The organism is Bradyrhizobium sp. USDA 4510, assembly GCF_054059095.1.
Window position 1 is genome coordinate 5556293 of the sequence record NZ_JBSSBT010000001.1, and the last position, 56182, is coordinate 5612474.

At 65.3% G+C, this 56182-nt stretch carries 49 protein-coding genes, 2 pseudogenes and 1 riboswitch (1 of these 52 only partly in view); of the genes and pseudogenes, 26 read left to right on the forward strand and 25 right to left on the reverse strand.

Annotated features, from left to right (window positions below; all coding sequences use genetic code 11):
- Positions 1–42: 42 nt before the first annotated feature.
- Positions 43–1494, reverse strand: coding sequence for a GntP family permease (locus ACVMDN_RS25905; RefSeq protein ID WP_057014985.1), 1452 nt, complete (start codon positions 1492–1494; stop codon positions 43–45).
- 4 nt (positions 1495–1498) lie between these two features.
- Positions 1499–2518, reverse strand: coding sequence for a patatin-like phospholipase family protein (locus ACVMDN_RS25910; protein WP_057014984.1), 1020 nt, complete (start codon positions 2516–2518; stop codon positions 1499–1501).
- A gap of 223 nt (positions 2519–2741) precedes the next feature.
- Here ACVMDN_RS25910 and ACVMDN_RS25915 point away from each other — a divergent pair, with 223 nt between their 5' ends.
- The 3 genes from ACVMDN_RS25915 (at position 2742) to ACVMDN_RS25925 (ending at position 4165) form a co-directional block, all read left to right on the forward strand.
- Positions 2742–2921 carry a hypothetical protein gene (locus tag ACVMDN_RS25915; protein ID WP_076824115.1) on the forward strand — a complete coding sequence of 60 codons (180 nt, stop codon included), beginning with the start codon at positions 2742–2744 and terminating at the stop codon, positions 2919–2921.
- Between the two features lie 171 nt (positions 2922–3092).
- The gene (locus ACVMDN_RS25920; protein ID WP_076824112.1) at positions 3093–3620 is read left to right on the forward strand and encodes a hypothetical protein; all 528 of its coding nucleotides are present in this window, start codon (positions 3093–3095) and stop codon (positions 3618–3620) included.
- A 323-nt stretch (positions 3621–3943) separates the two neighbouring features.
- Positions 3944–4165: a DUF2721 domain-containing protein gene (locus ACVMDN_RS25925; RefSeq protein ID WP_141341411.1), complete on the forward strand. Its 222-nt coding sequence runs from the start codon at positions 3944–3946 to the stop codon at positions 4163–4165.
- On the opposite strand, the gene ACVMDN_RS25930 is transcribed toward ACVMDN_RS25925, so the two are convergent.
- The gene (locus ACVMDN_RS25930) at positions 4146–4874 is read right to left on the reverse strand and encodes an alpha/beta fold hydrolase (protein WP_057014981.1); all 729 of its coding nucleotides are present in this window, start codon (positions 4872–4874) and stop codon (positions 4146–4148) included. The genes ACVMDN_RS25925 and ACVMDN_RS25930 overlap by 20 nt on opposite strands.
- Positions 4875–5080: 206 nt before the next feature.
- On the opposite strand from ACVMDN_RS25930, the gene ACVMDN_RS25935 reads away from it, so the two are divergent.
- The gene (locus ACVMDN_RS25935) at positions 5081–5824 is read left to right on the forward strand and encodes a sulfite exporter TauE/SafE family protein (protein WP_057014980.1); all 744 of its coding nucleotides are present in this window, start codon (positions 5081–5083) and stop codon (positions 5822–5824) included.
- Between the two features lie 62 nt (positions 5825–5886).
- Here the strand turns inward: ACVMDN_RS25935 and ACVMDN_RS25940 are convergent, their stop codons facing one another.
- The 3 genes from ACVMDN_RS25940 to ACVMDN_RS25950 all read right to left on the reverse strand — a co-directional run bounded on the left by ACVMDN_RS25940 (position 5887) and on the right by ACVMDN_RS25950 (position 11112).
- Positions 5887–7686, reverse strand: coding sequence for an ABC transporter ATP-binding protein (locus ACVMDN_RS25940; protein WP_076824110.1), 1800 nt, complete (start codon positions 7684–7686; stop codon positions 5887–5889).
- 502 nt (positions 7687–8188) lie between these two features.
- Positions 8189–9778, reverse strand: a complete 1590-nt coding sequence (locus ACVMDN_RS25945) for a DHA2 family efflux MFS transporter permease subunit (RefSeq protein WP_076824108.1) — start codon at positions 9776–9778, stop codon at positions 8189–8191.
- A gap of 47 nt (positions 9779–9825) precedes the next feature.
- Complete coding sequence (locus ACVMDN_RS25950; protein WP_076824105.1) at positions 9826–11112, reverse strand: HlyD family secretion protein; 1287 nt, start codon at positions 11110–11112, stop codon at positions 9826–9828.
- A gap of 188 nt (positions 11113–11300) precedes the next feature.
- On the opposite strand from ACVMDN_RS25950, the pseudogene ACVMDN_RS25955 reads away from it, so the two are divergent.
- Positions 11301–11943, forward strand: a pseudogene (locus ACVMDN_RS25955) (TetR/AcrR family transcriptional regulator).
- 266 nt (positions 11944–12209) lie between these two features.
- Positions 12210–13052: a GNAT family N-acetyltransferase gene (locus ACVMDN_RS25960; protein ID WP_076824101.1), complete on the forward strand. Its 843-nt coding sequence runs from the start codon at positions 12210–12212 to the stop codon at positions 13050–13052.
- 182 nt (positions 13053–13234) lie between these two features.
- On the opposite strand, the gene ACVMDN_RS25965 is transcribed toward ACVMDN_RS25960, so the two are convergent.
- Positions 13235–15907: a flavin-containing monooxygenase gene (locus tag ACVMDN_RS25965; RefSeq protein ID WP_076824099.1), complete on the reverse strand. Its 2673-nt coding sequence runs from the start codon at positions 15905–15907 to the stop codon at positions 13235–13237.
- A 401-nt stretch (positions 15908–16308) separates the two neighbouring features.
- Entirely contained in the window at positions 16309–17013 is a 705-nt protein-coding gene (locus ACVMDN_RS25970) for an SDR family oxidoreductase (RefSeq protein ID WP_057014974.1), read from the reverse strand.
- A 140-nt stretch (positions 17014–17153) separates the two neighbouring features.
- Here ACVMDN_RS25970 and ACVMDN_RS25975 point away from each other — a divergent pair, with 140 nt between their 5' ends.
- Complete coding sequence (locus ACVMDN_RS25975) at positions 17154–17972, forward strand: substrate-binding domain-containing protein (RefSeq protein ID WP_076824096.1); 819 nt, start codon at positions 17154–17156, stop codon at positions 17970–17972.
- Here ACVMDN_RS25975 and ACVMDN_RS25980 read toward each other — a convergent pair.
- From ACVMDN_RS25980 to ACVMDN_RS25995, 4 genes and pseudogenes are all read right to left on the reverse strand, one after another.
- A complete protein-coding gene (locus ACVMDN_RS25980; protein ID WP_016845814.1) occupies positions 17946–18644 on the reverse strand; it encodes an ABC transporter permease in 699 nt (232 codons plus the stop codon). The two genes, ACVMDN_RS25975 and ACVMDN_RS25980, sit on opposite strands and share 27 nt — an antisense overlap.
- Positions 18645–18703: 59 nt before the next feature.
- The gene (locus ACVMDN_RS25985) at positions 18704–19087 is read right to left on the reverse strand and encodes a response regulator (RefSeq protein ID WP_050425581.1); all 384 of its coding nucleotides are present in this window, start codon (positions 19085–19087) and stop codon (positions 18704–18706) included.
- Positions 19088–19200: 113 nt separating this feature from the next.
- Positions 19201–20436, reverse strand: a complete 1236-nt coding sequence (locus tag ACVMDN_RS25990) for an extensin-like domain-containing protein (RefSeq protein WP_076824094.1) — start codon at positions 20434–20436, stop codon at positions 19201–19203.
- A gap of 124 nt (positions 20437–20560) precedes the next feature.
- Positions 20561–20998 (reverse strand): annotated as a pseudogene (locus ACVMDN_RS25995) (autotransporter outer membrane beta-barrel domain-containing protein); the annotation flags it as partial.
- A gap of 110 nt (positions 20999–21108) precedes the next feature.
- Between ACVMDN_RS25995 and ACVMDN_RS26000 the strand changes: the two are divergent.
- From ACVMDN_RS26000 to ACVMDN_RS26015, 4 genes are all read left to right on the forward strand, one after another.
- Entirely contained in the window at positions 21109–21921 is an 813-nt protein-coding gene (locus ACVMDN_RS26000; RefSeq protein ID WP_141341409.1) for a hypothetical protein, read from the forward strand.
- Between the two features lie 737 nt (positions 21922–22658).
- Positions 22659–23273: an inner membrane-spanning protein YciB gene (locus tag ACVMDN_RS26005; protein WP_057014969.1), complete on the forward strand. Its 615-nt coding sequence runs from the start codon at positions 22659–22661 to the stop codon at positions 23271–23273.
- A 212-nt stretch (positions 23274–23485) separates the two neighbouring features.
- Positions 23486–23740 (forward strand): hypothetical protein, encoded by a 255-nt coding sequence (locus ACVMDN_RS26010; protein ID WP_456815273.1) that lies wholly within the window; start codon positions 23486–23488, stop codon positions 23738–23740.
- A gap of 154 nt (positions 23741–23894) precedes the next feature.
- Complete coding sequence (locus ACVMDN_RS26015; RefSeq protein ID WP_076824090.1) at positions 23895–25469, forward strand: FecR family protein; 1575 nt, start codon at positions 23895–23897, stop codon at positions 25467–25469.
- A gap of 91 nt (positions 25470–25560) precedes the next feature.
- Here ACVMDN_RS26015 and ACVMDN_RS26020 read toward each other — a convergent pair whose 3' ends face one another.
- The 3 genes from ACVMDN_RS26020 to ACVMDN_RS26030 all read right to left on the reverse strand — a co-directional run bounded on the left by ACVMDN_RS26020 (position 25561) and on the right by ACVMDN_RS26030 (position 27299).
- Complete coding sequence (locus ACVMDN_RS26020) at positions 25561–26388, reverse strand: class I SAM-dependent methyltransferase (protein WP_076824088.1); 828 nt, start codon at positions 26386–26388, stop codon at positions 25561–25563.
- Between the two features lie 119 nt (positions 26389–26507).
- Complete coding sequence (locus tag ACVMDN_RS26025) at positions 26508–26915, reverse strand: hypothetical protein (protein WP_141341958.1); 408 nt, start codon at positions 26913–26915, stop codon at positions 26508–26510.
- Positions 26916–26993: 78 nt separating this feature from the next.
- On the reverse strand, positions 26994–27299 hold the full coding sequence (locus ACVMDN_RS26030) for a nickel-binding protein (RefSeq protein WP_057014965.1): 306 nt from the start codon (positions 27297–27299) through the stop codon (positions 26994–26996).
- Between the two features lie 163 nt (positions 27300–27462).
- On the opposite strand from ACVMDN_RS26030, the gene ACVMDN_RS26035 reads away from it, so the two are divergent.
- Positions 27463–29268, forward strand: a complete 1806-nt coding sequence (locus ACVMDN_RS26035; protein ID WP_076824084.1) for a winged helix-turn-helix domain-containing protein — start codon at positions 27463–27465, stop codon at positions 29266–29268.
- Here ACVMDN_RS26035 and ACVMDN_RS26040 read toward each other — a convergent pair whose 3' ends face one another.
- Together ACVMDN_RS26040 and asd are read right to left on the reverse strand one after the other, a co-directional pair.
- Positions 29269–30069 (reverse strand): NUDIX hydrolase, encoded by an 801-nt coding sequence (locus tag ACVMDN_RS26040; RefSeq protein ID WP_076824082.1) that lies wholly within the window; start codon positions 30067–30069, stop codon positions 29269–29271.
- Between the two features lie 121 nt (positions 30070–30190).
- Positions 30191–31057, reverse strand: a complete 867-nt coding sequence (asd, locus tag ACVMDN_RS26045; RefSeq protein WP_057014963.1) for an archaetidylserine decarboxylase — start codon at positions 31055–31057, stop codon at positions 30191–30193.
- A 34-nt stretch (positions 31058–31091) separates the two neighbouring features.
- Between asd and ACVMDN_RS26050 the strand changes: the two genes are divergently transcribed.
- A complete protein-coding gene (locus tag ACVMDN_RS26050) occupies positions 31092–32756 on the forward strand; it encodes an aminotransferase class III-fold pyridoxal phosphate-dependent enzyme (RefSeq protein ID WP_076824080.1) in 1665 nt (554 codons plus the stop codon).
- Between the two features lie 399 nt (positions 32757–33155).
- Here ACVMDN_RS26050 and ACVMDN_RS26055 read toward each other — a convergent pair whose 3' ends face one another.
- From ACVMDN_RS26055 to ACVMDN_RS26065, 3 genes are all read right to left on the reverse strand, one after another.
- A complete protein-coding gene (locus tag ACVMDN_RS26055) occupies positions 33156–33773 on the reverse strand; it encodes a hypothetical protein (protein ID WP_076824078.1) in 618 nt (205 codons plus the stop codon).
- Between the two features lie 242 nt (positions 33774–34015).
- Positions 34016–34705, reverse strand: a complete 690-nt coding sequence (locus ACVMDN_RS26060; RefSeq protein WP_057014960.1) for a class I SAM-dependent methyltransferase — start codon at positions 34703–34705, stop codon at positions 34016–34018.
- A 33-nt stretch (positions 34706–34738) separates the two neighbouring features.
- Positions 34739–35794 (reverse strand): glycosyltransferase family 4 protein, encoded by a 1056-nt coding sequence (locus ACVMDN_RS26065; protein WP_076824075.1) that lies wholly within the window; start codon positions 35792–35794, stop codon positions 34739–34741.
- 138 nt (positions 35795–35932) lie between these two features.
- Between ACVMDN_RS26065 and ACVMDN_RS26070 the strand changes: the two genes are divergently transcribed.
- Both ACVMDN_RS26070 and ACVMDN_RS26075 read left to right on the forward strand, forming a co-directional pair.
- Positions 35933–37315 carry a TAXI family TRAP transporter solute-binding subunit gene (locus ACVMDN_RS26070; RefSeq protein ID WP_076824073.1) on the forward strand — a complete coding sequence of 461 codons (1383 nt, stop codon included), beginning with the start codon at positions 35933–35935 and terminating at the stop codon, positions 37313–37315.
- 116 nt (positions 37316–37431) lie between these two features.
- On the forward strand, positions 37432–38214 hold the full coding sequence (locus ACVMDN_RS26075; RefSeq protein ID WP_076824231.1) for a sulfite exporter TauE/SafE family protein: 783 nt from the start codon (positions 37432–37434) through the stop codon (positions 38212–38214).
- 25 nt (positions 38215–38239) lie between these two features.
- Here ACVMDN_RS26075 and ACVMDN_RS26080 read toward each other — a convergent pair whose 3' ends face one another.
- Positions 38240–39463 (reverse strand): acyltransferase family protein, encoded by a 1224-nt coding sequence (locus ACVMDN_RS26080; RefSeq protein ID WP_141341951.1) that lies wholly within the window; start codon positions 39461–39463, stop codon positions 38240–38242.
- 250 nt (positions 39464–39713) lie between these two features.
- Here ACVMDN_RS26080 and ACVMDN_RS26085 point away from each other — a divergent pair, with 250 nt between their 5' ends.
- The 3 genes from ACVMDN_RS26085 (at position 39714) to ACVMDN_RS26095 (ending at position 43662) form a co-directional block, all read left to right on the forward strand.
- Positions 39714–40403: a L,D-transpeptidase gene (locus ACVMDN_RS26085; RefSeq protein ID WP_076824069.1), complete on the forward strand. Its 690-nt coding sequence runs from the start codon at positions 39714–39716 to the stop codon at positions 40401–40403.
- 191 nt (positions 40404–40594) lie between these two features.
- A complete protein-coding gene (locus ACVMDN_RS26090; RefSeq protein WP_076824229.1) occupies positions 40595–42163 on the forward strand; it encodes a DUF4403 family protein in 1569 nt (522 codons plus the stop codon).
- Between the two features lie 284 nt (positions 42164–42447).
- Complete coding sequence (locus ACVMDN_RS26095) at positions 42448–43662, forward strand: ABC transporter substrate-binding protein (RefSeq protein ID WP_076824067.1); 1215 nt, start codon at positions 42448–42450, stop codon at positions 43660–43662.
- Between the two features lie 119 nt (positions 43663–43781).
- On the opposite strand, the gene ACVMDN_RS26100 is transcribed toward ACVMDN_RS26095, so the two are convergent.
- The 3 genes from ACVMDN_RS26100 to ACVMDN_RS26110 all read right to left on the reverse strand — a co-directional run bounded on the left by ACVMDN_RS26100 (position 43782) and on the right by ACVMDN_RS26110 (position 48265).
- Positions 43782–46850: an alpha-mannosidase gene (locus ACVMDN_RS26100; protein WP_076824064.1), complete on the reverse strand. Its 3069-nt coding sequence runs from the start codon at positions 46848–46850 to the stop codon at positions 43782–43784.
- A 181-nt stretch (positions 46851–47031) separates the two neighbouring features.
- Positions 47032–47550 carry a PRC-barrel domain-containing protein gene (locus ACVMDN_RS26105; RefSeq protein ID WP_057014954.1) on the reverse strand — a complete coding sequence of 173 codons (519 nt, stop codon included), beginning with the start codon at positions 47548–47550 and terminating at the stop codon, positions 47032–47034.
- A 337-nt stretch (positions 47551–47887) separates the two neighbouring features.
- On the reverse strand, positions 47888–48265 hold the full coding sequence (locus ACVMDN_RS26110; protein WP_076824062.1) for a PRC-barrel domain-containing protein: 378 nt from the start codon (positions 48263–48265) through the stop codon (positions 47888–47890).
- 288 nt (positions 48266–48553) lie between these two features.
- Here ACVMDN_RS26110 and ACVMDN_RS26115 point away from each other — a divergent pair, with 288 nt between their 5' ends.
- Together ACVMDN_RS26115 and ACVMDN_RS26120 are read left to right on the forward strand one after the other, a co-directional pair.
- Positions 48554–49291, forward strand: coding sequence for a response regulator (locus ACVMDN_RS26115; RefSeq protein WP_018273044.1), 738 nt, complete (start codon positions 48554–48556; stop codon positions 49289–49291).
- A gap of 2 nt (positions 49292–49293) precedes the next feature.
- Positions 49294–50649: an ATP-binding protein gene (locus ACVMDN_RS26120; protein ID WP_076824060.1), complete on the forward strand. Its 1356-nt coding sequence runs from the start codon at positions 49294–49296 to the stop codon at positions 50647–50649.
- 29 nt (positions 50650–50678) lie between these two features.
- Here the strand turns inward: ACVMDN_RS26120 and ACVMDN_RS26125 are convergent, their stop codons facing one another.
- A complete protein-coding gene (locus ACVMDN_RS26125) occupies positions 50679–50876 on the reverse strand; it encodes a hypothetical protein (RefSeq protein WP_028332600.1) in 198 nt (65 codons plus the stop codon).
- 372 nt (positions 50877–51248) lie between these two features.
- On the opposite strand from ACVMDN_RS26125, the gene ACVMDN_RS26130 reads away from it, so the two are divergent.
- The 6 genes from ACVMDN_RS26130 to thiC all read left to right on the forward strand — a co-directional run.
- On the forward strand, positions 51249–51773 hold the full coding sequence (locus ACVMDN_RS26130) for a lytic transglycosylase domain-containing protein (RefSeq protein ID WP_057014952.1): 525 nt from the start codon (positions 51249–51251) through the stop codon (positions 51771–51773).
- A 109-nt stretch (positions 51774–51882) separates the two neighbouring features.
- A riboswitch (TPP riboswitch) is annotated at positions 51883–52024 on the forward strand.
- On the forward strand, positions 52012–53025 hold the full coding sequence (locus tag ACVMDN_RS26135; RefSeq protein WP_076824058.1) for an FAD-dependent oxidoreductase: 1014 nt from the start codon (positions 52012–52014) through the stop codon (positions 53023–53025). (Overlaps the previous riboswitch by 13 nt.)
- Positions 53016–53213 carry a sulfur carrier protein ThiS gene (thiS, locus tag ACVMDN_RS26140; RefSeq protein WP_076824056.1) on the forward strand — a complete coding sequence of 66 codons (198 nt, stop codon included), beginning with the start codon at positions 53016–53018 and terminating at the stop codon, positions 53211–53213. The genes ACVMDN_RS26135 and thiS overlap by 10 nt, the downstream gene beginning before the upstream one ends.
- A gap of 168 nt (positions 53214–53381) precedes the next feature.
- Positions 53382–54164, forward strand: coding sequence for a thiazole synthase (locus tag ACVMDN_RS26145; protein ID WP_076824053.1), 783 nt, complete (start codon positions 53382–53384; stop codon positions 54162–54164).
- On the forward strand, positions 54151–54759 hold the full coding sequence (gene thiE, locus ACVMDN_RS26150; RefSeq protein ID WP_076824050.1) for a thiamine phosphate synthase: 609 nt from the start codon (positions 54151–54153) through the stop codon (positions 54757–54759). The genes ACVMDN_RS26145 and thiE overlap by 14 nt, the downstream gene beginning before the upstream one ends.
- Before the next feature lie 133 nt (positions 54760–54892).
- Positions 54893–56182 carry the 5' portion of a phosphomethylpyrimidine synthase ThiC gene (gene thiC, locus ACVMDN_RS26155; protein WP_076824048.1) on the forward strand. The gene runs 576 nt beyond the window's last position, so the window shows 1290 of its 1866 coding nt (coding positions 1–1290); the start codon lies at positions 54893–54895; its stop codon lies off the right edge, out of view.

The following is a 56182-nucleotide window of genomic DNA, read 5'->3' on the forward strand; positions in this document are numbered from 1 at the left end:
TACGCGCGCCGGCGGGAAGTAGAGCCAACCCATCGTCTTGCGTCAGAACGACCCGAATGCGGTGCCGATCGCAATCACCGCTGCGAGTGCAATGACAGAACTCACAATGCCGACCATGACAATGTCGAGATAGCTATCGCGATGCTTGAGCCCACAGATCGCAAGCAGGCTAACGACAGCGCCGTTGTGAGGTAGAATGTCCAGCGTTCCCGAACCGATCACCGCGACGCGATGCAACAGGCCGGGGTCAATACCCGCCTCCGCGGCAAGGTCCATATAGGTCCGTCCCAGCGCATCGAGCGCGATCGTCAAGCCGCCGGAAGCCGACCCCGTCAGCGCCGCAAGGATGTTCGTCGCGACCGCGAGCGACACCAATGGACCGCCTTCAATTCGCAACACCCAGTCCCGCACCACGCCGAAGGCGGGAAGCGAGGCGATAACGGCGCCGAATCCGACAAGGCTTGCGACGCTCAGCGCCGGCAGGACCGACGCGTTGGCACCGGCATCCATCGTTCGTCGCAGTGCGGGCAGCCGCGTCCAGTTGCAGAGGATGACCGTCACGATCGCTCCCGCCAACGCCACGACAACTGACCAGACACCGGCCACGGCAGCCAGTGATGTATTTCCCCACCGCTGTTCGGCCAGGAACGAGAAATCAAGCCGAGGCAGCACAACCAGCGACATCACCAGATTGACGGCGACGACGACGATCAGGGGAAGGATGGCGTTGAAAATCGGGACGGCGGCATCGCTGTGATATCCGTGGCGGAGCTCCGCCGGGTCGAATTCTCGCGCCGTCGTAGCCCGCTCGCGCAACAGCTCATCGTCGGCTGCATCCGCCGGAACCGGCGGCTCGTCGCCATACCCCTCTTTTGCGCGATGCGCTGCCTTCTCCGCGCGAAGCAGCCACCACAGCCCGACGCTCAGCATGATGATCGAGGCGACAACGCCGAGGCCCGGTGCGGCAAAGGGGGTCGTGCCGAAGAAAGGCATCGGTATCGCATTCTGTATCGACGGCGTGCCCGGCAGCGCCGACATGGTGAAGGTCGAAGTCCCGAGAATGACCGCCGCCGGTACCAGACGACGTGGAATCCCCGCCGTGCGAAACAGCGACTGCGCCATCGGAACGATGACAAAGAAGGCGACGAACAGGCTGACGCCGCCATAGGTGACCAGTGCGCCTGCGAGCACGACCGCAAGGATGATCCGGCGTTCGCCCAGGCACCGGGAGATGAAGCCCGCGACCGCCGCGACTGCGCCGCTGTCATCCATGAGCTTTCCGAACACGGCGCCAAGCAGAAAAATAGGGAAGAACTGCGCGAGAAACTCCGACGCACTACCCATGAAGGTCTGCGTCCAGTTGGCAAGCAGCGGCTCGCCGCCGAAGGCTGCGGCCACCAGCGCACAGAGCGGCGCGAGCAGCAGCACGCTCCAACCGCGGAAAGCAAGACAGACCAGCAGTCCAAGCCCGACGAGAATGCCGAGAAGACCCATCGTCTCAGCACTCCGCCAGCAGAATATCGAGATCCGCCGTCGAACGCTCACCGAGATCGGCGCCATGGGCGTCGAGGAATTCGCCGGCGGCTCGCCGCCCTTCCTCGTGCAGCTTGGCCACGAACGCCCATTCGGCATTGAGCTTGGATGACGAACCGAACGTCGCGAGCATGTCGCTCTTGATCCGGTGCGTCTTCATCTGCGCCCAGCGGGCGCCTTCCCCTGTACCGGGATCGGCGACCTGGCGAAGCAACGCGATCATCCGCAGCTCCTTTGCCAGCGGCGAGTTGAACGAGATCTCGTTAAGCCGGTTGAGAATGTCAGCGGCCGTGCGCGGCTGCTCCGGACGCTCGGTCGGGTTGATCTGGACGACGACGGTGTCGCGCGCGTCGGTCTCGCGGACGAGCGGTGTAATCGTGGGATTGCCCGCGTAGCCGCCGTCCCAATAGGGCTCGCCATCGATCTCGATCGCGCGAAACATCGTTGGTAAGCAAGCCGACGCGAGCAGGACTTCCGCGGTAATCTCCGCGTTGCGAAAAATCCGTCCGCGGCCCGTACGCACGCGCGTGGCGGTGATGAAGAGCTTGATCGGCGCGCGTGCAAGACGCTCGAAATCGATACTGTCGTTCAATATGTCGCGTAGCGGATTGAAGCCAAGCGGATTGAGGTCGTAGGGTGAAAGCATCCGCGACATCAAATCGGTAAAGAGATAGGCCGGGGAGCTGTCAAGCGACCAGCGTCCCATCAGGCGGTCGAGCGGCGACCGTTGCAACGGACTGAATGCGGCGGCGCGCGAGACGCTTCGCCAATATTTTTCAAGCGCTTCGCGTGCGCCGGCAGCGCCGCCCGCGGTCCAACCATCCGCCAGCACGGCTGCGTTCATCGCTCCGGCCGATGTCCCGGATATGCCCGCAATCTGAAACCAAGGTTCTTCGAGAAGCCGATCCAGGACACCCCACGTGAACGCACCGTGCGATCCCCCACCTTGAAGCGCCAGGTCTACGAGCACGGGGCTGCGGTTCATGAATCCATGCTCACCAGCACGCGAGGCGCTCATTATGTCGCAGTTCAACCGAACATGCGAGACAAAGTTGCGGTCGCTGCCTAGTTCCGATGGCGAACTTCGAACGATATTATCTCAACTCGAAGCGAACCGATCGCTTCAGTGCCGCCACAGCCCACCTTTCTTAAAAGGCGACATGCATGGGGTGGCGGGCGTAGAGTGTGCCTCTCGCGGAGGATCGCAGATGGACCTTCAGAAGATCATGGCGAAGGCAAGAGACATCGCCAGCAGCACCGGCACGATCACGACCGAGCAACTGAACGGGATGTGCCCCAACAATATGGAGCCCGAAGATATCGCGGCTCTCTTTGCGGCTCTGCGCACTGAGGGGATTCGTCTCAAGGACAACGACGCAGAAAAGTAGGAGCCACTGTGCTTTGACGCTATAGCAAGACAATCGATCACTGCGATCGAAGCGCTGGCCGAGTTTGGATAGTGGCAGATTGGCCATCCCGCGGCATTGCAGCTATGATCCGCCAGAGCTGGACGTGTCCTTCTGCCCCGAGATTCAAGAAGATCAAGAGGAGGAATAGGAATGTCGGTCGCCTGCAAGTTCGAACGCAGCATCCTCAGCCACGAAGAATATGAGGAAATCCGCCTGACGCATCATCCCGCCATCTACGGCGTTGAGGTGAGCGAGCTCGAGGCCATGCGACCCCGCTTGCGCAAGATGCGCGATAAGGAGCGAACGGTCGGCCGACAGAAGCAGCGAGAGAGCCGCGGAAAGGCCGAGGCTCGCGGCACGAGCTTTCCAGGAACCGCCAAGCATGCGTCAGAGCGAAAACAGGTCTTCGCGGCAGCGCTGAAACGGGTCAACACGGAGCTGAGGCGTCAGCACAATCTGGCAGCCCGGACCGCACATGTCGAAGCAGCGCGAAAGGCCCTCGCGCTGCACCGGGCCGCGAACTTCACGACGCGTCCCCCGGCAGGAGGCACCGCGGACGAAGGCATGGCGTCGAAGCCAAGCGAACGCCGACGAAAGATCATTGCAGGCGCAAAGATCGGACGCGTATCGCAGGCGACAAAGGTCGCTCAAGCCGTCCGCGACGCGCGCGGTGCATGATCCCGGGCAAACAAGCGGCTGATTGATTCCGGCGCGGCATCGGCATCCCGCAGCATACGCCAGCCGTCGCGGTTGCGCGCGGCCTGCCGCATGCTGAAGCGGACAGGGCGCGGCGTTTCAGCGGCATTGGTCAATGCAACCGCCAGTCAATCAGTGCCCGCCAGAACCTCAAACCCAATCCGGACGCTGATCTCCCGCATGAACCGCGTGACCGACCGGATACAAGCTCTTGATGCGGTCCCGGACGGCGATGATGCCAAAACAGGGCGTAAGAGAGACATGCCCCGGCTGAGGCGCCGCGCCGAGTTCCTCAATCGCCTATCATGTTCTCCACAATAAGCGCCATCCCGACGTGCCTGCTGGTGATCGTGGCATTCGTCAGTACCTATTTCCAGCTGCGGCACGAATATGGTGTCGCCATACTTTTTATCGTAGCGCTCGGATCTTTCACCGCAGCGCTGATAGATCTCGTCCGTGAACGAGGATTGCCGTGCACGAATACGATCTGGATCGCTAGAAATCGCCTCAGGAAACAATCTCCATGAGCATCGCCATCAGCGCCTCCGGTGCGGTGACGTTCGGCGAGTGGCTGGCGTCGATCTCGAAATAGCGCCAGCCGGCTTCGTTCCTGATGCGCCGGGCGAACTGGCCGAACGTGTCGGCCTGCGTGGCGCGGGTGGCGTAGATGTAGCTGCGCGGCAGGCTGGTCTCGCCGTGCTTCAACCGCAATTTCTGCTCGAAGCATTTGATCGGCATGTCGACGCGCCGCGCGCTCAGCCATGCGACGTCGGCGGGCGACGTGTCCGGCGGCACCGGCATCGGCGGAATACGCCAGCCGTCGCCGTCGCTCGCGAACTCACGCATGGTCTCGATCGCCGATTCGTTGAGATCGAACAGCGACTGGCCGTCGCGCGGCACGAAAGCGTCGATATAGATCATCTGCGCGATGCGCTCGCGCACCCGGTCGGCGACGCCGGTCGCGACCATGCCGCCATAGGAGTGCCCGATCAGCACGATGTCGTGCAGGTCCTCGTAACTGATGACGCTAAGCACATCCTGGATATGCGCCTCGAGGTCGAGTCCTTGATGCGCAAGGTGCGCGCGCTCGCCAAGCCCGGTGTAGCTCGGCGTGACCAGCCGATGGCCGGCGGCCTGCATCAGGGGATGCATCTTCTTCCATGCCCAGCCTGCCGACCAGGCGCCGTGACAGACCAGAAAGGTTTTTTGCGAATTCGCGGGCGAGCCTGAAGTCATGGGATGCTTCCGTTCCGATTATCGTTGATGAGCCGCGATTTTGAATAGTACCTGCGAGACGCGTTGTGTAAACGTGGCGCCAAACACCACCGTCGTTCCGGGGCGATGCGCCAGCATCGAAGCCGGAATCTCGAGATTCCCCGGTGCGCGATTGCGCGCCTGCGGTCTGGTCCTTCGGACCATCCCGGAATGACGAAGGAGAAAAAATGACCCCGGCAAGCTATGCGATCCTGTTCTTCGGCGCGCTTGCCGGCGGTTTCGTCTCCGGCCTTGCCGGCTTCGGCACCGCGCTGATGGCGCTCGGCATCTGGCTCTATGTGCTGCCGCCGACACTCGCGGTGCCGCTCGTGCTGGTCTGCTCGGTCATCGCGCAGCTCTCGACCTTGCCGTCGATCTGGAAGAGCATCGATTTCCGCCTGGTCTGGCCGTTCGTCATCGCAGGCCTCGCGGGCGTGCCGATCGGCATCCTGCTGATCGCGCGGGCCGACCCCGAGGTCTTCAAGCTGACGATCGGCGTCTTCCTGCTGGTGTTTCCGACCGCGTTGTTCCTGCAGCGCAAGCCGATGTCGATCGCCTTCGGCGGCAAATGGGCCGATGGCGCGATCGGATTTGCCGGCGGCATCCTCGGCGGCCTCGCCGGACTGTCCGGCCCGCTGCCGATCCTGTGGGCCAGCGTGCGCGGCTGGGGCAAACAGCAGCGCCGCGGCGTGTTCCAGATCTTCAACTTCACGATCCTGGCGGCCGCGCTTTGCGTGCAGATCGCAAGCGGCCTGGCGAAGCCCGAGCTGATCTGGCTGGTGGCGTGCGCGTTTCCGGGGACACTGCTCGGCGCCTGGCTCGGCGCGCGGCTCTATCACGCGCTCAGCGACCGCAATTTCTCCGACGTCGTGCTGCTGCTGCTGTTCCTGTCCGGCGTCGCGCTGGTGTGGAACGGACTGGCGCCGAAATAGCGGGCGCTGCGTGAGCGTCGGTTCTGATCCAATCAGAACCGACGCTCCAGCCATGCGCCATCTCACTCCGCCGCGGCCTGACCGAACTCGGTCGCCTGACGCTCGAACAGGCCGCGATAGATGCCGCCTTGACGCGCGGCCAGCACCTCATGGGTGCCCTGCTCGACGATCTCGCCGCGGTCGAACACCAGGATGCGATCCATGCTGCGCACGGTCGACAGCCGGTGCGCGATCACGATCGAGGTGCGGCCCTTCATCAACCGTTCCATCGCCTGCTGGATCAGCGCCTCGGATTCCGAATCGAGGCTCGAGGTCGCCTCGTCCAGGATCAGGATCGCCGCATCGGCCAGGAAGGCGCGTGCCAGCGCCACGCGCTGCCGCTCGCCGCCCGACAGCTTGACGCCGCGCTCGCCCACCAGCGTGCCGTAACCCTTCGGCAGCCGCATGATGAAGTCGTGCGCATTGGCAAGCCGCGCCGCCTGCTCGATCGCCTCCATGCCGGCGCCCGGCCGGCCATAGGCGATGTTCTCCGCCAGGGTGCGGTGGAACAGGATCGGCTCCTGCTGCACGATCGCGATCTGGCTGCGCAGCGATTGCTGCGTCGCCTTGGCGATGTCCTGACCGTCGATGAGGATCCGGCCAGCGGAGACGTCGTAGAGCCGCTGCACCAGCTTGACGAAGGTCGTCTTGCCGGAGCCGGAGCGCCCGACCAGGCCGACCCGCTCGCCGGCATCGATGTCGACCGACAGGGCGTCATAGAGCGGCCGGCGATGGCCGCCATAGTGAAACGTGACGTCGTCGAACACGATGCGGCCGCCCTGGATGTCGATCGTTCCAGCATCATCCGCGTCGACGATGCCAAGCGGCTCGCCATGGATCTGCACCAGCTCCTCCATGTCGTTCACCGAACGCTGCAGGTTGTTGATGTGCATGCCGACATCGCGCAGATAGGCGTGGATGATGTAGTAGCTGGTCAGCACATAGGTGACGTCGCCCGGCGTGGCGCGGCCCTGCGCCCACAGCAGGATCGCACCACCGATCACCGAGGCGCGGAAGCACAGCAGCACCACGAGCTGCGCCGTCGAGGTGTGGTTGTAGCGGAACCAGGTGCGCCGCACCCGTCGGCGCCAGCGGCTGATGACGCCGTCGAGCCGCACGTCCTCGCGCGTCTCCGCGCCGAACGACTTCACCACCGCGTTGCAGGTCAGGGCGTCGGCCAGCGTGCCGCCGACCTTGGTGTCCCACGCATTGGAAACGCGCGCGGCAGGCGCGACGTAGCGCACCTGGAACACCATGGTCATCGCGACATAGATCACCGAGCCGACCGCGATCACCGCGCCGAGCTGCGGCCAATGCACGCCGAGCAGGATCATCGAACCGACCAGCACCACGACCGACGGCAGCAGCGCCATCAGGATGGTGTCGTTCAGCAAATCGAGCGCCCACATGCCGCGCGTGATCTTGCGCACGGTGGAGCCGGCGAACGAATTGGCGTGCCAGTCGGTCGAGAAGCGCTGCACCCGCATGAAGGCCTGCTGCCCGACATCGGACATCGTCTTCAGCGTGAACGGCACGATGGTCTGGATGCCGACCAGCCGCAGCACCAGCGACAGCGCGCCGAGGCCGACGATGGCGCCGAACGCCAGCATCGCCGCATGGCGCGCGGCCGCATTGGTGGCGCCCGCGGTCAGCGCGTCGACCAGATGGCCGGAAAACACCGGCATGAACAGGTCGGCCGCGGTTGCGCCGAGGAATCCGGCCGTCACCGCGGAGGCACGCAGCGGCTGTTCCAGCCAATGGCGGAAGACAAAGGGAAGCACGATCCGGATTGCGGCCGGCCGCTTGGTCGTCAGAGAGGTCATGGCACATTCCGGCCACGCTTTTGCAGCGCGTGCCGGCTCCATCTGAGGCGACGTGCGGGCAGAATCCGACCGCGAGCGCCGCTGGAAATTGTCGATAGCGTGTTGGGAAGTTTTGCTGATCGGGGATCAGGCCCGGTCAGCGCCGGGAGCTAACGCCTAAACGCGTCCAGCACCGTCGAACGCGGGCGCGCGATCTGCGAAATAAACGACTTCATGCGCATCTCCCCGGTTCGAGTAAGGAAGCGCTGCTTATAAATGCATCACGCGCGATTGGCAAGGTAACATCGGCGTGAGTGCGTCAATGTGTCGGCGATATCAGCTATTCACGGGACCGGGCGCAGCCCGCGCGCCGATGCGATGCACTCAGCCCGGCGACAACGGCACACTTTCGTAGCCCGGATGAGCGAAGCGATATCCGGGGCCGCGTCACGCTCAGTGATGAACTGCCGAGATCGGTCCCGCATGTCGCTTCGCTCATGCGGGATACGAAAACCGATGACACCTAATGCGCGTCGCCGCCGCTCGCGGTCATCGACGGTGGCTTGTTGACGAACAGCACCAGAAGGCTGAGCGCGACATAGAACAGCGACAGCATGAAGAAGGCATCGCCATAGCCCATCACCGCTGCCTGACGGTGCACGATCTGCGAGAGCTGCTTCATCGCCATGACGGCGGAATCGCCCATGCCCTGCATGCGCTGGGTGAACATGTTGAGGGTCTCGACCGCGGTGGTGTTGCCCCAGGTCACGCGGTCATGCAGCCGCGAGATGTGCAGATCGGTGCGGTCGTTGAGCACCTCGTTGATGACGGCGAGACCTACCGCGCCGCCGAGGTTGCGCATCAGGTTGAACAGGCCGGAGGCGTTCTTGACGCGATCCTGCGGCAACGTCGCGAGCGCGATGTTGTTGGTCGGCACCATGGCGCACATCATGCCGATGCCGCGCAGGATCTGCGGCAGCAGCAGCTCGTAGAAATCATAGTCGCGGGTGATCCAGGTCATCTGCCAGGAGCCGAGCGCGAAGGTCACGAGGCCGAAGGCGATGATGTAGCGCAAATCGACCTTCTGCATCAGCCGCCCGACCACCGGCGCCATCAAGAACATGGTGACGCCGGAGACGAACATGGTCTCGCCGATCATCAGCGCGCTGTAGCCGCGAACCTCCGCGAGATAGCGCGGATAGACATAAGTCAGGCCATAGAGCCCGATGCCGATGCAGAACTGCAGCACGCAGCCGACCGCGAAGTTGCGGTTACTGAAGGCGTAGAGATCGACGATCGGCTCCTCCGCGGTCAAGACGCGCCAGAAGAACGCGACCGCCGAGACGAAGCCAATCGCGGCGCAGACAGCGACCGAAGTGTCCTGCAGCCACTCATATTGCGGCCCCTCCTCCAGCACATATTCAAGCGAGCCGAGGAAGCCGCCCATGAAGATCAGGCCCCACCAGTCGAAGCGCTCGAGCAGCGCGAAGTTCGGCTGGTCGAAATCGACCAGCGCCAGCACGCCTGCCGTGATGATGACGCCGGGCACGATGTTGATGAAGAACAGCCAGTGCCACGACATCAGATCCGTGATGTAGCCGCCGACGGTTGGGCCAACGGTCGGCGCCAGCGTCGCGACGAGGCCGATGATCGGCGCCACGATGTGGAATTTGGTGCGCGGGAAGATCGTGTAGGCCGAGGCGAACACCGTCGGGATCATGCCGGCGCCGAGAAAACCCTGCAGCGCGCGCCACAGGATCATCTGCTCGATCGAGGAGGCGAAGCCGCACAGCAGGCTCGAGGCGGTGAAGCCGAACGCGGAGATCGCGAACAACAGCCGCGTGCCAAGCGCGCGCGACAGGAATCCGGACAACGGAATCGCGATCACTTCGGCGATCAGATAGGCGGTCTGCACCCACGACACTTCGGTCGAGGATGCCGACAGGCCGGCCTGGATCTCGGACAGCGAGGCCGAGACGATCTGGATGTCCAGGATCGACATGAACATGCCGAACACCATGATGATGAAGGCAACCAGCCGCTTCGGCTGGATGCGCTCGGACTCCGGGGCGCCGGTCATCATCGAGGGCGAAGCAGTGGTCGTATCAGCCATGGGCTCATCGGCTCCGAGCCTCGGACTCTGTCCGAAGCTTCAAGACATCACTGCGGATGGATCATCATCGGCGCGTCGAGATCAGTTTCGGCGTCGGCATCGGCCGCGCCTTCGCGGGTGTCGACGGTGGTGTAGACCGACATGCCGGCGCGCAAGAGGCCCTGCTTGGCGACGCTGGCAGGCACGCGGATGCGGACCGGCAGGCGCTGCACGATCTTGGTGAAGTTACCGGTGGCGTTGTCGGGCGGCAGCAGCGTGAACACCGAGCCCGCCGCCGGCGAAATGCTGTCGACGAGGCCGGTGAACTTGCGGAAGCCGTAGGCGTCGACCTTGATCGTCACCCGCTGCCCGGTGCGGATGCGCTTGAGCTGGGTCTCTTTATAGTTGGCGTCGATGTAGACGCCGTCGAGCGGCACCACGTTGCCGAGCCGCTGGCCCACATTGATATAGTCGCCGGTGTTGACCAGGCGGTTGGAGAAGGTGCCGTCGACCGGCGCACGGACATTGGTGAATTCGAGATCGCGCTCGGCCTTGGCGAGCTGGGTCTGCAATTCGGCGAGCTGGGCGCGGGCCTCGGCCTGCTGCGCCTTGGTCACCTCGACATTGTCCTTGGCCGCATCATAGGCCGCCTGCGCGGACCGCACGCTGGCCGCGCCCTGATCACGGCCGGCCTCCGAGACTTCGAAGGTGGCACGCGAGGCAAAACCTTTGGTGCTGAGCGCCTGCTGCCGATCGAAATCGAGATCGGCGCGCTTCAGGCCGGCCTGAGCGGACACGAGCTGGGCCTGCGCCTGCTCGACCGAACTCGCCGCCGCCGCAACCTGGCGGCCGATGCGCTCGATCGTCGCCTGCTGGGTCGCGATCCTGGTGCGCGCGGCGTCGGCCGCGATACGGTAGTCGCCATCATCGATCCGGAAGATTACGTCGCCTGCGCGCACCAGCGCGTTGTCGCCGGGCAGGATCGCCGTGATATGGCCCGCGACGCGCGCGCCGAGCATGGAGTTGTTGGCGCGGACATAGGCATCGTCGGTCGAGACGTAGAAGCGCCCGACCATCAGGTAATAGGCGGCATAGCCCGCGGCAGCGAGCGCGAGCAGGCCGACCACGCCCATCATCACGAATTTGCGCCTGCCGGATTTCGGCGCCGGCGCCGCAGCGGGCGAAGCCGCCGGCTGCTCGGGCGCAGACGCGGGCGGCGCCTCCGCGGGACGCTTGGCTTCATCAGCCCGGCCCTGCTCGCCGAGATCGGCGGATGCATCGCGCGCGATCGCGTCCTCGGCCATCTCAGGCTCGGAACGAACAATGCGTGCAGCCTGATCCCGTGCTGCGGCCATGGCCGAGGCTCCCCACAAAAATCTTGACGCGCGCGATGGCGGAATAAGGGCCGTGCGGCGCATCGTCACTCCCAAGATACCATTGACCGAACGGTTCGGTCAATATACATTCCCGCCCGCTAGATTATAAAGCTTCGATTCTTCCCTTTCCTACTTTGGGTTGAGTTCTCTCCCGAGAAGCTAAATCAATGGTTGCAGCGCCCCGAACCTCCCTCCAGTCCGTCGGCGAGGAGGAATCGTCGAAACGCCGCCAGATCCTGGACGGCGCCCGTAAGATATTCCTGGAGCTCGGCTTTGACGGCGCGAGCATGGGCGAGATCGCGCGCGCTGCCGGCGTCTCCAAGGGCACGCTCTACGTCTATTTCCCCGACAAGGCCGGGCTGTTCGCGGCGATCGTCGAGGAGGAAAAGCTCGAGCAGGGCAAGGTCGCCTTCAATTTCGATCCGGCGCGCGACGTCGACACCACCCTCCCCGAATTCGGCCGCGCCTATGTCGCGGTGTTTGTGCCGGCCCGGCGGCGGCTCGGCGATCCGCACCGTGATGGCGATCGCCGAGCGGATGCCCGAGCTCGGCAGCCGGTTCTACACCCACGTCATCGCCCACACCGTCGACCGCTTCGCCGCCTATCTCGAGGCGCGCGCCGCGCTCGGCGAGCTCGTGATCGACGACTACCAGCTCGCGGCCTGGCAATTCATGCAGATGTGCCAGGCGACGCTGTTCCAGGCGTTCATCTTCCAGGCCAAGCCGTCGCCCTCGCCGGAGCGGATCGCAACCGTCGTCGACAGCGCGACGCGCGTGTTCTTCGCGGCGTACCGGCCGAAGGCCGGGTGAGATCGACGTCTTATCGCGGACCAGCGCGCTCTTCGTCCCGTCATGCTGAGGTGCTCGCGTAGCGAGCCTCGAAGCATGCGCGGCCCGGCTGGTGGCCGTCGTGCTTGAGACGGCTGCGGAGTTTATCATCGGGCCGCGCTTTGCGCGGACTCGTTGGCAGCCTCATCAACATGACGGACGTAGATTCTTTAGATCGTCACGGGGGTATTGTTCTCCAGCCGTCGATGTGCACGATCAATAACTCCAGCACGACGAGGCGATCGACCATGAACGACCTCACCATCCGACAGATGCAGCCGGACGAGATCGCGCTCGCGGTGGACTGGGCCGCGGCGGAGGGATGGAATCCTGGTCTCGCAGATGCGCCCTGCTTTGCCGCCGAGGACCCGCAGGGCTTCTTCATCGGCGAGCTCGATGGCGAGCCGGCCGCGGTGATCTCCTGCGTCAATTACGGCGCGCAATTTGCCTTCCTCGGCTTCTACATCGTGCGTCCGGATCTGCGCGGCCGCGGCCATGGCCTGAAGATCTGGAATGCGGCCATCGCGCATGCGCGCCCGCGCGTGATCGGGCTCGATGGCGTGGTGGCGCAGCAGGCGAACTACCAGAGGTCCGGCTTCGCGCTCGCCTATGCCAATGTGCGCTACGGCGGCACTGTCGCTGCACCATCCGCGCCGAGCGACGGCACCGTCGCGCTGACCGATCTGCCGATGGCGCTGATCGAAGCCGATGACGCCACTGTGTTTCCCGCACCGCGGCCGGCATTCCTGCGCGCCTGGATCAACACGTCAGGACATGTCGGGCGCGCGCTGATGCGCGACGGCAGGCTGGCCGGCTGGGGCGTGATCCGCCCGTGCCGGACCGGCCGCAAGATCGGTCCGCTGGTTGCCGATGACCGTGCCGGCGCCGAGGCCGTTGTCGCGGCATTGCTCGCGAGCGCGGGCAGCGGCGAGGTCTTCCTCGATGTCCCCGCGGTCAACCGCGACGCCGTCGCGCTGGCGCAAGGCCTCGGGCTGTCGCCGGTGTTCGAGACCGCGCGGATGTATACCGGCGCGATCCCGCCACTCCGGATCGATCGCGTGTTCGGCGTCACGACGTTCGAGCTCGGTTAGAGCGAGAGATTTCGGAATATTAGAAATATATCCGTGGGTTGCCCGACGTGTCAAGTGGCTAGGTCGAACGCCTGCCACCGCCGGCTCCTTTGCATGGGGTTGTTTTCGATATTTTCGCAACGCGCCTCCCCCGCAAGTGCCCGCAAGCGGGAGAGGGAGCGCGGCTGCAATTCAAACCCGAGCTAGTTCGCCGCCGCGTTGACCTCCGGCGTAGCGACGTTGTCCTGCTCGACCTCCTCGGGCAGGCCGGCGAAGCGCCGCAGCGCCTTCGCCATCTTCACGCGGCCGGCAACGCCGGTGATGATGACGTCGACCATCACGAACGACGAGTGGAAGTGGCCCTGCGCCTTGAGCTGCTCGACCTTGACGCCGGCCTTGGCGAGCGCGTCGCCATAGGCGATGCCCTCGTCGCGCAACGGATCGAACTCGCTGGTCGCGATGAACGTCGGCGGCAGGCCTTCGAGCTTGCCGCGCAGCGGCGCGACGCGCGGGTCGGTGCGGTCGGCCGGCGAGCAGTACAGATCCCAGAACCAGTACATCAGCCCGCGGGTCAGGAAATAGCCGGTCGCGTTGTCGACATAGGACGGCCGGTCGAATGTGGAATCGGTGACCGGACAGATCAGGAGCTGGCCCGCGATCTCGGGCCCGCCGCGATCGCGCGCGAGCTGGCACGTGACGGCCGCGATGTTGCCGCCGGCGCTCCAGCCCGCGACCAGCAGCGGCCCTGCCCTGCCGCCGAGCTCGGCGCTATGGGCCGCGATCCAGCGCGTCGCCGCAAAACCGTCCTCGGCCGCGGCCGGGAAGCGATGCTCGGGCGCATGGCGATAGCCGACACTGACGATGATCATGCCGGTGCGCCGGCACAGGTCGCGGCAGAACGGATCGTCCGACATCTCGTCGCCGAGCACCCAGCCGCCGCCGTGGAAATACACCACGATCGGATGCGGCCCCGGCGTCGTCGGCCGGTAGAGCTTGTACGGCAACGGACCGTCCGCGCCCTGCAGCATGCCGCTGCCGACCTCGCCGACCGGGCGGCCAAAGGGGCGGCCCTTGTTGAATTCGGTGAGGAAGTCGCGCGCGCCCTGCGCCCCCATCGTCTCGAGCGGCGGCAGGTTCATCTCACCGAGCAGGTTCAGCACCAGCCGCACATCCGGCTGCAGGCGCACGATCTCGCCGTCATTGCACTGCTCGGCAACGCCGGGACCCGAGAGCTTGAAGCCGAGCATGCCGCGGCCGACCACCTCATTACAGATGCTGCGATACGGGCCGACGCCGCCCGTATAAGGCATCACGCCTTGCGGCTTGCCGGGCACGTTGGCGCCCGTGTACCAGGTGTTGGCGAGCCGGTGCAGCGTCAGCGTCGTGCAGTCGGCCATGTGCCGTTCCCAGCCGGCCTGCGCGGTCTCGGTCGCTTCCATCGTGGTGAAGCCGGCGTCGCGCAGCGCGGCGATCCGTTCCACCACCCAATCGACATGCTGCTCGATCGAGACAGCCATGTTCGACAGTACCGACGGGCTGCCGGGGCCGGTGATCATGAACAGATTGGGGAAGCCCGCGACGGTGACGCCGAGATAGGTCTGCGGTCCGTGCGCCCAGACATCCGACAGCGACTTGCCGCCACGGCCGGAGATCGGATGCACCGCCATGATCGCCCCGGTCATCGCGTCGAAGCCGGTGGCGAACACGATGACGTCGACGTCGAACTTGCGTCCGTTGGTGAAGATGCCGCTGGCGGTGATCCCCTTAATCGGCTCCTGCCGCAGATTCACCAGCGTCACGTTGGGACGGTTGTAGGTCGCGTAGTAATTGGTATCGAGGCAGGGACGTTTGGCACCGAACGGATGATCGTGCGGGGCCAGCGCCGCCGCCGTCTCCGGATCCTTGACCACGGCGCCGATCTTCTCGCGGATCAGGTCGGCGACCAGTCTGTTGCCGTCGACATCGACCGCCTGGTCGGCCCAGAGCTGGGTCAGGATGTGGACGAGGTCGCCCGCCGCCCACGCCTTCTCGAACCGCTCGCGGCGCTCGGCGTCGCTCAATTGCCAGCTCACCACGGTCTGCTGCGGATAGGGCACGCCGGCCATCGACCAGCGCGCCTGGTCGCGATAGGCAGCACGGTCGCTCTCGAAATAGGTCTTGCGATCCTCGGGCGCTGGGCCGTTGCCCGCGGGTAGCGCGAAGTTCGGGGTGCGCTGGAACACGGTGAGCTGCGCGGCCTGCTCGGCGATGATCGGTATGGACTGAATGCCCGACGATCCGGTGCCGATCACGGCGACGCGCTTGCCCTTGAGATCGACGCCCTGATGCGGCCAGCGGCCGGTGAAATAGATCTCGCCCTTGAAGTCCTTGACGCCGTCGATCTCCGGCGGCTTCGGCGACGACAGGCAGCCGGTCGCCATGATGTAGTAGCGGCACGAGACGTCGGCGCCGTTGTTGGTCGAGATCTGCCAGCGCGAGGTCGCATCATTCCAGGTCGCCTGCGTGACCTTGGTGCCGAACCTGATGTCGCGACGCAGATCGTAACGGTCGGCGACGAAGCCGAGATAGCGCAGGATTTCCGGCTGGGTCGCGTATTTCTCCGACCAGGTCCAGGCCTGATCGAGCTCGGGATCGAAAGTGTAGCTGTAGTCGATGGTCTGGATGTCGCAGCGCGCGCCGGGATAACGATTCCAGTACCAGGTGCCGCCGACATCGGCGCCCTCCTCGAGCGCGACCGCCGAGAAGCCCGCCTTGCGCAACCGATGCAACAGGTAAAGTCCGGCGAAGCCGGCGCCGACCACCGCAACGTCGACCTGCTGCGTGGTTCCGCTCTGCGTGGAGTCTGAAGCGCGTGCTGCAACTGCTGCGTCTGGCATGCCATTCCTCCGTATGTTTTGATTTGACGGAAGGCTAGCCCTGCGCCTTCAGTTTGTCATCACGACAAACGCAATCAGAGGTCGCCGCAATTGTGACGCCCGCGGCCTGGAGCGCGCCGCGCAGCGCGTAGACGCAACTGGTGACGACGCAACGCGGTACGAACGGCGCCGCACACTTTGATGTCGTCCCGGCGAAAGCCGGGACCCATACTCCGCGGCGGATGTTGTGGACGGGACTCGTCGTTCCATCGACGCGCAACGATGACCATCGGTGGTTATGGGTCCCGGCTTTCGCCGGGACGACACCGAATATTTGGTGCCGCTTGTGAATCACAAGCTCACTTGCTCCTCAGAGTCCGTCTATGAGTCAGGCCCTGGGGATGACGGGTTTAGCAGTTGCCTCAAATCGACCGCATCAATCCGCCGTCGACGCGGATGTTTTGGCCGGTGATGTAGCCCGCGCCGTCGGAGACGAGGAAGCTGATGGTTGCGGCGATCTCCTCCGCCTTGCCGTAGCGCTTCATCGGCACGCTGTCGCGGCGCTCGTCGGTTGCCGGGAGGCTGTCGATCCAGCCTGGCAGCACGTTGTTCATGCGCACATTGCTGGCGGCGTAGCTGTCGGTGAACAGTTTGGTGAACGCAGCGAGCCCGGCGCGGAACACCGCCGAGGTCGGAAACATCGCGCTCGGCTCGAACGCCCAGGCGGTGGAGATGTTGACGATCGCGCCCGACTTCTGCGCCTGCATGTGAGGCGCGACGAGACGCGTCGGGCGGATCACGTTCATCAGGTAGACGTCGAGACCGGTGTGCCACTGCTCGTCGGTCAGTTCGAGCACACCCGCGCGCGGGCCGTGGCCGGCGCTGTTGACCAGCGCATCGATGCGGCCCCAACGCTCCACCACGCCGTCGACGGCGCGTTTCAGATCATCGTTGGAACGGTTCGAGCCGGTGAAGCCGAGGCCACCGAGCTCCTTTGCCAGCGCCTCGCCCTTGCCCGACGACGACAGGATCGCAACGCGGAAACCATCGGCCGCGAGGCGCCGCGCCGCCGCCGCTCCCATGCCGCTGCCGCCTGCGGTAACGAGCGCGACCTTCTCCAAAGCCATGACCTGATATCCCTTCTTATTGCTTCGTTCGAGGCGACCCTAGCACTGCCGATCGCAACGCGCGACATCGCGCCTGCTTTGCGTCACCGGACGAAATGCGGCATGGTGACCGACATCGTTCTCCGGTACGCAGTATTCACATGACATCCCTCCTTCGACACCTTGTCATCGCCGCCGTGATGCTGTTCGCCGGTCCCGCGCTCGCGCAGACCCGGTCCATCACCGTCGCCTCGACGACATCGACCGAACAGTCCGGCCTGTTCGGCTATCTGCTGCCGCGGTTCTCGGAGACCTCGGGCATTGCCGTGAAGGTGGTCGCGGTCGGCACCGGACAGGCGCTCGACATCGGACGGCGCGGCGATGCCGATGTCGTGTTCGTGCACGATCGCGTGGCCGAAGAGAAATTCCTGGCCGAGGGCTTTGCGACCAGGCGATATGACGTGATGTACAACGATTTCGTCATCGTCGGCCCGAAGGCCGATCCGGCGCATATCGCCGGCGACAAGGATGTCGCGGATGCCCTGCGCAAGATCGCTGCGACCAGTTCGGCCTTCATCTCGCGCGGCGACCACTCCGGCACGCACGAGGCCGAGCTGCGGCTCTGGAAGGCGGCCGGCGTCGATCTCGGCTCAGCGAAGGGCCAGTGGTATCGCGAGATCGGCCAGGGCATGGGTCCGGCGCTCAACATGGCATCCGCGTCGAATGCCTATGTGCTGTCCGACCGCGGCACCTGGCTGTCGTTCAAGAACCGCGGCGAGCTCGCCGTGCTGACCGAAGGCGACCGGCGGCTGTTCAACCAGTACGGCGTGATGCTGGTCAATCCGGCGAAACATCCGACGGTGAAGGCCGCGGACGGCGAGGCCTTCATCGACTGGCTGGTCTCGCAGGCCGGGCAGTCGGCCATCGCCGGCTACAAGGTCGGTGGCGAGCAGCTATTTTTCCCCAACGCCGCGCACTAGCAGAAACGCGATCGTGCTGACGCTGACGCTCAGCGCAAGCAGGATGACGCCGAGCCCGAGGCCGAGCGCCAGCTCGCCCTTGCTGGTCTCGAGCGCGATCGCGGTCGTCATCGTTCGCGTATAGCCGCTGATATTGCCGCCCACGATGATGATGGCGCCGACCTCCGCGATGGCGCGGCCGAAGGCGGCGAGGAACGCGGTGAGCAGCGAGGCGCGGCCGAGCGAGAACACCAGCGCAAGGCTGCGCAGGCGGGACAGGCCGTCGGTGCGGATCAAATCGGCATATTCCGCCCACAGCAGCGCGACCGGACGATGCACCAGCGCAACCACGATCGGCGTCGCCAGGATGACCTGCGCCACCACCATCGCCGTCGGCGTGAACAGCAGCCCGGCGAAGCCCAGCGGTCCGGATCGCGACAGCAGCAGATAAAGCCCGAGGCCGACCACGACCGGCGGCAGGCCGAGACAGGCATTGGCGAGCACGATCACCACCTGCCGTCCGCGAAACCTCGATATCGCAAGCCAGCCGCCGATCGGCGCGCCGATCAGAAGCGCGAGCAGGCTCGCCAGCAGGCTGACGCGCAACGACAATGCGACGATCCCAAGCAGGACCGGATCGCGACCGGCTATCAGCGATGCCGCCGCCGTGATCGACTGTGCGAAATCATTCATGCCGGCACGTTTTGCCCGCACAACGTGCGCATCGTCAAATCGCAGGAACGATCAGTCGCTCAGGCCGGCGCGCCGTTCTTGAGCAGCTTGGCCACGGCCGCGACCAGTTCGTCAGGCGAGAACGGCTTGTTCAGCAGCACGCTGTCCGGCACGCCCCGGGTCGGCCACTCGTCGCCGCCGCCGCCGGTGATGTAGAGCACCGGGAATGACGGGTCGATCTCGCGGGCGCCGCGCGCCACGCGCCAGCCGTCGAGCCGGCCGAGCAGGCGGATGTCGGTGACCAGTGCTGAGTATTTGGTGCGGAACGCCTTCAGCAGCGTCAACGCTTCCTCGCCCGAGCCCGCGATCGCCGGCTCATAGCCGCCGTCCCTCAGGGCGTCCTCTACCATCATCTGAAGATCACGATCGTCTTCGATGACGAGAATGATCGGCGCGTCTTGCAAAGCTATCCCCTAGAAATCAGCCGGGTGCGCCCGGCTCCGAAGCATATGCAGCATAAAAGTGGCTACCGTTTGCACGGTGTCACCCAGTAAAAATACGGGTATCAGACGCGTCCCTATTCGTCGGCGAATTCGTCTTCTTCGTTGATCCCCGCCTTACCCCGCGGGGCCGGCTTTCTGCCGCCGAGCGATCCTGTGACATAAGGTTCGCGCGTTGCATAGGGGTTACGGCCGCCGGCACGCGCCGCGACCTCCTCGCCCGAGACGGCGGCGGGCTGGCAGATCAGACGCCGGCTGGCCCGGCGCATCAGATCCACATGGATGTGGTCGTAGTGATAGACGTTGGACCCCGGCGCCAGCACCGTGGTGAATTGCTGGCAGGCGGCGGCCTGGACATCGCGCAGAAAGCCCTGCTCCTCCGGCAGGCCTTTCCAGCCATCCTTCACGGTTATGCGGCGACCGTCAGCCAGCGTGAAGGCTGCGATGTCGAGCGCATTGCCGAAGGCGTGCTCGGAAATATGCGCGTGCGAATTGCCGTTCATGCCGCGGCAGGAATAGGCCGAGATCTGCTTGATCTCGACGACACGCGCGCCGAACCAGCGCTGCGCCGCCGGCTGTACGGAATCGGCGAGCCAGCGCTCGAGCACCGAGACGATCGGGCACGCCAGCGTTGCCGCCGGCTTCACTGCGACCGGGCCGACCGTCACCACCGGATTGCCGCTCGAGGGACCGAGCCGCGGCGGCGGTGGCGCGCCGGGCGGCTGCTGGGAATACGGTGCCGGTGAATAGGGCGCGGCCGCGCTGTCGCGCTGCGGATTGGATGGCAGGCCCGGATAATAAGGTCGCTCGCCCCTGGCATCGGGCGAGCCTTCCGGCGGCAAATCGATCTCGTCCTGCTGCGGCGGAACGCCGGGCGCCGACAGCGAGACCGGCCCATTCTGACGGCTGCCATAGCCCGGCTCGTTGCCATAGCTCGGCTGGCCGACGGCCTGATTGGAATACGGCGCCTGCGCGGGCGGCGGAGGCGGCTGGCGGTTGATCGGCCAGCGCGGCTGGTTGCCGACCGATGCCGGCGGGCGCAGGCTGTCGTCGGCAAATCCGTAAGCCGAACTGGCTTCACCGAGCGCGGCGACCTTGAGCGGGAACTCGGCGCCGCAGACGCCGGGACCGGAGATCGGATCAATGCGGACGAGGTCGGCGCTCTCCTTGACCGCGCCCGACTTCAGGCATGCGGCCTCGGCCTCGGCCCGCCACGGTTCGCGCTCGGCGGTCTGAAACAGACCGCGACCGCAACCAGCAAGCGACACAAGGACAAGGGAGCCGACGAGATACAAACGAACTCCACGCGTCATGGCGCGGAGGTTCTGCGAATTTGATTAAAGACTCTTCAACGCATTTCGATGCGTTGTTTTCAGCTGTCCTTAACCATGCAGCGGAACCCGGCAGGGCAACACGCGCCCTGCCGAGATGATGTCATCACCACGTGTAGCGAACGACACCCTTGCCGCCATAGGACGACGTGACGTCGGAGAACTCGCCTTCGAAGGTAAGCGCCGCCGACCAGCCGCTGGTCCAGTTCATCGCCGCGCTCGCGGTGGTGAGCACCGCATCGCTCGCCGGCGCCGCACCGTTGACCACGAAGGACGCGCCCGGCAGCGTCTGGAATGTCGCGGCAACGCTGCGATCGGTGTTGTAGTCGTGCGCCCAGGCAAGGCGGCCGCGCAGGCTGAGAATGCCATCCTGCAACGCGATCGAGCGATCGCTGCGGAGGCCGAGTTCGCTGCGCGTGGCGGTGACGGTCTTGGCGCCATAGGCCACCGCGAACGCGCTCGATCCCTACAGCACCTGCTCGGCATAGGACGGCAGATCGTAGGTCGTGAACTGTCCGGCGGCATAGGGCGTCAGCGCCAGCGACCACGGCGTTGTCGATCGTGAAGTTTTCGCCGGGACGGATCGCGTCCGCATTGGCCGCAGTGATCAGGCCGGTCGCGCGGTTTGTGATGTGAACGCTCGCGGCGGTCGAGATGAGATTGTCGAAGTCGATCGCCTGCCCGGTCGCCGATTTGATGGTGCCGGCATTGTCGACCGAGAACCTGGCCGCGGTCGTGCTGTTGCTGCCCGACGCGCCGTTGATCTGGATGGAGTCGTCCGCCGACTGGATCGTCGCGCCCGCATTGTTGACGACCGACAGCGAGATCACGTTGTTGAGATTGGTGGTGGCACGGATCGCGCGAGAACCTGCCGTATTGGTCGCGTCGATCAGGCCGGAATTGGTGATCGTGGTGGTTCCGCCGCCGATCCGCATCACGTCGCTGCTTGATGACTTGATGATGCCGCCGCTCTGGTTGGTGATCGAGAACACGGTGGTGTTCGACGTCGCGTTGACGAAGTCGAAGACGCGGCCGTTGCCCGTCGACTGGATGGTGCCCGCATTGTCGACGGTGACCGACCCGCTGCTCAGGCCGCCATTGATCCGGAATGCATCATTGGACGCGGTGAAGAGCGCGCCGGAATTGTTGATCAGCGTGAGATTGCCGCTGATGGCGCTGCTCGAGGTGTCGATGCCGCGCGAGGTCGCCGAGATGGTGCCGTTGTTGGTGATGACGACGCCGGGCGACGACAGGCCGGTAATCCAGGTGATCGCGGTGCCCGTCACCGACAGGCTGCTGCCGGCGGCGACCGAGCCGGTATCATTGTTGGAGACGGTCTGCGCCGTCGTGCTGTTGGGAGGAGTGCTGAAGCTTGCGGCCAGTGCCGGACAGGAGAACCCCAACGAAGTCGCAGAAATAGCCAGCGCAAGCCGGCTTGCGCGGCTCAGAAACTCAGATTTCACGTAACGCCCCCAAGTACTTATTACCGGGGTAGAGCCCCGGTCATTGCGGGCGGCAATCTGGGTATGGTTTGTGACAGGCGCACAACAAATGACGATGCTGCCTTGCGGCGCAACGACACAGGGGCGAGAGCAACCGACGGACATCCAAGCGGGGACTGCTATCGGCGCCTGGAACCGGCGCCGCCGCCGAATATATTTGCGACGCGTCAACGCCTTGATTCGGCGGCTATTTGAGCCGCGCATCGCAATGCGGCATTGCCGCGAATAGCAAGCCTGACAACAAGACTGCCTTTTTCGGCCTGGAACCCCTTGCTAGCTTTGACGTTAATGCGGGCAGCGTTGTGTGAACCGAGGGAGTTTCCCCAATGGATTTCGCGAGTCCTCTGCTGAGCAAGCTGAGCATTGTGGCCGCGTACATCGCGTTAGCCTTCGTCGGCGCCATTATTCTCGGTGTGTTCTAGGACATTCGACAGGCATGAGTTCAGCGCCCGGCGGCCGCCCCCGCCGGCGCTTTGCTGTTTTACGTTCACTCCGCCACAACTACAGCTCGATGATCGCGATGAGGGGCTCGAATGCGATGCGCGTGCAGCGCTGCGCCGTGCAACGGCGGGGCGAGTCTTGCGGTCGCCCTTCAGGTAACGGGCTTATATCTGCCCGGCGGTCGCTTCATGTGCGTCGCCGGACCCGCTATAAGAGCCGCATTGTCGAAAATGAATTGAACCTGCGGGCGACCGGCGACCAATGAAGCATTTCCTCACCGCGGCCAGGCTGTTGGCCCTCGATCTCGCCTCGACGCTTGTCTTTCTTGTTCTGTTCCTGCTGACGCACAACACCGCGCTCGCGGTCAGCCTCGGCATCGCATTCGGCGTCGTGCAGATCGGCGTCCAGATGGTGCGCGGCAAACGGATCGACACCATGGAATGGCTGAGCCTGTTCCTGGTCGTCGCCGCCGGCTCCGCCACGCTGCTGACCCACGACCCGCGCTTCGTGCTGTTCAAGCCGAGCGTGATCTACGCCATCGTCGGCGTCGTGATGCTCAAACCCGGCTGGCTCAACCGCTACCTGCCCGAGATCGCACAGAAAGTCGTGCCCGATGTCGCCGTCAAGGTCGGCTATGCCTGGGCCGCCCTGATGTTCATCTCCGCCGCGGTGAACGCCATCGTCGCGCTGACCTGCGAGATCACGACATGGGCCGTCGTGATGCCGATCTTCGGCATCGTGAGCAAGATCGTGGTGTTCCTCGGCGGCTTTGCCGCGCTCCGCCTCACCGCAAGGCGCCGCATCCGCGCCATGCCGGAGACGCAGCGCGAGGCCGTGCTCGCGCTCGAAGGGGCACCGGCGCCAGCTGCGCCGTAGCCCCCGACCGGGGTGTGGTCGACGAAACAAACGGCCCGCGCGACGAAACCATTTTGCCGTGACAACGAAGAATTGCTGAAACCAAGCCTGCCTAGTGATCGGTTCGACAACGCGCTGCTTCGGCGCGATCACAAGGGGGACATGATGGCTTTCACCGCTTCCGCGCTTCGTCACGGCAAACTGCTGCGGCAACCGCGTTCACGCTCGGTCTGCTGACCTCGGCGTCCTATGCCTACACCGACGAGCAGCAGCAGATGTGCACCAGCGACGCCATGCGGCTGTGCAGCGCGGAAATCCCCGACGTCGATCGCGTCACCGCCTGCATGATCCGTCAGCGCGCGCTGCTCAGCGACGGCTGCAAGGCGGTGTTCCACTACGTGCCGCCGGCGGCTGCGCAACCCGCGAATTATGCGCCCGCGGCCAAGCCGGCGAAACCGCTCAATATCACTCCTCACAAGCGCGGCTAAGCAAAACCCCAACAGCGACCAGGCACCGCGCTTCCGGCAACGGAGCGCGGTGCTTGATCGTTTCGGTCCGCCATGACAACAAGGCACGACCGTTCATCCGGCATTCAGCCTGACGCGGCTCAATTGCCGTCCCCACTGCCTCCCCCGGGAATCGATGGCGATGCGCCGCAGCCTTCTCTTTGCGCTTCTGCTTGGCGCCGGCGTCACGATCGGTTGGCAATCAGCGGCCAATGCCGCGCCGGACTTGACGCGGCTTGCACAGGCGCAACCTGCACAGGCGCCCGCCCCGGCGCCGAGTGCGACGCCGCCTACGCCCGCTCCCGCAACACCCGCGCCTGCAACGCCGGCGCCGGCCGCGAGCGCGCAGCCCGCAGCGCCCGAGCCGATCGGCAACGTGGCGACACTGACAGGAACCGCGACCGTCACGCGCAACAGCACCGCGACGCCGCTGCAGATCCGCGACGACATCTTTGCCAATGACGAGGTCGCGACATCAGGGACCTCCTCGCTCGGCATCACCTTCAACGACGGCACCACCTTCAACCTGCGCGCCAATGCCAGGATCACGATCGACAATTACGTCTATGAGGACGGCGGCCAGCAGAACAGCGCGCTGTTCAACGTCACCAAGGGAACGGCGGCCTTCGTCGCCGCCGCGGTCGCCAAAACCGGCGACATGAAGATCTCGACCCCGACCGCGACGCTCGGCATCCGCGGCACCACCGGTCTCGTCGAGGTGCCCGAAGGCGCCACCGCGACCAGCAGGAATGTCGGCATCAAGCTCTATCCCGACGCCGACGGACATGTCGGCCGCATCGAGGTCAACGACCGCAGCGGTGCCTCGCTCGGCGTGCTGACGCGCGGCGCCAGCGGCTTTGCGATTCGTCCGGGCACCGGCGGTGCCCGCTTCGCCGCGGTGCCGCTGACGATCTCGCCGCAACAGATCACGCGCGACCAGGGCTTTGTGCGCCAGGTCCATAGCGCGCAGACGCTGGGCCGCCAGGTCGTGACCGAGCAGCGCGACTTCCGCCGCGCCAATCCCGATTTCCGCAGGGCCAATCCGGCCGCGCCCTATCCGAACCGCGGCCAGCCCGTGCAGCCGAACCCGCAGCGGCAGAACGGCCTGCCGGGCCAGAACCGCAACACGCCGCAGCAGCCGGGTCAGCAAAAACGTCCGGGCCAGATGCAGCAGCCCGGTCAGCCGAACCGTCCCGGCCAGCAACCGGGCACGCCTGGCCGGCAAGGTTCGCAGCAGCGGCCCGGCACGCAGCAGCAAGGCGGCGCACAGCATGCGCTACCCGGCCAACCCGGCGGCGCGACGCTGCCGCACGCGCCCGGCGTCCAGACGCCAGCCGGACAACAGCCGGCGGGACAACAGCCAACGCGCCAAGCCCCCACGCAAGAGCCCGCACGCCAAGGCGGCACGACGCAACCCGGCGGACAACAATCGCCGGCACGTCAAGGCGGTCTGCAGCCCGGCCGCACCCAGGCGCCGGGCGGCGTGCGCCAGCCAGGACCACCAGCGGCCCAGCCGGGTCAACCGGGCGCGCCGCGACAAGGCACCGCGCAGCCCGTGCCGCAGGCGCCCGGCCAGATCCGACCCGGCATCCAGCAAGCCGCACCGGGCATACAACGGCCCGCGGTGCAGGCGCGGCCAGGCTTCCAGCAACGGCGCGCGCCGCCTCCGCCGCGCGGCGCGAAGCCTCCACCCAGGGACAAGCGCCAGTAACTGAGATCACAGCAATGTCGATCAAACGAGCGAATGGCGCCGGCGAGTTACGCCGGCGCCATGCACAGATCGACCAATGCCGAGCGGCAGGTCAGCCGCGCCTGGTGATCACGGCCTCCAGATATTCGCTCGGGATCACCAGCGTGCCGTCCCTGGCGATATTGAACTGGTCCATCAGGCTGAACATGTCGGCGGCGAGCAATTGCTGCTTGACCGGATCGATCGCCCCGAACGCCTTCAGCACGGGCCCGTAATAGGTGCGGAAGATCTCGAGGAAATGCTCGCGCGACCTGTAACGGAAATTGAAGTGCCTGCGCCTGGCATCGAGCGTCGCCTGCGGGCCGAACAAGGCGCCGAGATGCGCCTCGGTGCCCCACAGCGCGGGAGACTTCACGCCCGGCGCCGGCGGCACATACTTCCCGATGGTCTTGAACAGCTGGCCGATGAAACCTTCCGGCGTCCAGCTTGCGAGGCCGATCTTGCCGCCGATGCGGCAGACGCGGCGCAGTTCATTCGCCGCCTGCTGCTGGTCGGCGGTGAACATGACCCCGAAGGTCGACAGCACGACATCGAAGCTGGCATCGGCAAACGGCAGCTTCTCCGCGTCCGCTTCCTGGAACGTGATGGGCAGACGCTCCGCCGCCGCCCGCTCGCGGCCGCGCTCGAGCAACGCCGCGACGTAGTCGGTCGAGACCACGTCGGCAAAGCGCCGCGCCGCAGCCAGCGTCGCATTGCCGTTGCCGGCGGCGACGTCGAGCACCATCTGATTGCTGCGCAGGTCGACTGCCTCGCAGAGCATCTCGCCGACGATCTGGAGCGTGGTGCCGACGATCGCATAGTCGCCCGCACTCCAGGTGGCTTGCTGGCGCGCCTTGACGGCGGCAAGATCGATGGTCGGCATTTCGGTCTGAACGTTCATGTGCATCTCCTTTGAAAATGTGGTGCGGCTCGCGGCGAGGCCGCCGGCTTCGCCGAAAGTCCGCGGGTTGCGTCAAAAAACGGCGTCGAGCAGTGCAATGACTTCAAATGTGCTGCGCGCTATGTGCGGCGGTCGAGCAGGACCGGGATGGTCGATGCGGCAACTATGCTCCAGTCCGAGCGATGCCTGCAGCCGTGGCTGCTACGCTGCGTCAAGGCGGCCTGCTGCGCCGGAGCTGCACGATGCTCCAGAACGACAGGTTCCTCCGCTCGGGTGAACACGGGCGAGGACAAACCCGCGATCACCAGCCCGAGCAGCGCGCTTCGCCCGATCGGCCGTGAGCAGCGGTTCCCGGCGCCCTTCGACTGGCCGCCGGCGTCGCGCGGCATCAGGCGACTGGCCTGCCGCTCGCGATGGGCGAGCATGCCTGCGACCGATTGATTGACGATCCGGCGGATCCGCAAAAGCAGGAAGGAAAAATGCCTTCGTACCGGACTTGAAATGGATTCCATGAATGAAATCGACATAATTGTTTCCTTGATCGAAGTGTGATGGCGCTCCGGATCAGGTTTGGTCGGGATACGCCATGCGACGCCGCGCAGGCGTCATTCGGCTGCAATGGGTGGTTGGACCGGATCACCACGCACCACCACGGTTGCCGCGACCTTGTAGAATTCCTCGCCCGGCATGCCGACGCAGCGCGCATGCTCCCGGATCGAGTCACCGTCACGCGCCTCGTATATGCAGAATGTGCCGATGCGACCATCCGCCTCGTGCACCACATAGCTGCGGATCCAGCGGACACGGTCCGGCATCTGCTCGTCGCCGACCCTTGCGGATGTTGCGCCGGCGAGTTCCAGCTCGCTCATGTTCGCCCAGGCGCTCGGACGGCGAATGACATAGAGTTCCATCGAAATCTCCTCGGTTGCAATTATTGAACGGCAGGCGCTCATAGCGAGCCATGATCAGCTATAGGCGCTGTCGATGCCGACTGTCCTTACCGCGGACTGATCATTGCCTGATCTTTGTCTGATCCTTGGCTGAACCTTTTCCGCCGAGCCCGCACTCATACACATGGCATTCTCATTTGGACTGTTCGAGCTTGATGAAGCTGGACGCGTGTTGCTGTGCGCGCGCCAAGAGGTCCCATTGCAGCCGCGTGTGTTCGATCTGCTGATTTATCTGGTTCGACACCGGGACCGGGTCATCCCCAAGGAAGAACTCCTCGAAGCCGTCTGGCCGGATGTGACGGTCACAGACAACTCGCTGCAGCGGGCGGTGAGTGCGTTGCGCGCCGCGCTGCGCAACGGCGGCATGGACGGCGCGATCCGAAATCTGCCGGGCAAAGGCTATCGCTTCTTCCTCGAGTCCGGGATCCGGCAGCCGGAACGCATCGACCCCAAGCAAGTCGATGGCACCGTCGGTGCAATCGGTCTCGCCCGACGCGCAGCGGCCGGACAATTGTGGTTGCAGGCAGCGACCCTGTTCGCGAGCGCGGATGAAAGCGGCCAGCTCAACGCTGAAGATCTGCACGATTGGGCGCTTGCCCTGCAGTGCCTCGGCAGGGCCACGGCAGCGATTCCGATTCTGGTTCGCGCGGTCGCCGCACGCAGCCAGGCCGGTGACGCTGCTGGCGCCACGGTCGACGCAATAGCGCTCTCGGCCTTGCATTTCGAAAGCGGCCAGGCCGCGATCGGAAAGGGCTGGCTCGCGCGGGCGGAAGATTGGGCTTCAACGCTCGACGATCCTCCGACGACGGCACTGGTGTTATGGATGAAGTCGAAACTGGCTGCTTTCGATGGCGAGCCGGAACAGGCACTCGCGTTGGCCGACGCTGCCTACACCGCCGTCAGATACAAGGATGCGATCAATATCGAAGCGCTGAGCCTGGCCTATCGCGGCTTCTATCGGCTGTGCCTCGGCGACACACACGGAGGACTGTCCGATCAGGACCATGCCGCCGCAGTTGCCCTGTCCAGCAACAATCTGGACCCGATCATTGGCGGCAACCTCTATTGCAACATCCTCTGGGCGGCCCGGATGTTCGGAGATTGGGCACGCGCCGACCAGTGGACGCGGAGCTACCAGAACTTTTGCTCGGGCAGCGGCATGGAATTGACGGGCTCGTGCCAGCTGCACCGCTCCGAGGTGCTCGGCATCAGAGGCTCGCTCGACGAAGCGCTGTCGCGCATTCAGGACGCGCTCGGACGCCTGACCAGCGATGCGCCCTGGTCTCTTGGCGATGCCAACCGGGTGCTGGGCGATATTCAGGCGGCGATCGGCAATGACGACGCAGCGCTCGAAGCCTATGACAGGGCTTACACGCTGGGCTGGTGCCCGGAGCCGGGCCGCGCCATGCTGCTGCTCGCAAGAGGGGAAGCGGAAGCCGCCTATGCAAGCCTCGAGCGGAGCCTGATCGGCAAGACCTGGTGGACGCTGCAGCGGCGCGGAATCCTGCTCGCGCATCTGGCGCTGGTTGCCGCGCACACGCATCGGACCGTTCGAGCGAAGGCATTGATCTGCGAACTGTCGGGAAGTCCGGATCGCTGGCCGATGCCCTCGATCCGCGCACTCACCAACGAAGCACAGGCGATCCTCGCGCTTTCCCGGCAGGACCATGAAACAGCCATGCGGCATCTCCATCTCGCCCGCCAGCTGTGGTCCAGCATCGAGGGGCGGGTCCAGATCGTGCGGCTGCGGCTTCAGATCTCCAGCCTCCAGCTGGAGCATGGAGATGTTCGCGGCGCCATGGCCGAAGTTCATGCGGCACAGCTTCTGGCCCGTGACCTGGGCTCGCCCAAGCGTCTTGCCGAGTGTCTTGCCTTGCAGCGTGACATTGAGGCCTGGCAGCCAACGGCGCGACGTCAGATGTGCGGGTGATCACGCCGCGCGGCGCAGCCAGTCGCGCACGCGTTCGATCAGATTCTTGCGCGGCGTGGCCTGAGGTGCCGCGCCGGCCGGCACGACCTCGTGCACGAATGGCGGCGCTTGGTCAGGGACGACCGTCTCGGCGCCCCGCTCGGTCTCGGCAGTTGCATCGGGTGCGGCCACCGGAACGTCTTGCGGCGCCATGGCCGGCGGATCGGGCTCGCTTTGCGCGAGTGGCGGCTGATCGATGGCCGGCGTCTCCGCCGGCGCAGCCGCATCGGCAACATCAGGCGCGTCGGTGACCTCCTGCTCGTCGATGACCTGTGGCACTGCGGCTTCGCGAATCCGCCGGCGCTCTGCGGCCACGGCTCTCCCCCGCGCGCGCCGCTCGCGCTCGGTGAGCGCCGCGGCCTGCAACGCGATCGGTCCGACATTTTCCAGGAACGCGCGCTCGTAGCCGCGCGACAGACGCTCGAGTGCCGCATCGAGCGGCAGCCAGTCCACCTCGCGGACGTCGCTCATCAACGCCCGCACCGGCTTGCCGCCGGCATCCATGCGCCAGTAATGCACCACCTTGGATCGGCCGCCTGAATCATAGACCAGCGTGCCGAGGAATTCGTGCACGTCGACGTCGTGGCCGGTTTCCTCGAGCACCTCGCGCTCGGCAGCGGCGCGCGGCGTCTCGCCGTCGTCGAGCTTGCCTTTCGGCAACACCCATTCATTGCGCTTGCGCAGCCGCACTACGGCGAAGCGCTGCGGTGCGTCCCGCCGCAGCACAATGCCTCCCGCCGCCAGAACAGGCGTCCGCGCCATCTCGTGTCCCAAAGGTTTGCGATTTAGGATCGTCGCACGACGATCCCGACTATTCTACGCATGATCGCGAAAAGTGGAAGCCGGTTTTCCCGCTCAAACGATGAGCGCGATGGAAACAAGGCTATAAAGGCTTCCGCAGCAGCGGCTCGCCGCATTTGATCCGCGTTCCCTCCGCGACGTTGTCAGGGAATTCGAAATTGCCGGGCGCCAGCACGATGATCGTCGAGCCGTGTTCGAACCAGCCGAGTTCATCGCCCTTCTTCACATGCGCGTTACAGGAAAAATCCACTAGGCCCCGCGACTGCGCGTTCAGCGTGATATCGAGGAAATGCAGGCGGAGGCTGGCGACAAGGATCGCCGCGACCGGAACCAGCGTCAGTGCCTCGCCGGTTGGCAGCTTGGCGCGCAGCACCGCGCGCTCGTTCTTGCAGAACAGCCGCTCGATCCGCTTCAGCGCGATCGGATTGACGTTCCAGACGTCGCCATGAATGAACGTCACCTTGTCGATGGCAAGATCATAGGGCGCGTGGAAACGGTGGTACATGCTCGAGGTCAGCCGCAGCGTGACGAAGCGGCCGTTCCGGTGCTGCTCCACGAGCGCCGGATCGCCGACCAGATCGAGCAGCGAATAGGGCGCGCCCTTGACCTGGAACAATTGCCCGTCCTCGATCCGCCCATGCGCGCCGATGATCGCATCCGACGGGCTCGCGATGATGGCAGGATCGGCAGCGGCCGGACGCAGGCCGGGCTTGAGCTCGCGGGTGAAGCAATCGTGCAGGCTCCTGAACTCGGTCTTCTTGGCCTCCGACAGATCGAGGTCGGAGAACAGCTTCCAGCAGGCGATCGAGGCGTCGCGCACCAGGGGGTTCTCGACCTTGGAGAACCAGCCCATGAAGCGGGTCAGCGCGGCCCGCGGAATCCGGTTGGTGAGCAGGAAATTGAGGTCTTCCTGCTGGGTGAATGCCGAGATCAGGCCCTTGACTGTCATGAATCTGTTAGGTGCTGAGGCTAGCGCTTCTGTCATGGAAACATCCCTTCCGATTCTCTCGCTGTCCGCCGCCGCGCTTGCCGGCGCCGCCGCAGCTTTCCCCAAAATTCAGGCCCGCATCGCGCTGTCGCGCGCCAAACACCGCTCGCTGACCGGACATTCCAAGATGTCCAAGATGGTCGCGCGCATGGTCCCGCACTACGAATTCGACATCGACGACTTCTTCCGCTCCGACGGCGCGCCGAAGGACGTCGCGATGCAGCGCCAGGACGGCTTCTTCCGCCTCGCCGGCCTCTACGGGGATCGCTACCCCAAGGGCCGCGCGCTGACCGCCGAGGTCACGGAGCGCATCTCCGACCTGCAGTTCACCGAAACCTACCGCGTGCCGTTCCAGTACAGCCGCCTGGTGCGCGAGCATCTCGGCACCTCGGCCTTCGTCGAGGCCTCCAGCGGCGTCACCGTCACCGACGTCGACGGCAATGTCTTCTACGACCTGACCGGCTCCTACGGCGTCAACATCTTCGGCAACGACTTCTACAAGGAGTGCATCGCCGAGGGTGAGAAGCGCGCCCACGCGCTCGGCCCCGTGCTGGGCCCCTATCACCCGGTCATTGCCGACAACGTCAAGCGGCTCTGCGAGCTGTCCGGCCTCGACGAGGTCTCGTTCCATATGTCCGGCACCGAGGCCGTGATGCAGGCGGTGCGGCTCGCGCGCTACCACACCAAGCGGAAGCGCCTCGTGCGCTTCGCCGGCGCCTATCACGGCTGGTGGGGCGACGTGCAGCCCGGCGTCGGCAACCCGGTGTCGCCGCACGAGACCTTCACGCTCGCCGACATGTCGGAGAAGACACTGCACGTGCTGCGGACGCGCAGCGACATCGCCTGTGTGCTGGTCAACCCGCTGCAGGCGCTGCATCCCAATTCCAACGCGCCCGGCGATTCCGCGCTGGTCGACTCCTCGCGTTCCTCCAAATACGACCGCGCCGCCTACACCGAATGGCTGAAGAAGCTGCGCGAGGTGTGCACCGAACGCGGCATCGTCCTGATCTTCGACGAGGTGTTCGTCGGCTTCCGCCTCGCCGCCGGCGGCGCCCAGGAATATTTCGGCGTCAAGGCCGACATGGCGACCTACGGCAAGAGCCTGGCTGGCGGGCTTCCGGTCGGCGTGGTGTGCGGCCGCAAGGATTTGATGCGGCGCTTCCGCGACGACCGCCCGGCCGACATCTGCTTCGCCCGCGGTACCTTCAACTCGCATCCCTATGTGATGACGGCGATGGACGAGTTCCTGAGCCGGCTCGCCAGCCCGAACTTCCGCTCGATCTACAACGGGCTGGACGAGACCTGGAACGGCCGTGCCAAGGCGCTCAACGACCGCCTCGCCGCGCAAGGCTTGCCGGTTCGCGTCGGCAACATCTCGTCGATCTGGACCATCTATTACACCGAGCCGTCGCGCTACAACTGGATGCTGCAATACTATCTGCGGGCCGAGGGACTGGCGCTGAGCTGGGTCGGCACCGGCCGTCTGATCTTCACCCTGAACTACACCGAGGCCGACTTCGCCGAGGTCAGCGACCGCTTCGTTGCGGCAGCCGAGAAGATGAAGCGCGACGGCTGGTGGTGGCACAAGGCCGGCCTCACCAACAAGAACATCAAGCGGCAGATCCTGAAGGAGATGGTCGCCGTGAGGTTCGGCCGCTGAGCACACCGTCATTCCGGGGCGATGCACAGCATCGAACCCGGAATCTCGAGATTCCGGGTTCGCTCGCTGGCGCGATCGCCCCGGAATGACGGCGTTTGGGTCGTCACCGTGAAGTTCAGGCGCTGAGGCAACGCGCGGCCCCCCTGCTCCCTCGCCCCGCCCTTGCGCGGAGAGGGTTGGGGTGAGGGGCTGCATCCATAAAATCGGAAATGGACGGACTCGTGGTGAGCCCCCCTCACCCGGATCGCTGGCGCGATCCGACCTCTCCCCGCAAGCGGGGCGAGGTGACGTGTACGCGCGGTCGAAGGCGCTCAAGTGATGATCCGCCGTAATCCTAAGACGTAGATGCCCGGGACAAGCCCGGGCATGACGTAGCTTGAAGACTCTGAGGGCAACCGATCAGGCGTGCTTGACGTGCTTCTCGAGACCCGGATCGATCAGTTCGCCCTTCATCAGGAACAGCGGCGCCTTGTGATAGAGCTTCAGGTCGTTGAACGGGTCGGTGACGATCTTGGTCATCCAGACGAGGCCGGTTTCGACGTCGCGGATGAAGAACAAATGGATGGTGCGGAACAAGAGGCCGCCGATGCCGACCACGAGCCAGATCTTGGCCACCTGGCGGGTGAGGTCGCCCATCGTGACCCAGGGCTTGAACAGGCCGAACAGCGTCGGATCGAAGTACAGCACCATCGGCGACAGCGCCCAGATCGCCATCAGCACGACCTTGCGCTGCAGATTGTAGCCGACCTTGATGTCTTCCTTGTGCTCGTGGGTCGCCTGGTTGACGTGGTCGTAGCCCTTCGGCTCGAAGAAGAAGTGACCGGCCTGGCGCGAGGTCATCGAGACCAGCCAGCCGACCAGCGCCGACACGACCGGATCGAAGAACAGCATCACATAGGCGAACAGGAAGCTCAGCGCGCTGACGAAGTGCAGGCTCTGGTTGATCCGGCTGTGATGGTAGAAGCGATGGTCATCCCAACGCTGGGTACGCAGCTCTTGCAGGAAATTCTTGATCATTGGTTCCCCCAACATCTTTCGGAACAGGATTTACAGGGATTCGATGTATCGCGTGTGACATCATCATAATGACATATGACAATGCGGAGCGACGCCTTGACGCAACCGGAGCAGGGTCTCGCCTCATCCCGACAAAATCTGCGGAGATCAGGCGAAGGAGATCGTAGCCTCCCGGCCTGGGGTGCGCTGTGCGCTACCTCACCCGGGAGGAGCGGCGGGCTGGGCCGCCTGGCCGGGCCGCCTCAGGCGGCTTTGGCGACATCCGCCTTGCGGAAGCGGACCAGCGAGAAGTGGCCGAGCGGCGGAATCAGGCGCCGCTCCGCGAGCTCCATGCCGCGCGCGCCGGCGAGCCATTTGGTGTAGCGCGACCAGGCGAATTCGGCGGTCCGGAACCCGAGCGGGCGCACCACCGGCTGCAGCTTCTGCTCGATGAAGCGGCGCACGCCGGCATCGGCGCTGACGCGGGTCAGGATGATCAGTTCGCCGCCCGGACGAACCACGCGGGCGAACTCGTCGAGCGCGGCTTCCGGGTTCGGCACCGCCGACAGCACGTACTGCGCCATCACCACGTCGAACGAATTGTCGGGGAATTCGAGCTTTTCGGCGTCCATCACCGCGAGGCCCTCGACATTCTTCAGGCCCCGCTCCGCGACCCGCTTCTTGGCCTTCTCCAGCATCGCTTCCGAGATGTCGGTGCCGAAGATGCGGACGTTCGGGCTATAGAGCGGCAGCGAGATGCCGGTGCCGACGCCGACCTCGAGCACCCGGCCGCCGATCTTGTTGGTGGCCTGGATCGCGGCCTGCCGGCCCTTGCTGAACACACCGCCAAACACGAGGTCGTAGATCGGCGCCCAGCGGTCATAGGCCTGCTCGACCGTCTCGCGGTCGAAGTCCATGGAACGGTCGGCACCCAGCTTGATGATTTCAGCCATAGATCGTCTCTCGTCTCTCGTTCGATTGAGGTGTTAATTCGGAACCGCGCTGCGGCCGGCAACGCGGCGGGCGGGCCGCGGCGCGCGGCTCGGCTGCAGCGTGGCCAGATTGCCGATGAACTGACGCGCACTGTTTTCCCAGGAACGCTCCAACGCAAAATTGCGGCAGTCGGCGCGCGACATCGTCAGCGCGCGCAGGCAGGCGCTGCGCAGGTCGTTGTCGATCGCGCCGATCGGATGGTTGGCGATGACGTCCTTCGGGCCGGTGACCGGGAATGCCGCAACCGGCGTGCCGCAGGCCAGCGCCTCGAGCTGCACGACGCCGAAGGTGTCGGTCAGGCTCGGGAACACGAAGACGTCGGCGGCGGCGAGGTGCGAGGTCAAATCCTGCCCCTTCTTCTCGCCGAGGAAAATCGCGTCGGGATATTTCTGTTCCAATGCCGCCCTTTGCGGGCCGTCGCCGACCACGACCTTGGAGCCCGGCAGGTCCAGCGACAGGAAGGCGTCGAGATTCTTCTCCACCGCGACGCGGCCCATGGTCATGAAGATCGGCCGCGGCAGATCGAGCACAGCCGGCTGGTCCGGATTGAAGATCCTGGTGTCGACGCCGCGGGTCCAGAAGCCGAGCTTGCGGAAGCCGCGCTCGGCGAGCTCGCTGCGCAGCGAGTCGGTCGCGACCATCGTCATCGACCCGGCGGCGTGGAAGTGGCGCAGCACCGCGTAGCCGACGCTGTCGGGAATTCCGGTGCGAACCGAAACATATTCCGGGAAGCGCGTTGTATAGGATGTGGTGAAGGCGAGCTTGTTGCGCTGGCAATAGCCGCGCACCGCCCAGCCGATCGGCCCTTCGGTCGCGATGTGGATCGCCTCGGGCGCGGCCTCCTCGATCCGGCGCGCGATCTCGCGGCGGTTCGGCAGCGCCACGCGCAGGCCAGGATAGGTCGGCACGCCGACCGAGCGGAAACCGTCGGGAGTGAGGAACTCGATCTCGGCGCCGAGCCCGGCTGCGCTGCGCGCAAGCGACGTCAGCGTCCGGACCACGCCGTTGACTTGCGGATGCCAGGCATCGGTCGCAACGAGTATGCGCATTGCAGGAGATCCAAATCGTTAATCTTGATTCTGCTCGCACGACGTTCTGACATGGATGTTTCAAACGTATGACGTCATCGAAATGTTAGGTTGTTTTTCACGGCAAACGGCCGGCTTTTCGTGTAACGTGACAGCCAGATGTCAGAGCAGAGTGAAAATCCCGGCGCGAAGCGCCGCAGGCTCAGGCGGCGAAACTCGTCGCTGCTGATCCTTGCGGCCGGCATGCTTGTGTTCGGCCTCGCCGCCGGCGCGCTGTATTACGCGCTGCGTCCGGTGACGCTCGCGATCGCGGTCGGCCCGACCGGCAGCGAGGACGTCAAGCTGATCCAGGGCTTCGCCCAGGTCTTTACGCACGACGGCAGCTCGGTGCGGCTGAAGCCGGTCACGACGCAGGGCTCCGCCGAGAGCATCGCACTGTTCACGGCGAACAAGGTCGACCTCGCGGTGGTGCGCGGCGACCTCGATCTGCCCGCGAGCGCCGAGTCGGTTGCGATCCTGCGCAAGAATGTCGTCGTGCTGTGGGCGCCCTCGGGCGCCAAAGGCAAGCGGCGGTCCGCGAAGATCAAGAGTATCGACGATCTCGCCGGCCACAAGGTCGGCGTGGTCGGCAGCACCCAGGCCAATGTCACGCTGCTGCGCGTGATCCTGACCGAATCCGGCGTCAACCCCGACAAGGTCGCGGTCAGCCAGTTCGCCGTCAACAAGATCGCCGACCTCGCGCGCGATCCCTCGCTCGATGCCTACATGACCGTCGGCCCGCTCGACAGCAAGGTGACGGCGGAAGCGATTACAGCGACGGCGGCCGCGCGCGGCGAGCCGGTCTTCCTCCCGGTCGATGTCTCGGAGGCAATCGCGCAGAAGCATCCGCGCTATGAGTCCGAGGAGATCGCCGGCAGCATCTTCTCCTCGTCGCCGGCGCGGCCCGAGGACAAGGTTGAGACCGTCAGCGTCAATCACCTCATCATCGCGCAGCATGCGCTGAGCGAGGCGACCGTCGGCGCGCTCGACCGGCAGCTGTTCACGCTGCGCCTCCAGGTCGCGCGCGATCTGCCGGCGGCGGCAAAGATCGAGAAGCCCGACACCGACAAGGACGCCGCGCTGCCGGCGCATCAGGGCGCGGCCGCCTATATCGACGGCACCGAGCGCACCTTCCTCGAAAAATACTCCGACTACATCTGGGGCGGCATCCTGCTGCTCTCCGGCCTCGGCTCGGCCGGCGCCTGGCTGCGCCACTACGTGAAGCGCGACGAGCGCGAGCACTACATCACCCATCGCGACAATCTGCTGACCCTGATCTCGCAGGTGCGCGGCGCCGAGACGCCGGAACAGCTCGCCGCCATGCAGGGCGACGCGGATGCCCTGTTGCGCGAGGCGCTCGACTGCTACGACGACGGCGCGATCGAGGAAGGCGATCTCTCGGTGATCGGGCTGACGCTCGAGCAATTCCATCACGCCGTCTCCGACCGCCGCGCCGTGATCAACGGCGACAAGCCGGGCCTGCCGCGGATGCGCGCCGGCTAGGCCGCGTGCACGCCGAATTGCACCGAGAGCAATGTGCACCGAGAGCAATGTTTGGATTGCGCATGCAGGCGCGCGTGGCCATGTTGAGTACTGACCACAACGCTTCGCACGACACCATGATCACGTCCATCGTCGCTGACCTGCCCGGACCTTTCGTGCTCGCGGTTGCCTTCGCCGGCGTCTTCCTGATCGCCTTCATGAAGGGCGCGTTCGGCGGCGGTTTTGCCATCGTCGGCATCCCGCTGCTGTCGCTGGCGATGGACCCGATCGCGGCGGGCGCGCTGCTGGCACCATTGTTCGTCGTCATGGACGTCACCGCGCTGCGGTTCTGGCGCCCGAGCACGTGGTCGCGCATCGACCTCGCGATGCTGCTGCCGGCGCTCGTCGTCGGCATCGGCCTCGGCTATTTCGTGCTGCGCGATCTCGACCGGCATGCCGTCGAGATCGTGATGGGCGTGGTGACGCTGGTGTTCGCCGCGCTGTGGCTTCTCGGCGGCGGCGAGATCAAGCCGCGTCCGCGTTCGACGTTCAAGGCGACGTTCGCCGGCCTGTCCTCCGGCGTCACCACGATGGTGGCCCATTCGGGCGGGCCGCCGCTTGCGATCTATCTGCTGCCGCTCGGCATGCCGAAGGCGCTCTACGCCGGCACCACCAGCCTGTTCTTCACGGTCGGCAACCTCTTGAAGGCCGGCCCGTGGCTCGTGCTCGCCACGCCGTCGCGCAGCCTGTGGATGCTGATGGCGCTTTGCGTGCCGGCGGTGCCGGTCGGCGTCTGGGCCGGATGGCGGCTGCACGAACGTCTCGACCAGCGCGCGCTGTACCGCGCCTGCTACGCCATTCTGGTCATCACCGCGGCCAAGCTGCTGTGGGACGGATCGGCCGGATATCTCAGCTCCTGAACGGCGAAGGTGTGCTGGCTCCTCGTCAGGAGGAGTGCCTGCTGCGGACGGCGCTCGCGGCAACGGCAAGAGGCGCAATGTCCTGGCGCGGCGCGGCCGCGTCGTCCGGCGCAAGGCGCTCGCGCGCCACGAAGGAGAAGCGGCTGCGCAGCTTCAGGATCGGCTTCTCAATCCAGTGCCAGGAGAACGCGGCGAACAGCGTGATCAGCAGCAGCGCAATCGCGAACTGAATGATCACGGGCGCGTGCGGCAGCCATACCCGCACCACCTGCTGCACCGGAAAGCCGTAGAGATAGATGCCGTAGGAATAGTCGCCGCGCGAAATCAGCGGCAGCCGCGGCAGCTTCGAAACGCCGAGATAGGCGGTGATATAGACCAGCGCCGGGGCGATCAGCAGATTGAGCACCGGCTGGCTCATCCAGTCCGCCGGACCGAGCAGCGCGGCGCCCGCGCAGAGCGCGCAGCACGCGGCGAGAAGCCATCCGTTGTAGGGAATGCGGTCACGATAGAGATAGATCGCGATGCCGAGCATGAACGCGACCGGCAGCTTCGCGCCGCGTCCGAGGAACGGCGCCGTGCTGAAGATCCTGTCATGCAGCGTGCCGGCGACCCCGGCGGGCAGTTGCGAGGGTTGCGCGCCATGCCCGGCGAGTACGAGCGCAAGGCCGATGCCGACCAGCACGAGCGCACCGAGCACGATGAGCGGCGGCTTGCGCAACAGGCCGAACAGGATGAACACCGTCATCAGCGCGTAGCAGCCATATTCGAACGGCACCGTCCACAGCGAGCTGTTGACCTCCGGCGCGGGATTGCCGCTGAACACGCCGGGCAGGACGTAGTTCACGAGGCCGATGATGTTGGTGAAGTATTTGTAGGTGCCGAAATTGGTGAAATAGTCCGACAGCGGCAGCGCGGTGAAGATCGGTCCGAGGATCAGCGCCGACAGCACGATCTCGACCGCAAGCGCCGGAATGATCCGCATGCCGCGATTGGTGAGAAACTCCCTCAGCGAGAGCCGCAGCCCGCTGGCCGCGATCAGAAACCCGCTCAGCGCAAAGAACATCACGAGAATGGCGTAGTGCGGAAACCAGGCGATCCACGCCTGCTCGCCGTCGCCACTGCCGCCCGCGACATAGGGCGCGTGGGCGGCGACGACGGAAATCGCCAGTGCGATACGGAGAAAATCGAACCCGGGGCCGAAGCCCTTCTGCCGATCCAGCATGCTGCCGATCGTGTGCCCCAGCATCATTTCCACTCCATTCCGAAACAATGCGCTGGGACAGCAAGCGCCGTGCCAGGAAGACTGTCTTGCGGCGGGACACCCCCTTCCCGGCAACCCGGCCTTAACCGTGCGACGAAACACGCACGAAACAATTCCCTAACGGCACGAAACCATTTTGGCGATTTCGTGCAAACGTCCTGAAACGCCTCACCTGTACTGCTTTGACCCAACGACGCGCCGGAACTGGCGCGCAGGGCGCAAACAACAGGGGTCGACAATGTTCAATTCCATCAAGCTGAACTCACGTCTCGCTGCCGCCGCCTTCGGTGCGCTGGCGATTGGCACCGTCGCTTTTTCGAATTCCGCCGCGGCCGCTCCGCTGCCGATGTTCCCCTTCATCCTGACGCCGCCGACCGAGGCCGTGCAGCCGCCGGTGCAGTCGATGCCGCAGACGCAGGAGGAAGACCGTTCGGTTGAGTTGCCCGCCCGCCTGCGCCGCCAGGTCGTCGCCTATCCGACGCGCGAGGCGCCCGGCACCATCATCATCGACACCCCGCACACCTATCTCTATCTCGTGCTCGGCAACGGCCAGGCCATGCGCTACGGCATCGGTATCGGCCGCGACGGCTTCACCTGGTCGGGCACCCAGACCATCACCAAGAAGGCGGAGTGGCCGGATTGGACGCCCCCGCCGGAAATGATCGCCCGCCAACCCTATCTGCCGCGCCACATGGCCGGCGGCCCCGGCAACCCGCTCGGCGCCCGCGCCATGTATCTCGGCGGCACCATCTACCGCATCCACGGCACCAACGCGCCGGAGACGATCGGCACCCGCGTGTCCTCCGGTTGCCTGCGCCTGACCAATGCAGATGTCTCCGACCTCTATTCGCGGGTCAGCGTCGGCACCAAGGTGATCGTGCTGCCGATGACCGACCGCCGCGCCGATCTCGGCTCGGCCGTCCGCTAAGCCCCTCCCCTCCAAGGCGTCCCTAAATAAAGGCGTCCTCGACCACGGCTCCGGCATTCTCATGCCGGGGCCGTTGTCGCGTTCATCAACCTTAACGCCTTCCGCCCCTGAAGCAGCTTGATCCCGCCACACTGGCGCCCTCGTCGGGGGGCCTGTACAAGCCGTCAAGTTGATTTTCATCCGGGGGAATGATGCGTCTACCGATGCATCCAAGGACGATAGCGCTCGGGACCGCGGTGGTGCTGGTCTCGTTCGTGATCAGCCTCAAGGCAATGGACTGGCTCGCGCCGAGCGTCACCGTGCAGAAGCCGAAGCTCGCAGAGCTGCCGCCGCTGCCGCAGGCGCCGCGTTCCTCGACGATCGTGGCGCAGGTCTCGGTCGCGCTGTCGGCGATCCGCGACGCGGCCGAACGCGGCGCGCCGAAGACGTTCGGCGGCAAGGCCGACAACCCGGTCCAGCAAATCCTGCAAAATGCCGACATCGGCTGGACCGCATCGCGCGGGCCGATCGCCGCCACCGGCGCGCAGGACGTGCTGACGCTGACCACCCCGATCAACGGCACGCTCAAGGTCACCGGCGCGTTGTCCGCCAAGGCAACCGGCGCGGTCAACGACGCGCTCGGCAGCCTGCTCGGCGGCAATGTCGCCAAGCAGATCGGCGCCGTGAACATCAAGAACATCAACGCCAACGCCGAGATCAAGGGCAACGTCACCCTCACCGCGCGGCCGAAGCTCGGCGCGTCCTGGCGGATCGAGCCGAACCTGCAGGCACAGGTCAATCTCGGCGACACCAGCCTGTCGACGGCCGGCGTCCGCATCAGCGTGCCGGCCCAGGTCAAGCCTTTCATCGACAAGGCGGTCGCCGACCAGATTTCTGTGGTCGAGGCCCGATTGCACAACGACCCGGTGTTCCAGAACAACGCCCGCACGCAATGGGCCAAGGCCTGCCGCTCGATCCCGCTGCAAGGCACCGGCGGCACCACCTCGATGCCGCCGATGTGGCTCGAACTGCGACCGATCCGCGCGATCGCCGCGCAGCCGAAGGTCGATGCGTCCTCGCTGATCCTGACGATGGGGATCGAGGCCGAAACGCGGATCACGGAGGCGCAGACCACCCCGAACTGCCCGTTCCCCGAAAAACTCTCGATCGTGCCGCCGATGCCGAGCCAGGTCGCGATCGGCCTGCCGGTCGACCTGTCCTTCACCACGCTGAGCCAGCTGGTCGAGGCGCAGCTCAAGGGCAAGACCTTCCCCGAGGACGGCTCCGGTCCGGTCGACGTGACGGTCAAGAGCGCGAGCATCGCCGCCTCCGGCGACCGGCTTCTGATCTCGCTCCTGGTGCACGCCAAGGAGAAGGCCAGCTGGTTCGGGCTGGGCGCCGAGGCGACCGTGCACATCTGGGGCCGGCCGCGGCTCGACCAGCCGTCGCAGACGCTGCGGCTGACCGACGTCGAGCTGGCGGTGGAATCCGAGGCCGCGTTCGGCCTGCTCGGCGCCGCCGCACGCGCGGCGATCCCGCACATGCAGCAGACCCTCAACGACCGGCTGGTGGTCGACCTGAAGCCATTCGCGACCAACGCGCAGCGCAAGGTCGCCGCCGCCATCGCCGACCTGCAGAAGAACGAGGAGGGCATCCGCGTCGACGCCGAGGTCAACAGCATCCGGCTGGCCGGGATCGACTTCGATTCCAAGACGTTGCGGGTGATCGTGGAAACCGACGGCACCATCAAGGCCGCCGTCACCGCGTTACCGGCGCTGTAGGACACTGCCCGAGCGGATTGCTCTCTTACCTCGCCCCGCTTGCGGTCGCTTGCGGGGAGAGGTCGGATTGCGAAGCAATCCGGGTGAGGGGGTACAGGTCTCACGACAATCGCCACCCGTGGATAAGGCCCCTCACCCCAACCCTCTCCCCGCGAAGAGCGGGGGAGAGGGGGAACACTTGCCGCGCGCATGCTCAAAAAGTCGTCTTTGCGACAGCTTGTCGCAGCGGCTAGAACGCCCCGGTGGAAGCAACCCTCAACGAAAAAGTCAGGGAGAAAAACACGATGAAAACACTCTTGGCCGCAGCGGCGGCCGGCCTCGCGCTCGCGGTCTCAGGGACCGCGGCGAACGCCCAGATCTCCGACGATGTCGTCAAGATCGGCGTGCTCACCGACATGTCGAGCCTCTATGCGGACGCCACCGGCAAGGGCTCGGTCGCCGCCGTCGAGATGGCGGTCGCCGATTACGGCGGCAAGGTGAAAGGCAAGCCGGTGCAGGTGATCGCAGCCGATCACCAGAACAAGCCCGACGTCGGCGTCAACATCGCACGCAACTGGTACGACAACGACAAAGTCGACGCGATCCTCGACGTGCCGACCTCGTCGGTCGCATTGCCGATCTCGGCGCTGACGCGCGAGAAGAACAAGATCCACATCAATTCCGGCGGCGGCTCCTCCGATATCACCGGCACCGCCTGCTCGCCCAACACGGTGCACTGGACCTACGACACCTATGCGCTATCGAACGTCGCCGGCAAGGCGATGGTCAAGCGCGGCGAGGACACCTGGTTCTTCGTCACCGCCGACTACGCCTTCGGCATGGCGCTGGAACGCGATGCCGCCAATGTCGTCAAGGAGAGCGGCGGCAAGGTGCTGGGCGACGTGCGTCATCCGCTCAACTCGTCGGACTTCTCCTCCTTCCTGCTGCAGGCGCAGGCCTCCAAGGCCAAGGTCGTGGCGCTGGCGAATGCCGGCGGCGACACCACCAACGCGCTGAAGCAGGCTTCCGAGTTCGGCCTGACCCAGGGCGGCCAGAAGATGATCGCGCTGCTGCAGGAGATCACCGACACGCATTCGCTCGGCATCAAGGCGACCCAGGGCCTGATCGTCACCGACGCCTTCTACTGGGACATGAACGACGAGACCCGCGCCTTCTCGAAGCGCTTCAACGAGAAGGTCGGCCATATGCCGACCATGATCCAGGCCGGCCTCTATTCGGCGACCATGCATTACCTGAAGGCGATCGAGGCCATCGGCACCGACGAGGCGCCGAAGGTGATGGCCCAGATGCGCGCCACGCCGGTCAACGACTTCTTCGCCAAGAACGGCCATATCCGGATCGACGGCCGCATGGTGCACGACATGTATCTGTTCGAGGTCAAGAAGCCCGAGGAATCCAAGGGCGAGTGGGACCTCTACAAGCTGATCGCCACCGTGCCCGGCGACGAGGCGTTCCGCCCGCTCGACAAGGGCGGCTGTCCGCTGGTGAAGTCGAACTGACGGCCAGGCCACACCGGATCGCATCCAGCGATGCGATCCGGTCTCTCCGCGCATCGCAGACGGAATTCCGCGGCTGCCATGCCGTACCCCGCAAGCCGGAGCGAAAGTCACTGCAGGCATTACGCCTGGAAGACCCGCAGCGTTGCGATCTGGAATGGACGCAGCGCCAGGCGGCATCCCCGATCCTCGGTCGGCAAGGCCTCGATGCGGTCTTCCAGGGTGTTGCTGATCCACACCGACGCGATGTCGACGCCGAAATCGAGCGCCGCGGCGGTGCGAATGCCGGCGCTCTCGTAAAGCCGCACCACCCAGCCGTCTCCATCCTCGGCGGGCTTGATCGTATCGACGATCACGTTGGCCGGAGATGCGGTCAGGAACGATCGTCGCAACAGCGCGCGAGCGCGCCCTTTGGTCCACAGCACCGGACGCTCGAACCGCAAGGCGCGCCCGACCGTGTCCGCGCTGCGCCAGTCGCCGTGGTGGGGATAGATCGCATAGCGCATCCGGTGCCGCCCGATATCGGCCTGCGGATCAGGCAATTCGGAGCCGCGCAGCAGCGTCAGCGCGAGCTGGTTGCCGAACGCCGAATAGCCGTGACGGCAGTCGCTGAACAGCGACACGCCGAAATCCGGCTCGGCGAGATCGGCCCAGCGATGCCCGGGCACCTCGTACTTGGCCGCATCGGCATCCGCGTTGGCATGGGTCGGCCGCTCGGTTGCGCCGAACATGGTTTCATAGGTTGCGTTCGATGCACGGCAGGCGACGGGGAACATGACCTTCAGCGCCGTCTTGCGCTCCTGCCAATCGACCGTGGTTTCGAATTCGAGATGATCGGCGCCGGCATCGAGGCGGATTACCTGCACGAGCCGGCTTGCGCGTCCGAGCCCGCGCTCGAAACGAATCTCGCCGCGCAGCCCGCCATCCGACAGCACGGCGCAGCTCACATCTCCTGTCACCTCGCGCGCGGTCTCCAGCGCGAACGGATCGATATCCCATGCCTCGAAATCGAGCGGCCGGTCATCGAGCAGCAGCAGCCGGGCTGCCGGCGATGCGAAGGTCTCGCGGCCGGTCGCAACATGCAGCAGCGACCGAACGAGCCCGCTGCGATCAATGCGCACTTCGAGCCGCGCGTTCGACAGCACGAAGCCGTCCAGATCGGCGGCGACCACAACGCGATCGTCGGTCGTCGTCGTTTCACCCGCCGCAAACGGCGCGGCGGCGATGTGACGAAGCTCGCCGTCGGGGTCGGACGCGACCTCGGCGCGCGCGCAGCCCAGCGTGTTGACGGGTGTCCAATTGCCGTCTTCGGGATCGCACAGTGTCGCCAGCACGGCTTGCGTGCGACGCCCGGCCTCCTCCGCCACGCCAGCGAGTTCGACTTCCGCACGTTCATAGACCTCGCGGATGCTGCTGCCGGGAATGATGTCGTGGAACTGGTTGACCAGCAGCGTGCGCCACAGCGCTTCGATCTCCTGTGCTGACGGTGCCGGTTGCCGGCAGGCAGCCGCGACAGTGGTCACGAATTCGAGGGCCTGAAGGCCGGCCTCGCAAGCGCGGTTGAGGCGCTTGGTCTCGGCCTGCGTGGTGTAGGTGCCACGATGATATTCGAGATAGAGCTCGCCTTCGATCGTTGCCAGATCCGGCGCTGATATCGCCAGGCGGTCGAAGAACTCGTCGACGGAGCGAATCTGGATTCGCGGCAGCCCCTGCAAGTCCCTTGCGCGCTGCAACGTCTCGAGCATGGTCTCGTCGGCACCGCCGCCGCCGTCGCCATAGCCGAACAGATAGAGTGCGTCGGACGAACGGTCGGCGTCCTTGTAATTGGCGGAGTGATAGCGGAGCTCCGCGACCTGCGCCGATCCGTTGTAGGTGTCCGCCGGGGGGAAATGCGCCAGCACCGTGCTGCCATCCAGTCCGCGCCAATGGAAGCTGTGATGCGGCGGTGAGGTGAACTTGTTCCACGACAGCTTCTGGGTCAGGAAGCGCGACATCCCCGCCGACTGCATCAGCTGCGGCAGCTGCGCGTCGTAACCGAACACGTCGGGATTCCAGAACACGCTGGAGCGCGCACCGAACGTCTGCTCGAAATAGCGCTGACCATAGAGGAACTGACGGCAGATCGATTCGCCCCACGGCAGATTGCAGTCCGGCTCGATCCAGCTGCCGCCGACCGGAATCCATTGGCCGGCGGCGGCCTTGGCGCGAATTCGGGCGAACAGGTCAGGGTCATTCTGCTCGATGACGGCGTACTGATAGGCCTGCGAGCAGGCGAACTTGAAATCGGGATAGCGCTCCATCAGCGCCACCGCCGTGGAGAAGCTGCGTTGCGCCTTGCGCCGGGTTTCCGCCAGCGGCCACAGCCATGCCGTGTCGAGATGGGCGTGGCCGATCGCCGACATCTCGTGGGCGATGCTGCCGTTTCGTGCCGCGAGCAGGCCGTCGAGGATCGCCCGCGCCGACGGCCATGTCGCGCGATCGTCGGGATCGGTGATGTTGCAGATGCGGTTGAGATCGTGCAGCAGGCGCCCCGCCCAGGTCCGATCCAGCGCCGGCTGCGCCGTCTCGCCGACAGCGCCGTATGACCTCGACTTTGTCGTGGGATCGCGGTCAGCCTCGAGCTGGCGCAGCACCTCGTAGTCGAAATAGAATGCCGTGGCCTCGGAATCGAAGCAGCGCAGCTCGCAGGCGACCAGCGCGTAGGCCTGCGGATCGCTCCAGAACGCACCGAACAGGCCGTTGCAGGCCACCTCCACATGGAAGCTGATCGTCTCCCCGCCGCTCGCCGACTGAACGAGCGGCGCGATGTGGCGGCCGGGATTGAGACCCTGCGAGGAACGTCCGTTGAGCCAAAGCAGCGCTTCCGAGCGGCTGTCCCAATACAAATCCACGCGCGAGCCGGCCCAGGCCTGCGGCACCTCGGCCACGACCTGCACCCAATAGGTCGCCCATAGCGGTCCCAGCGCCTCGCCCAACGGGACCGGCCGATAATCGAGCTTGAGCGCGTCCTCGAGGCTGATCCGCTCGGTGGGACCGGCAAGCGCGAGCGAAGTGACCGGCACGCGGTCGGCATGAATCTTCTGTTGCAGCCGCTCCGCAAAGCCTTGCAACCGGCGCCGCGTGTATTGCGGGTAGCGGCCGCGAATCCGGGTTACCGCTGGATCGCCGCTATCGCGGTCCCTGTCATTCATCAGGTTCTTCAGCCATTTGACGAATGATCACGTGAGGGTTGATGATGATTGCAACGCGCTGTCCGAATTGGATCGCCTGACCTACTCCCTACACTCTTCCCAAATTTTATCCATCCGGCCAGCAAAAAAGCGCGCCCGGCAGCAACCGGACGCGCTCTTCTCTTGCAGGTGACGCGATGCGTTAGTCGGTCGAATACTTGAATTCCGGCATCGCCTTCAGCTCATCCTTGCTCGCATTGAACACGGCGTGATCCGGATACCAGGGATTCGGCTTCGACGTCGCCGCCGCAGGGGCCGCGCCCGTGGTGGTCGTCTTGCTGGTGCTGCCGGCGCCGGTGTTCGAGGCGCCGGTATAGGCGATCGGCTCGTTCACGAACTTCACCTTGTCGATCGGGACCGCGACCAAGTGCTCGCCGACGCCAAGGAAGCCGCCGACGCCGATCACGACCGCCTTGATTGTACCGCCCTTCTCCATCAGCAGATCATTGATCGAGCCGACGCTTTCATTGGCGTCGTTGTACACGCTAAGGCCGACGACCTTCGACGCGCGCCAGTTGCCCTTGAACGAATCCGGCGACGTGGCTGACGTCGACGCCGCAGGAGACATCTTGTCGCCCTTATCGGTTGGCGTCTGCGCAACGGCGACGGTTGCAAGCAGCGCAGTGCCGGCGAGGCCGGCGATGATGGATTTGACCAACATTGATGGCTCTCCTCTCGCAAAATCGATGCTGGGAAAACCCGTCATCTTCGCAACCGTTCCTAACGGACCTGCGCTCAAAAGCCGCTTAAATGCCGAGGAACGGGGGTGAGGACCTTTCAGCGCACGGAAACGCTGCGCCGCTTGACGAAAGGTATCGTGATCTCTCGAGTGAGCTTGCGGTTGAGCCTCACGACTGCGCCGGACGCGCAGTCCATGATGTGACGATGTTTGGCTCACTAAGTCGTCCCGGCGAACCGCGCTGCACAAACCGCGCGCTCGGCCCGGCGACCGCATCATCGATCGACGAGCGTCGTCATGCGCGCATGTTGCCGCGCGATCAGAAGCCGCCCCAATAGGGCGGCACGCCGTAGAAGCGATGCAGCTCGACTTCCTGCGAGCGATCGCCCCAATCGAAATCCTTGTCGGCACGGAACGACGGCGCGCGCTTCAGCTCCTCGTCCTCGATGTCGAGCTCATAGGCCTCGAACTTCGGGTTGTAGTGCAGCCGGCCCCAGGGCAGCGGGATCAAATTGGTTCCAATGCCCAGGAAGCCGCCGAAGCTCAACACCGCGTACGATACCTTGCCGGAGATCTTGTCGATCATCAGCCGCTCGATATGGCCGATCATGTCGCCATTGGCCCGGCGCACCGCCGTCCCCTCGACCCGGTCGCTTGCAATGAGCTGATGCGGCCTGGACTCGACCTCGACAGCCATCTCACCCTCCTTGACCCGAAAGAGAAATAACGCGTCGCCGGGGTAACGGGTTCCGCCCCCGGATATGACAGCCGCCCTTCCCCTTCTCCGGCCGCCATAACGACCAGGGGCCGATTCGCTATCCCGAGAGGGTTCTGCCCGCATTTCAGGGCATCAGGATTGATGACAGAACGATAACTTTTCTGCCTGCGGCCGACCTGTTAACCCGGATAGCCGGGCAAGATTTCAGACACATACTGAAACAAAATTCCTGAGCCGCTTTCCCCGAATCACGGACAAAAGATCGGTATGACCCAGGCTGCGCCCAATATCCTTGTCGTCGAGGACGACCGCGAGACGCGGTCGCTTATCGCAAAATATCTCCGTACCAATTCTTGTCATGTCACGACCGCCTCCGACGGCCGCGAGATGGCCAAGGCGATGACCGATCATCGGGTGGATCTCCTGGTGCTCGACGTCATGCTGCCCGGCGAGGACGGCCTCAGCCTGTGCCGCAAGGTGCGGGCGGAATCGCAGACGCCGATCATCATGCTGACCGCGCGCGGCGAGGACGTCGACCGCATCCTCGGCCTCGAGATGGGCGCCGACGATTACCTGGCAAAGCCGTTCAACCCGCGCGAGCTGCTGGCGCGGATCAACGCGGTGCTGCGCCGGCAGGCCGCCGCGCGCAACGCCAGCGCGATCGAGGGCGCGACTACGCTGACCTTCCTCGGCTGGCGTATCGACATCCGACTGCGCGAGCTGCGCAACCCCGAAGGCGCGCGCGTCGCCATGACCAGCGCCGAGTTCGACCTGCTACGCACCTTCTGCGAGCGGCCCGGCCGCGTGCTGTCGCGCGACAGCCTGCTCGACCTGACCCAGGGCCGCAGTGCCGGCTCGTTCGAACGTTCGATCGACGTGCTGGTCAGCCGCATCCGCCGCAAGATCGAGCCCGATCCGCAGGAAGCCACCATGATCAAGACAGTGCGTTCCGGCGGCTATGTGTTCACGCCGAGGGTGGAGGCGGTTGCCGCCACGAACAATTGACCATGAAGCTGCTGCGCGTGCTGAGTCTGCGGGGGATCGGCGCCCAGATGGCGGCGCTGGTCGTCGTTTCGATCGTCGCGCTGCACTTGATCATCACCGCCACCTTCCTGATCCATCGCCCTGATCGGGTGGAGCCGTCGGACCGCTGGCACACCCAGCTCGCCGCCGCCGCGCAGCTGCTCGGGCATGCCCCGGCGTCGGAGCGGCCGCGGCTCCTGGCCGACGTCGCCCGTGCCTTCCCGCAACTTGCGATCGGCGACCTGCCTTCCGATGCCGGCGCGCTTACCGAAACCGACACGCCGAGCCTGCACGCGTTGCGCCGGCTCGGCGCCGGCTATCGCATCTTCCTGCTCCCGCGCGAGGCTGGCGGCACGCCGCATGACGGCGAAATTCGCCGCGTCGCGATCCGCCTGCCCGACGGCGCCATGTTCGCCGCCAACCTGACGCCGGATCAGCACATGCGGCCGTTCTGGGGTGGGCCGTGGATGATGACGGTGCTGTTCGCCGTCATCAGCGTCACCCTGCTCGGCCTGTGGGCGGCATGGGCGCTGACCGCGCCGCTGTCGTCCTTCGTCAAGGCCGCCGAGACCTTCAGCCTGAACGGCGCCGCCGCGCCGCTGCCCGAGCGCGGTCCGGAGGAGATCCGTTCGCTGGCCCGGGCGCTGAACCGGATGCGCGAGCGCATCACCGCATTGATCGACGATCGCACCAAGATGCTGGCCGCGATCAGCCATGACCTGCGCACGCCGATCACGCGGATGCGGCTGCGCGCCGAATTCATCGAGGACGAGACCCACCGCCACCGCATGCTGCGCGACCTCGACCAGATGCGCTCGATGCTGGAATCGGTGCTGTCGTTCCTGCGCAACGACCGCAAGCTCGAGGAGATGACGCTGGTCGACATCGCGAGCACGCTGCACCTCGTCACCGATCAGTTCGCCGACATGGGACACAAGGTCAGTTACACGGGCCCGCAGCACGCGATGGCGACCGCGCGGCCGGCCGACCTGCATCGCTGCATCACCAATCTGGTGGAGAATGCCGTGCGGTTCGGCGGCGAAGTTGCCGTCCGCCTCGACGTCAAGCCCGACCGCCTCGTCGTCGATATCGAAGATGACGGGCCCGGCATCTCGGATGCGCACAAGGCGAGCGTGCTGGAGCCGTTCGTGCGCGGCGACCAGGCGCGCAACATGGATGAGGCCGAAGGCTTCGGCCTTGGTCTGTCGATCGCCAATGCCATCGTGCTCGCGCATGCCGGCACGCTGTCGCTGCACGATCGCAAGCCGCACGGGCTCGTGGTCCGGATCGAATTGCCGGCGCGGCAACAGCAATTGCAGCGGCAGAAATCCGCGGCCTGATCAGGCGAAGCTGATGCGATGAGGAGACGTCAGGCGGCGAGCGGCGTAATGAGCTCCGCTTCCTCGTAGATCGCGATGGCCTCGAAGCGGTAATTGCAGGCGCGGCAATTCCACAGGAACGAGGAGCGGCCTTCGCTGTGCTCCACCCAATCAGGGCGGGCGATCGGCTTGCCGCATTGCGCGCAGGGATTTTCGCGAGGCATATAGCCGGTGTCCTGACGGACCATGGCGCATCTCCCGAATGTTGTTTCTTGCGTGCTTGGACAGAGCTGCTGACTGAACGATCGCGCACTCTGTCGTGGGTGAAGTCTAGACCTTCATTGATTCGTTTGCACGACAAACTGCTGTGGATAGCGTGCGGCAAAATTAGTCAGAAAAATTAGAAGGAAATTGCAGGCCAAGACAATTTTTGGCTGAGACGATTGAAGCAAACAATTTGAAGCATCCGTATTGCAATCGCGTCGTCCCTTCACCCCATGACCGGACAATCACGGAGGCATTAACGTTCGCTGATGCGAAGGTTTTGCCACATTCCTGCCCGCTCGCCGTACCAATGAGACCGCAGAACCGACGCGCATCTGAAAGCCCGAGCGATTGAGATGAAGACCGTACAAGCCCTTGGCTGCCTTGCCGCAATCGCGGTGCTGGCGTCCTGCGCGAGCGCGCAGGCGCAATCGCGCGCGCAATATGAGGCGATGGTGGCGGCCGAGGCCCAGGCCAACCTCGTACCGGAAGAGCTGGTGCATCGCGTCATCGTGCGCGAGAGCAAGTACCATCCGCAGCTGATCGGACGCGGCGGCACCATCGGGCTGATGCAAATCAAGCTCGGCACTGCACGCGGCCTCGGCTACACCGGTACCGCCGAGGGTCTGCGCGATCCCCAGACCAACCTCAAATACGGCATCAAGTACCTCGCCGGCGCCTATCGCGCCGCCGATGGCAATCACGATCGAGCCGTGCGTTATTTCGCGGGCGGGTATTACTACGTCGCAAAGCGCCAGCGCGGGGATCACCTGAAGGAAGCGAAGCATGGCGGCGCGGGTGCACCGCCGAAGGAATTCGCCAAGTCGGAGCAAATGACGGCCGATACCGCCGAGCCGAAGCCGGAACAAGCCGAAAAATAGCACCGATCGCGTCCGCGCAGCCCCGCGACGCGTGCCGGCCATCCTCGACACCGCCTGTCAAACGTGTCTGGCATACAAGTTGACACACGAGCCCATCCGCCTACATTAGGGGCGTTCCGAGGGGTGCTCCGAAGGAGGAGCTGAGATACCGCAAGCTTGGACTAGCCAGTAGGCGAATAGTCCGGGACCGCGGTGACCCTTTGAACCTGATCCGGGTCATGCCGGCGAAGGGACAGGGATGTATCAGACGTCAAGACCGCGGGGGGATTCCCCCGTCTCCATCATCGGCGCAGGCATAGCTGGCGCCTGGCATGCGCTCTTGCTCGCAGAGGCCGGACATGCCGTCACCCTGCATGAGCGCAGTGACGCCGCGATGACGGAATCCACAAGCCACTGGGCCGGCGGGATGCTGGCGCCCTGGTGCGAGGCGGAGGCCTCCGAGCCGGTGATCTCCCGGCTCGGCATCCGCTCGCTCGCGCTGTGGCGGCAGCATGTTCCGGAAACCCCGTTCAACGGCTCGCTGGTGGTGGCACATCCGCGCGACCGCGCCGATTTCGAGCGCTTTGCCCGCCTCACCACCGGCCATCGCCGGATCGACGCCGAGGGCGTTCGCGCGCTCGAGCCGTCGCTCGAGGGCCGTTTCCGTGACGCCCTGTTCTATCCCGACGAGGGCCATGTCGAGCCGCGCCGCGTGCTGCCGCGGCTGCATGCCGCGATCGGCAAGGCCGGCGGCGCCATCAAGTTCGGCAGCGACGCCGAGGCAGCCGATCTCGACGGCGTCGTGATCGACTGCCGCGGCCTTGCCGCGCGCGACCGCGAGGCGAGCTTGCGCGGCGTCAAGGGCGAGATGATCATCATCGAGACCTCCGAGGTCGAACTGGCGCGCCCGGTGCGGCTGATCCATCCGCGCTGGCCGCTTTACGTGATCCCGCGCGGCGACGGCCGCTTCATGCTGGGCGCGACCTCGATCGAGGCCGAGGACAACGGCGTCAGCGTGCGCTCGGCGCTGGAGCTGTTAGGGGCCGCCTATGTCGTGCATCCGGCATTCGCCGAGGCGCGCATCGTCGAATTCGGCGCCGGCCTGCGCCCTGCATTTCCCGACAATCTGCCGAAAATCAGGATCGAGCAGGAACGCATCACGGTGAACGGACTCTACCGTCATGGCTTCCTGCTCGCGCCGGCGCTGGCGGAGCTGACGCTCGCCTATCTCGCGCGCGGCGAAATCGACAATGAGGTGATGCAATGCGCGTGATCGTCAACGGCGAGCAGCGGGAGATCGTGGCCTCCAGTGTCGATGCGCTGCTGGCCGAGCTCGACTACGAGGGCACGCATTTCGCGATCGCGCTGAACTACGACGTGGTGCCGAAGAGCCGCTGGGCCGACACCGCGTTGAAAGCCGGCGACGAGATCGAGATCATCACGCCGCGGCAGGGAGGGTGATGTGAGCTTATTCGCAAGCTCCCTCCCCACGTCGTCCCGGCGAAGGCCGGGACCCATACGCCGCGGCCCTTCAGTGAAGCACGCGGGGAGACGTCCCATCCGACAACTTCCGGTCGTGGTTATGGGTCCCGGCCTTCGCCGGGACGACGGCATAGTTTGAGGAGACACATGGTCACCTTCTACGGCAAATCCTTCCCGTCCCGCCTGCTGATCGGCACGGCGCTGTATCCCTCGCCTGCGATCATGCAGAATGCGATCCGCGCCTCGGGCGCCAGCATCGTCACGGTGTCGCTGCGGCGCGAGGCGGCGGGTGGCAAGACCGGCGATGCGTTCTGGTCGCTGATCCGCGAGCTCGGCGTCACCGTGCTGCCGAACACCGCGGGCTGCCGCAGCGTCAAGGAAGCGGTGACCACCGCAAAGCTCGCGCGCGAATTGTTCGGCACGCCGTGGATCAAGCTCGAGGTGATCGCCGACAACGACACGCTGCAGCCCGATGTGGTCGGCCTGGTCGAGGCGGCCGGCATCCTGATCAAGGACGGTTTTGAAGTCTTCCCCTATTGCACCGAGGATTTCTCGGTCGCCTCGCGGCTGGTCGACGCCGGCTGCAAGGTGGTGATGCCGTGGGCAGCACCGATCGGCAGCGCCAAGGGCATCACCAACCGCGACGCGCTGAAGCTGTTGCGCGACCGCCTGCCCGGCATCACGCTGGTGGTCGACGCCGGCTTAGGGGCGCCTTCGCATGCCGCCGAGGCGCTCGAGCTCGGCTATGACGCCGTGCTGCTCAACACGGCGGTCGCCAAAGCCGCCGATCCCGTTGCGATGGCCAATGCCTTCCGCCTCGGCGTCGAGGCCGGCCGCACCGCTTACGAAGCCGGACTGATGGAAGCCCGCGACTTCGCCTCCCCCTCCACCCCTGTCGTTGGGACCCCGTTCTGGCATGCCGTATCCTGATCCCTTCTATCCCGTCGTCGACAGCATCAAATGGGTCGAGCGACTGACAAAACTCGGCGTCGGCACCATCCAGCTGCGCGCCAAGGAGCTCGACGATGCCGGGGCGCTGCAGATCGTCAGCGATGCGCTCGCAGTGACCAAGGGCACGCCGACCAAGCTCGTGGTCAACGACTATTGGCGCGCGGCGATCGTCGCCGGCGCCGAGCATCTGCATCTCGGGCAGGAAGACCTCGCCGAGGCCGACCTCGGCGAGATCCGCAAAGCGAAGCTGACGCTCGGCATCTCCACCCATGACGACGCCGAGCTCGCCACCGCGCTCGCCGCCAAGCCCGACTATGTCGCGCTCGGCCCGATCTTCTTCACCACGCTCAAATCGATGCGGTTCGAGCCGCAGGGCATTCCGAAGATCACCGAGTGGAAGAAGCGGATCGGCTCGATCCCCCTTGTCGCGATCGGCGGCATCAAGTTCGAGCACGCCGCCGAGATCTTCGCCGCCGGCGCCGATTCGATCGCCGTCGTCAGTGACGTCACCCAGAACCCCGACCCCGACGCGCGGGTCAGACAATGGCTCGGCCTCAGCGCGGAGGCCGCGTGATGCACGTAACTCTCACCAGCGTCATTCCGGGGCACGCGAAGCGTGAACCCGGAATCTCGCGCCACCATCTCGAGATTCCGGATCGGTCCTAACGGACCGTCCGGAATGACGACAAGATTAAGGAGGATCCCTCATGAACATCCGCTCCAATCCCGACACCACCCGTCCCGCCGTCACCACCGGCGCGCTGCCCGCCTCACGCAAGATCTTTGCGACGCCGGAGGCCGCGTCCGATCTGCGCGTGCCGCTGCGCGAGATCATGCTGTCGGAGGGCGCCGGCGAGCCGAACCTGCCGGTCTACGACACCTCGGGCCCTTACACCGACCCGAACGTGACGATCGACGTCAACGCCGGCCTGCCGCGCAATCGGCTCGCCTGGGTCAAGGAGCGCGGCGGCGTCGAGGAATATGAGGGTCGCACCATCAAGCCGGAGGACAACGGCAATGTCGGCGCCGCCCACGCCGCCAAGGCGTTCACCGCGCACCACACGCCGCTGCGCGGCCTCGACGGCCACAAGATCACGCAGCTCGAATTCGCCCGCGCCGGCATCATCACCAAGGAGATGATCTACGTCGCCGAGCGCGAGAATCTCGGCCGCAAGCAACAGCTCGAGCGCGCCGAGGCCGCGCTTGCCGACGGCGAGAGCTTTGGCGCCTCCGTGCCGGCCTTCATCACCCCGGAATTCGTCCGCGACGAGATCGCGCGCGGCCGCGCCATCATTCCCTCCAACATCAACCATGCCGAGCTCGAGCCGATGATCATCGGCCGCAACTTCCTGACCAAGATCAACGCCAATATCGGCAACTCGGCGGTGACCTCGTCGGTCGAGGAAGAGGTCGACAAGATGGTGTGGGCGATCCGCTGGGGCGCCGACACCGTGATGGACCTCTCGACGGGGCGCAACATCCACACCACCCGCGAATGGATTTTGCGCAACTCGCCGGTGCCGATCGGCACCGTGCCGATCTACCAGGCGCTGGAGAAGTGCGACGGTGATCCGGTCAAGCTGACCTGGGAACTCTACAAGGACACCCTGATCGAACAGTGCGAACAGGGCGTCGACTATTTCACGATCCACGCCGGCGTGCGGCTGCCCTACATCCATCTCACCGCCAACCGCGTCACCGGCATCGTGTCGCGCGGCGGCTCGATCATGGCGAAGTGGTGCCTTGCGCATCACAAGGAGAGCTTCCTCTACACCCATTTCGACGAGATCTGCGACCTCATGCGCAAGTATGACGTCTCGTTCTCGCTCGGCGACGGTCTGCGCCCCGGCTCGATTGCGGACGCCAACGACCGCGCGCAGTTTGCCGAGCTCGAGACGCTCGGCGAACTGACGAAGATCGCGTGGGACAAGGGCTGCCAGGTCATGATCGAGGGCCCCGGCCACGTGCCGATGCACAAGATCAAGATCAACATGGAC

Bases quoted from the DNA above. Each gene is read 5' to 3' on its own strand.
- ACVMDN_RS26075 (WP_076824231.1), top strand. From the start codon at position 37,432: ATGATCACGTCCATCGTCGCTGACCTGCCCGGACCTTTCGTGCTCGCG.
- ACVMDN_RS26100 (WP_076824064.1), bottom strand. From the start codon at position 46,850: ATGAATGACAGGGACCGCGATAGCGGCGATCCAGCGGTAACCCGGATT.
- ACVMDN_RS26060 (WP_057014960.1), bottom strand. From the start codon at position 34,705: ATGGCTGAAATCATCAAGCTGGGTGCCGACCGTTCCATGGACTTCGAC.
- ACVMDN_RS26040 (WP_076824082.1), bottom strand. From the start codon at position 30,069: ATGGCGCGGACGCCTGTTCTGGCGGCGGGAGGCATTGTGCTGCGGCGG.
- ACVMDN_RS25960 (WP_076824101.1), top strand. From the start codon at position 12,210: ATGAACGACCTCACCATCCGACAGATGCAGCCGGACGAGATCGCGCTC.
- ACVMDN_RS26135 (WP_076824058.1), top strand. From the start codon at position 52,012: ATGTATCAGACGTCAAGACCGCGGGGGGATTCCCCCGTCTCCATCATC.
- asd (WP_057014963.1), bottom strand. From the start codon at position 31,057: ATGACAGTCAAGGGCCTGATCTCGGCATTCACCCAGCAGGAAGACCTC.
- ACVMDN_RS25910 (WP_057014984.1), bottom strand. From the start codon at position 2,518: ATGAACCGCAGCCCCGTGCTCGTAGACCTGGCGCTTCAAGGTGGGGGA.
- ACVMDN_RS25915 (WP_076824115.1), top strand. From the start codon at position 2,742: ATGGACCTTCAGAAGATCATGGCGAAGGCAAGAGACATCGCCAGCAGC.
- ACVMDN_RS25940 (WP_076824110.1), bottom strand. From the start codon at position 7,686: ATGACCTCTCTGACGACCAAGCGGCCGGCCGCAATCCGGATCGTGCTT.
- ACVMDN_RS26095 (WP_076824067.1), top strand. From the start codon at position 42,448: ATGAAAACACTCTTGGCCGCAGCGGCGGCCGGCCTCGCGCTCGCGGTC.
- ACVMDN_RS25970 (WP_057014974.1), bottom strand. From the start codon at position 17,013: ATGGCTTTGGAGAAGGTCGCGCTCGTTACCGCAGGCGGCAGCGGCATG.
- ACVMDN_RS26110 (WP_076824062.1), bottom strand. From the start codon at position 48,265: ATGGCTGTCGAGGTCGAGTCCAGGCCGCATCAGCTCATTGCAAGCGAC.
- ACVMDN_RS26035 (WP_076824084.1), top strand. From the start codon at position 27,463: ATGGCATTCTCATTTGGACTGTTCGAGCTTGATGAAGCTGGACGCGTG.
- ACVMDN_RS25975 (WP_076824096.1), top strand. From the start codon at position 17,154: ATGACATCCCTCCTTCGACACCTTGTCATCGCCGCCGTGATGCTGTTC.
- ACVMDN_RS26105 (WP_057014954.1), bottom strand. From the start codon at position 47,550: ATGTTGGTCAAATCCATCATCGCCGGCCTCGCCGGCACTGCGCTGCTT.
- ACVMDN_RS25930 (WP_057014981.1), bottom strand. From the start codon at position 4,874: ATGACTTCAGGCTCGCCCGCGAATTCGCAAAAAACCTTTCTGGTCTGT.
- thiS (WP_076824056.1), top strand. From the start codon at position 53,016: ATGCGCGTGATCGTCAACGGCGAGCAGCGGGAGATCGTGGCCTCCAGT.
- ACVMDN_RS26030 (WP_057014965.1), bottom strand. From the start codon at position 27,299: ATGGAACTCTATGTCATTCGCCGTCCGAGCGCCTGGGCGAACATGAGC.
- ACVMDN_RS25965 (WP_076824099.1), bottom strand. From the start codon at position 15,907: ATGCCAGACGCAGCAGTTGCAGCACGCGCTTCAGACTCCACGCAGAGC.
- ACVMDN_RS26065 (WP_076824075.1), bottom strand. From the start codon at position 35,794: ATGCGCATACTCGTTGCGACCGATGCCTGGCATCCGCAAGTCAACGGC.
- ACVMDN_RS26120 (WP_076824060.1), top strand. From the start codon at position 49,294: ATGAAGCTGCTGCGCGTGCTGAGTCTGCGGGGGATCGGCGCCCAGATG.
- ACVMDN_RS25935 (WP_057014980.1), top strand. From the start codon at position 5,081: ATGACCCCGGCAAGCTATGCGATCCTGTTCTTCGGCGCGCTTGCCGGC.
- ACVMDN_RS26090 (WP_076824229.1), top strand. From the start codon at position 40,595: ATGCGTCTACCGATGCATCCAAGGACGATAGCGCTCGGGACCGCGGTG.
- ACVMDN_RS25905 (WP_057014985.1), bottom strand. From the start codon at position 1,494: ATGGGTCTTCTCGGCATTCTCGTCGGGCTTGGACTGCTGGTCTGTCTT.
- ACVMDN_RS26025 (WP_141341958.1), bottom strand. From the start codon at position 26,915: ATGTCGATTTCATTCATGGAATCCATTTCAAGTCCGGTACGAAGGCAT.
- ACVMDN_RS25945 (WP_076824108.1), bottom strand. From the start codon at position 9,778: ATGGCTGATACGACCACTGCTTCGCCCTCGATGATGACCGGCGCCCCG.
- ACVMDN_RS26055 (WP_076824078.1), bottom strand. From the start codon at position 33,773: ATGATCAAGAATTTCCTGCAAGAGCTGCGTACCCAGCGTTGGGATGAC.
- ACVMDN_RS25925 (WP_141341411.1), top strand. From the start codon at position 3,944: ATGTTCTCCACAATAAGCGCCATCCCGACGTGCCTGCTGGTGATCGTG.
- ACVMDN_RS25950 (WP_076824105.1), bottom strand. From the start codon at position 11,112: ATGGCCGCAGCACGGGATCAGGCTGCACGCATTGTTCGTTCCGAGCCT.
- ACVMDN_RS26145 (WP_076824053.1), top strand. From the start codon at position 53,382: ATGGTCACCTTCTACGGCAAATCCTTCCCGTCCCGCCTGCTGATCGGC.
- ACVMDN_RS26005 (WP_057014969.1), top strand. From the start codon at position 22,659: ATGAAGCATTTCCTCACCGCGGCCAGGCTGTTGGCCCTCGATCTCGCC.
- ACVMDN_RS25990 (WP_076824094.1), bottom strand. From the start codon at position 20,436: ATGACGCGTGGAGTTCGTTTGTATCTCGTCGGCTCCCTTGTCCTTGTG.
- ACVMDN_RS26015 (WP_076824090.1), top strand. From the start codon at position 23,895: ATGGCGATGCGCCGCAGCCTTCTCTTTGCGCTTCTGCTTGGCGCCGGC.
- ACVMDN_RS26115 (WP_018273044.1), top strand. From the start codon at position 48,554: ATGACCCAGGCTGCGCCCAATATCCTTGTCGTCGAGGACGACCGCGAG.
- thiE (WP_076824050.1), top strand. From the start codon at position 54,151: ATGCCGTATCCTGATCCCTTCTATCCCGTCGTCGACAGCATCAAATGG.
- ACVMDN_RS26070 (WP_076824073.1), top strand. From the start codon at position 35,933: ATGTCAGAGCAGAGTGAAAATCCCGGCGCGAAGCGCCGCAGGCTCAGG.
- ACVMDN_RS25920 (WP_076824112.1), top strand. From the start codon at position 3,093: ATGTCGGTCGCCTGCAAGTTCGAACGCAGCATCCTCAGCCACGAAGAA.
- ACVMDN_RS25980 (WP_016845814.1), bottom strand. From the start codon at position 18,644: ATGAATGATTTCGCACAGTCGATCACGGCGGCGGCATCGCTGATAGCC.
- ACVMDN_RS26125 (WP_028332600.1), bottom strand. From the start codon at position 50,876: ATGGTCCGTCAGGACACCGGCTATATGCCTCGCGAAAATCCCTGCGCG.
- ACVMDN_RS26000 (WP_141341409.1), top strand. From the start codon at position 21,109: ATGAGATTGTCGAAGTCGATCGCCTGCCCGGTCGCCGATTTGATGGTG.
- ACVMDN_RS26085 (WP_076824069.1), top strand. From the start codon at position 39,714: ATGTTCAATTCCATCAAGCTGAACTCACGTCTCGCTGCCGCCGCCTTC.
- ACVMDN_RS26020 (WP_076824088.1), bottom strand. From the start codon at position 26,388: ATGAACGTTCAGACCGAAATGCCGACCATCGATCTTGCCGCCGTCAAG.
- ACVMDN_RS26130 (WP_057014952.1), top strand. From the start codon at position 51,249: ATGAAGACCGTACAAGCCCTTGGCTGCCTTGCCGCAATCGCGGTGCTG.
- ACVMDN_RS26050 (WP_076824080.1), top strand. From the start codon at position 31,092: ATGGAAACATCCCTTCCGATTCTCTCGCTGTCCGCCGCCGCGCTTGCC.
- ACVMDN_RS26080 (WP_141341951.1), bottom strand. From the start codon at position 39,463: ATGATGCTGGGGCACACGATCGGCAGCATGCTGGATCGGCAGAAGGGC.